Raw genomic sequence first — 56,039 nt, 5'->3', positions numbered from 1 at the left:
AGCCGGCGTCGAGCAGCAGGACCACCCGACCCGCCACCGCAGCCCCGTCGCCGCCCGGCAGGGTCGTGCGCAGATCGATGTGGAACAGCACCGCGGCACCGTCAGCGGTTGGCGGCGTCCCCGAACATCCCCGCAGGATCTCCGCCGCACCGCCACGGAATACCGCCGGCAGGCCGGTTTCGACCGGCTCGCCCAACAGGTTGGCGACCAGGGCCAGCGCGCTGTTCAGCACGACGTTGCCCAGCTCCGCCAGGACCTCGTCCTCCAGCTCGGGAACATCCTCCGCCGGCACGTCGGGCGGCAGGGCGGCGCGCACCAGGCACAGGCTGCCGGCCTGGGGGAAGACCAGCAGGGCGCAACCGGCGAACAGGCCGCCCAGCGTTTCCGATATGCCCACCAGCGGCGGCGTCAGCGCCCGGTCCAGCAGCCCGGCCACATCGGCCAGCGGCACCATTTCCACCGATGGAACCGACAGGGTGACCAGCCCGCCCAGCATGCGGCCGAGCGCCGTCGATGCCCGGCCGATGCCGATGTTGCCCAGTTCGGCCAGCGCGTCGCGCTCCAGCTCGCTCAGCATGGGGGCTGCGATCACTCCTGAGGGGCCTGGGCAGGCCGGCGCGGCGGCAGGGCGGCAGAGTTCAGGAAGCGCGCGACCTGCTCCTCCTCCAGCGGCTTGGGCATGAAGGCGGCGCCGACCGCGCGGATGCCCGACACCACCGCGTCCTGGGCGTTGGCGGTGATGATGGCGATGTGGACGTCGGGGTGGCTCTGGCGCAGCTTGGCCGCGGTGTCCACGCCGTTGTCTCCGGGCATGTTGTAGTCGATGATCGCGACGTCGACCGGCGTGCCCTGCAACGTCTTGAAGAGTTCGTCGCCGTTCGCCGCCTCGACCACCGACCAGTCGGGCTTGTTGCGCAAGACCATGGCCCGCACATGCATGCGCGAAAGCTTGCTGTCGTCGACGATGATTGCAGTCTTACTCAAGATATAAGCCTTTTGGATGGAGATCGGCCGGCGAAGCCGAATCACGCGCAAGTATACAGAATGAAGATAACCACGCCAGTCCCCTTAATTGCACTCGGGATTTTGCCTGCGCGCCACCCGGCCGATTCATGCTATCGAAATGGCCCCTCCCTTTCCCTTGGCGCCCCTCGCTCATGCCGCCACCCGCCGCACCCGCCAGAGCCGTCTCCACTAGACTGGCCGCCCTCCTGCGCGAGGCGCTGGCCCACCACCGCGCCGGCGATCTGGACGGGGCGGAGCGCGCCTATCGCGCCATGCTGGCGGTCGACGGCGGGAATGCCGACGCGCTGCATCTGCTGGGCGTGCTGCATCACCAGCGCGGACGGGATGCCGACGCCGTCCACCTGATCGGACAGGCCATCGCGCGGCGTCCGAAGATGGCGGAGCAGCATGCCAACCTCGGCCTCGCCCTCCATGCCCTGGGCCGGCTGGAGGAGGCGGAGGCGGAATACCGCCGGGCGCTCGCCCTGCGCGAGGCCTATGCGGAGGCGCACAACAGCCTGGGCAGCGCCCTGCAGGATCGGGGCCGGCTGGCGGAGGCCGCACTCCACTACCGCCGCGCGATCGATCTCGACGCCGGCTATGCCGAGGCCTGGGCCAATCTCGGCACGCTGCTGCGGGCGCAGGATGACTATGGCGAGGCGGAAACGGCGCTGCGCCACGCCCTGCGGCTCGACCCCGGCCATGCCACCGCCCTGACCAACCTCGGCGTCGTGCTGAAGGAGACCGGACGCACCGGCGAGGCCGAAGCCGCGCATCTGGAAGCGCTGCGCCTCGCCCCCGGCGATGCCGAGACGATGGTGAACCTCGCCCTGCTGCGCGAGGCGCAGGGGCGCGGCGAGGAGGCGGAGGCGCTCTATCGCAACGCTCTCGTCCATGCCCCCGGCTTCGCGCTGGCCCGCTGGAACCTCGCCCTGCGGCTGCTCGGCCGCGGCCGGCTGGCGGAGGGGTGGGACGAGTATGAGGCCCGCTTCGCCTCCCGCCGCGTGTCCGCCGGGCGCAGCATCGCCCTGCCGGTCTGGGATGGCGCGACCGGCCGGCGCCTGCTGGTCTGGCGCGAACAGGGGCTGGGCGACGAGCTGATGTTCGGCACCGTACTGCCCGACCTCGCCGCAAAGCTGGGTCCGGCGGCGCTGGTGGTGGAGGTCGATGCCCGCCTGACCGGCCTGGTCGGCCGTGCCCTGCCCGGCGTCACGGTGCGGGCGGAAACCGTCGATCCGACCGACGCCGCCACCGATGCCGCCACCATTGCCGAGGCCCATCTGCCGATGGGATCGCTTCCCCGGCTGCTGCGCCCGACCCTGGCCGATTTTCCCGTCCGGCCGTCCTGGCTGGCGCCGGATCCGGCGCGCGCCATGGAATGGGCGGAGCGGCTGGCCGCGCTGGGGCCGGGTTTGCGCGTCGGCATCTGTTGGGGCAGCCAGAACATGCTGGGGGAGCGCAAGGCCTCCTACACCGCGCTGGCCGATTGGGCGCCGCTGTTGGCCCTGCCCGGCCTGATCCCGGTCACCCTGCAATATGACGGGCGCGAGGCGGAGATCGCCGAAGTCGAAACGCGGCTGGGCATCCGCATCCGGCGCTGGCCGGACACCGACCTGAAGAACGATTTGGAGGGCGTCGCCGCGCTGATCGCCAACCTCGACCTCGTGGTGACGGTGGCGAGTTCGGTCGGCGAGATGGCCGGCGCGCTGGGGGTGCCGGTCTGGCGCTTCGGCCCGGCCGGCGACTGGACGGCGCTGAGCAGCGGCGCGCGGCCCTGGTTCCCATCGATGCGGCTGTGGAGCACGCGCCCCGGCGAAGGGTTGGCCGACATTCTGGCAAGAATGTCGGCGGAGCTGCACCGGCTGGTCCCTGCCTTGCCCATTGATGAATGGCTGGCCGAAGCGCGCGCGCTCCACGAGTCCGGCCGCTGGCCCGAGGCGGAGAAGGCCTATCAGCGCATCCTCGACCTGGGCAGCGAGGGCGGCGGCGAGGTGCCGGCGGCGCTGGAGGGCTACGCGCTGCTCGGCCATCAGGCCGGCCGTCCCGACATCGCCGCCACCCTACTGAGCCGCGCCATCGCGGTGGAGCCGACCGCCGGCCGCCACAAGCGCCGCGCGCTGGCCCACCAGGAAATGGGCGCCCTGTCCGACGCCGAGGCCGACTGGCTGGCCGCCGCCAGGCTCGCCCCCGACGACATCGAGGCGCTCGGCAATCTCGGCGCCCTGCGCCTGTCCCGTGGCGCGGCGTCCGAGGCGGCTGAGGCGACCGACGCGGCGCGGCGCCTCGCCCCCTTCCATGCCGGGCTGTGGGCCAATGCCGGGCTGGCGCGGCAGGCGATGGGCAAGGACGGGCTGCCCTTCTTCCGGCGAGCACTCGCTCTCGACCCGGCGCTGGCGGAGGCCTGGATCGCCCTGTCGGCCGATGCCTTGCGCGACACCGACCATGCCGCCGCGGCGGAGCGTGCCGCCAGCCGGGCCTTGCGCCTGCGCCCCGGCGATCCGGCGGCGACCAGCAACATGGGGCTGGCCGCCCTGGCGCTCGACCGGCCGGCCGACGCGGTGGCGCTTCTGCGGCTGGCGCTCCAGGGCCGGCCGGGCGACCTCGGCACGCTCGGCAACCTCGCATTGGCGTTGGAGCGGGCGGGTGACGGCAATGCCGCCGGGTTGGCTTGGTGGCGGGTGATCCTGTTCGCCCCCGGCACCGGCGCCGGCTGGGCCGGGCTGGCCGATCTCCGGCAGCGGCAGGGCCGGCTCGACGCCGCGCTGAAGGGCTGGGGCCGTGCCCTGGCGCTGGAGCAGGCGCGGGCCGACTGGCGCTACAATCTCGGCAATGCCCTGCACGCCGCCGGCCGCCCGGCCGAGGCGGACGCGGCCTATCGCCGGGCGGTGGAGGACGACCCGACCCTGACGCTCGCCACCTTCAACCGCGGTTACGCGGCACTGGCGCGGGGGGAGATTGCCGAGGGCTGGGCCGGGCTGGAGGCACGCTTCGCCGCCGGGCAGGCCTTGCCCGACCGCCGCTTCCGCATTCCCGCCTGGGACGGCGGCGATCCGGCCGGAAAGACCGTGCTGGTCTGGCGGGAGCAGGGGGTGGGCGACGAACTGATGTTCAGCGCCTGCTACGCCGACCTGATCGCGCGCGCCGGCCGGGTGGTTCTGGAATGCGAGCCGCGGCTGGTGGAGTTGTTCGCGCGGTCATTCCCACAGGCGCTGGTGCGGGCGGCGACGGCGGATCCGGTGGACGCCGACTGCCACGCCCCGGCAGGGTCGCTGCCCTTGCTGCTGGGCTGGGGATTGGGCGGCTTTCCGGCGCAGGGTGGATGGCTGCGGGCGGATGAGGCGGCGGTGGAGTGGTGGCGGGGGTGGTTGGGTGGTCTTTCGACAAACCATTGCCCCCTCCCTAACCCTCCCCCGCCTTCGGCGGGAGAGGGAACTGCCGCCGCTTCGCGATCAGGCGCCGCCGCCAAGCATCCTGCCCCCTCTCCCGCCAACGGCGGGGGAGGGATGGGGAGGGGGCAGCCGATGCAGACACCCAACCCCACCCTCACCATCGGCCTCTGCTGGCGCAGCAGCCTTCGCACCGCGCTCCGCGATGCCAACTACGCCCCGCTGGCCGACTGGGCGCCGATCCTCACCCTGCCCGGCCTGCGCCTGATCAATCTTCAATACGACGAGTGCGAAGCCGAACTCGCCGTCGCCGAACAGCGCTTCGGCATCGCCATCCACCGCCCGCCGCTGGACCTCAAGAACGACCTCGACGGCGCGGCGGCCCTGACGGCGGCGCTGGATCTGGTGATCTCCGCCGGAACGTCGGTGGCGGAGATGGCCGGCGCGCTTGGCGTGCCGGTCTGGCGGATCGGGCCGGCGGGGGACTGGACGGCGCTCGGCACCGGCTGCCGGCCCTGGTATCCGTCGATGCGGCTGTTCGGGCCGCGACCGGGAGAAACACTCGGCGATGCGCTCAGCGCCGCCGGGCGTGCTCTCATGGACCTCAGAAGGCCGGAACGACGGCGTTCTTGAACTTGGTGAGGATGAATTCCTTCACCTCCGGGCTGTTGTAGGCCTTCACCAGCTTGGCGACCCAGGGCTTGTCCTTGTCGGCCTTGCGCACGGCGATGACGTTGGCATAGGGGCTGTCCGCCGCCTCACGGGCGATGGCGTCCTTGACAGGGTCGATGCCGGCCTCCAGCGCGAAGTTGGTGTTGATGGCGGCGACGGTCACGTCATCCAGCGAGCGCGGCAGCTGGGCGGCGTCCAGCTCGACGATCTCCAGCTTCTTCGGGTTCTCGACGATGTCGATCGGCGAGGCCTTCAGATTGCCGCCGTCCTTCAGCTTGATCAGACCCTTGGCCTGCAGCAGCAGCAGGACGCGCCCGCCGTTGGTCGGGTCGTTGGGGATGGCGACCTTGGCGCCCGACGGCAGCTCGTCCAGGCTCTTGACCTTCTTGGAATAGATGCCGATCGGATAGACCACCGTCTTGCCGACGCTGACCAGATCGAAACCGCGGTCCTTCACCTGGTTGTCCAGATAGGGCTGGTGCTGGAAGCTGTTGGCGTCCAGGTCGCCGCCGGCCAGCGCCTGGTTCGGGATGACGTAGTCGGTGAACTCGATGATCTGGATGTCCAGCCCGTCCTTGGCGGCGATGGGCTTCACCGCCTCCAGGATCTGGGCGTGCGGACCGGCGGTGACGCCGACCTTGATGGTTTCGGCGGACGCACCGAAGGCGATGGCCATGGTGGCGGCGCCGGCCAGCAGCGAAGCCAGCGAACGGAAGCGCAGCATCTCGAACACTCCTCAGGATTTTCAGGTCAGGATTTCAGATTGCGTTTGTTGACGCGGCGGGCGATCCAGTCGCCCGTCGATTGGACGATCTGCACCAGCACGATCAGCACGATCACCACCGCCAGCATCACCTCCGGCAGGAAGCGCTGATAGCCATAGCGGATGCCGAGGTCGCCAAGCCCGCCGCCGCCGACCGCGCCCACCATGGCCGAATAGCCGACGAGGCTGACAGCCGACAGGGTCAGGCCGGCGACGATGCCCGGCAGGGCTTCCGGCAGAAGGACCTTCCTGATGATCTGGAAGGGCGTGGCGCCCATCGCCTGCGCCGCCTCGACCAGCCCGCGGTCGACCTCGCGCACCGCATTCTCCACCACGCGGGCGATGAAGGGGGCGGCGGCGACGGTCAGCGGCACGATGGCGGCATTGGTGCCGATGGAGGTGCCGGCGATCAGCCGGGTGAAGGGGATGATCGCCACCACCAGGATGATGAAGGGGGTGGAGCGGGTCATGTTGACCACCGCCCCCATCACCTTGTTGAAGGCGAAATTCTGCAGCAGCTCGCCCCGGCCGGTGACGGCCAGCAGCACGCCGATGGGCAGCCCGATCAGCGTCCCGATGGCGCCCGACACCGCCACCATGTGCAGCGTGTCGAGCAGCCCCTTGATCAGCAGGTCAATGATTTGCGGGGAGAGCATGGCCCAACACCTCGACACCCAGATTGTTCTCTTTGACCAGGGCCATGGCGGCCTCGACCTTGGCCTGATCGCCCAGCGCCTCCACCACCAGCGTGCCGAAGGGGGCGCCCTGGATCTCGTCGATCTGGCCGTGCCAGATGTTCAGGTCCAGGTCCAGATGGCGGCTGATGGCGCTGATGACCGGGGTGGTCGCCTTCTCGCCGGTGAAGGTGATGCGCAGCACCGGGTTGCTGCCGGGGCCGGGTTGGGCCGACAGCCGGTCGCGCAGGCTGTCGGGAATCCCGCGGTTGATGACGGGATCGACGAAGCTGCGGGTGGTGGGGTGCTTCGGATGGGCGAAGATGTCGAAGACCGGCCCCTGTTCGATCACCCGGCCGCCTTCCATCACCGCCACCTTGTGACAGATCTCCTTGATGACGGCGATCTCGTGGGTGATGAGGACGATGGTCAGCCCCAGCCGCCGGTTGATGTCGGCCAGCAGATGCAGGATCTGCGTCGTCGTCTCCGGATCGAGCGCGGAGGTCGCCTCGTCCGACAGCAGCACCTTCGGCTTGCTGGCGAGCGCGCGGGCGATGCCGACGCGCTGCTTCTGCCCGCCCGACAGCTCCGCCGGGTAGCGGTCGCGCTTGTCGGCCAGCCCGACGAGGTCGAGCAGCGGTTCCACCGTCCGGCGGATCTCCGCCTTCGGCGTACCGGCCAGTTCCAATGGCAGCGCCACATTGTCGAAGACGGTGCGCGAGGACAGCAGGTTGAAGTGCTGGAAGATCATGCCGATGGAATGGCGGGCCCGGCGCAATTCCGCCGCCGACAGGGCGGTCATCTCCACCCCGTCGACCGTGACGCTGCCCGAACTCGGGCTTTCCAGCAGGTTGACCGTGCGCAGCAGCGTCGATTTCCCGGCGCCCGACCGGCCGATGATCCCGAAGACCTCGCCGCGTCCGATGGAAAGGTCGATGTCCGCCAGCGCATGGACCGGAGCCCCGCCGCCACGTGCGGCATAAGTCTTGTGAATGTTTGTTAGCGTTATCATCATTTATTCGGCAAAAGGGGACGTCCTGCGTCCCCCCAGCCCCCTCACCAAGTCGGAATGATGGAACCGTTGAAGCGCGTTTCGATAAACTGCCGCACTTCGGGCGAACGATACAGCGCAATGAAGCGCTTGATCGTCGGGTCTTCCATGCGATCCTTGCGGACCGCCCACACCAGGTTCCACTTGGACTGGTCATCCTCCAGCAGCAGCGCCTTCTTCGGCTCCAGCCCGGCCAGCACGGCATAGTTGAGGGTGATGACCGACGCATCCACGTCGTCGAGCGAGCGCGGCAGCTGGGCGGCGTCCAGTTCCACCAGCTTGATGCCCTTGGGGTTCACGACGTCGGCGATGGTGGTGTTCAGTCCCGCCCCGTCCTTCAGCCCGATCACGCCGGCCTTGGCCAGCAGGAACAGGGCGCGGGCGCCGTTGGTGGGGTCGTTGGGGATCGACACCGACGCACCCGGCTTCAGGTCGGCCAGCACCTTCACCTTGCTGCTGTAGACGCCCATCGGCACCACAACGCTCTTGGCGACGGAGACGATGTCGTAGCCGCGCTGCTTCACCTGATTGTCCAGGAAGGGCTGGTGCTGGAAGTTGTTGGCGTCGATGTCGCCGGCCTGGAGCGCCGCATTGGGCATGTTCCAGTCGGTGAACTCGATCACCTGCGCCTCGATGCCCTCCTTGGCGGCCAGCTTGGCGGTGAATTCCAGGATCTCGCCATAGGGACCGGCCGACACGCCGAGCTTCAGCGGAGCGGCAAGTGCGGAGGTTGCGGCGGTCAACAGGCCGGCGGCGACGGCCACCGACATCAGGATGCGCTTCATCGGGTCTTTCCTCGGGATTTCTGGCAACGGATTTTTTATGGAGCGTCAGCGGCGGCGGGTGTCGGGCAGCCGGCTGTAATGCTGGTGGGCGGCGCGCTGGGCCTGTCCGACATTGCGGAAGACACGGCGGTCGAGATCGCGGAAAGCCCAATCGGACACGAAGAAGGTGAAGCCGCCGCGTTCGGCGACGACGATGCCGGCGGAGCGGCCCTGGACTTCGATGGCGTAGGCATTGGCGTGGGTCATGGCGAAGGACTCCCCCGGAATATGGGTCCGTTGCGCGGCTGGCCCTCGACGATCGCGGGGCGGGCGGCGCACGTGCTTTCAGGACTGGCGGATGTGCGGGATGGGCGCTGTGTCTTGGGGCCGCGAGATCAGCGGCAACACAGGCCCGGGCGCATCATGCAGGCCGGGAAAGCGGTCCGAAGCACGGATGGGGGAGCGGAAACTCGCGAGGTCATTCCGGTCTCTCCTTCTTGAAGAGGTCCACGACCGGTATCGTGGCGCTTTAGCGTTTGGTGACGCGGCGCAAGCTGCAGGGTTCAAATTGCCGCGGGAGGCCCCGGCGGGGCGTCCATGAACATTTCTCTACCCGTTCCATGGAGTATGGTCAACCCTATTTCTGCATTTTGTGTGAAATACAGAAATGCACTATTTTGTGATGTTGAATTGATGCGGCGCGACAGCGACAGGTGACGGGCGCGTGGAATGTGCTATCTATCGCGTCGATGGTTCATCCGGGGCATGCACATCGCCCCGGCGAGCGATGCGAGGAGAGTGTTTTGTCCGCCGATCCCAGCGCCCAAGGGGTGACTGCCGCCGCGATGACGGCCACACCGGTTGACGACCAGCTGGTGCTGGCCCTGCCCAAGGGCCGTATCCTGAAGGAGCTGCGCCCGCTGCTGTCCCATGCCGGCATCCATCCGGAGCCGGCCTTCGACGACGACAAGAGCCGGCTTCTGCGCTTCGCCACCAATGTGCCGAACCTCAGCATCATCCGCGTCCGTTCCTTCGACGTGGCGACCTTCGTCGCCTTCGGTGCCGCCCATCTGGGCGTGGCGGGCAACGACGTGCTGATGGAGTTCGACTACCCGGAGATCTACGCCCCGCTCGACCTCGGCATCGGCGCCTGCCGCCTGTCGGTCGCCGAACCGGTGGAGATGATGGAGGGCGACGATCCGTCGCGCTGGAGCCATGTGCGCGTCGCCACCAAATATCCGGAGGTGACCAAGCGTCACTTCGCCGCGCGCGGCGTCCAGGCCGAATGCGTCAAGCTGAACGGCGCGATGGAACTGGCGCCGACGCTGGGCCTGTGCCGCCGCATCGTCGATCTGGTCTCCACCGGTTCGACGCTGAAGGCCAACGGGCTGGTGGAGGTGGAGCATATCGCCGACGTCACCTCGCGGCTGATCGTCAACCGCGCGGCCTTCAAGACGCGGACGGCCGAGATTTCTCAGTGGATCGACAAGTTCCGGGAGGCGGTGAATGCCCGTCAGGCTTGATATTCGCGACGCGGACTTCGCCGCCGGGTTCGAGGCGCTGCTGCATGCCAAGCGCGAGGCCAGCGAGGATGTCCAGACGCTGGTCGCCGGGGTGATCGATCAGGTGCGCACGCGCGGCGACGCCGCCCTGATCGACTACACCGCCCGCTGGGACCGCCAGACCCTGACGGCGGAGACCCTGCGCATCGGCCGGGACGAGATCGACGCCGCCACCGCCAAATGCTCGGCCGAGACGCTGGAGGCGCTGGACCTCGCCGCCGCGCGGATCGAGGAGTTCCACCGCCGCCAGATCCCGGAGGTCACCGACTACCGCGACGCCGCCGGGGTGCGGCTGGGGGCGCGTTGGACGCCGGTCGGCGCCGTCGGCCTCTATGTGCCGGGCGGCACGGCCTCCTACCCGTCGTCGGTTCTGATGAACGCCCTGCCCGCCAAGGTCGCGGGTGTCGAGCGCGTGGTGATGGTGGTGCCGACGCCGGACGGGGCGATCAACCCGCTGGTGCTGGCCGCCGCCAAGCGTTGCGGCATCGACGAGATCTACCGCATCGGCGGCGCCCAGGCGGTCGCGGCGCTGGCCCACGGCACGGCGACGATCCGGCCGGTCGACAAGATCGTCGGCCCCGGCAACGCCTTCGTCGCCGCCGCCAAGCGGCAGGTCTACGGCCTCGTCGGCATCGACAGCATCGCCGGCCCGTCGGAAATCCTGGTGGTGGCCGATGGCAAGAACGATCCAGCCTGGATCGCCATGGACCTGCTGTCGCAGGCGGAGCATGACACCTCGGCCCAGTCGATCCTGATCACCGACGATGCCGCCTTCGCCGACGCGGTCGCGGCGGCGGTGGACCGGCATCTGGAAACGCTGCCGCGCACGGCGATCGCCGGCGAAAGCTGGCGGGAGCATGGCGCCATCGTCCTGGTCGGCGACCTGATGGCCGACGCCCCCGCCCTGGTCGACCGGCTGGCGCCGGAGCATCTGGAACTGGCGGTGGAGGATCCGGACGCGCTGGCGGCGAAGATCCGCAATGCCGGCGCCATCTTCCTCGGCCGCTATACGCCGGAGGCCATCGGCGATTACGTCGCAGGTCCCAACCACGTGCTGCCGACGGCGCGCAGCGCCCGCTTCTCGTCCGGCCTCAACGTGCTGGACTTCATGAAGCGGACGACCTTCGTCGCCTGCGACGCCGACAGCCTGCGGGCCATCGGTCCGGCGGCGGTGACGCTGGCGATGGCCGAAGGGCTGGAGGCGCACGCGCGCTCCGTCGCCCAGCGGCTGCCAGACTATAAAGAATAAGTTCTATAAAGATTGAAAAAGCGGGGAGGCGGGGCGTGACGACGGCGAAGAGCAAGCGGCGCATCACCCATGTGACGCTCGACGAGCGGAGTGTCGTCCGCCACAAGCCGGAGGTCGAGCATGAGCGCGCCGTCGCCATCTTCGACCTGCTGGAGGACAACGAGTTCTGCCCCTGCGACTTCGCGGAGGACGGGCCGTACCACCTGCACCTGTCGATCGAGGACAACCGGCTGGTCTTCGACATCCGGCGCGAGGACGACAGCGTGCTCGACCGGCTGATGCTGCCGATCACCGGATTCCGCTCGATCGTGCGGGACTATTTCCTGATCTGCGAGAGCTATTACGCCGCCATCAAGCGGTCGACGCCCTCGCAGATCGAGGCCATCGACATGGGCCGCCGCGGCCTGCACAACGAGGGGTCCGAGATGCTGCGCGAACGTCTGGCCGGCAAGGTGGAAATGGACCTGCAGACCGCGCGCCGGCTGTTCACGCTGATCTGCGTCCTGCACATTCGCGGCTGACGGGCACGGGCGGCGCATGGCCATGGCGGCGACCCCGGTCCTCACCCCTCTGCCGGTCACGAGCGTATTATTCGCCTGTACCTACAACATGATCCGTTCGCCGATGGCGGCGGCGATGATGCGCCATTACCACGGCACCCGCGTCTATGTGGATTCGGTCGGCGTCCGCGAGGGCGACGAGGTCGATCCCTTCGCCGTCGCGGTGATGGAGGAGATCGGCATCGACCTGTCCAAGCACCGCTGCCGCACCTTCGAGGATCTGGAAGACACCAACTTCGACCTGATCGTCTCGCTGTCGCCGGAGGCGCAGCACCGCGCCATCGAGATGACGCGCACCATGGCCTGCGACGTGGAGTTCTGGAACACCTTCGACCCCACCCTGGTCGACGGCACCCGCGACGCCATGCTGGAAGCCTACCGGCAGGTCCGCGACGGCCTGCTGGCCAAGGTGAAGCAGCGCTTCCCCCTGACCCGCGGCCCGACTGTCTGAGGGGCCGACGGCCCGGCGGCCTAACGTCCGGCCCGCGCCGGCCGCGTCGCCTTCTTCTGCCGCCAGCGCACCACCCCGGTCGCCAGAAGCAGGGCCGGCAGCAGCCCCGCGACCGCCACGAGGATGCGGCAGCACAGGCCGAAGCACTCGCCGTTGTGCAGCGGATGCTGCCAGCCGAAAAAGGCGTCGCCGGCGGTCCAGCGGGTGGGGTCGCGCAGGTCAAGGATGGTGCCGTCGCCGCCATTCACCCAGACGCTGGTCTTGGGAAAGCGCCAGCCGGGCTCGCCGGCCTGGAACAGGCGGATGTGATAGGCGCCGCCGCCCTGCCCCGGCACCTCGACCCAGCGCGGTTCGGCCTGGGGGAAGCGGGCCAGCGCCGCGGCCAGAGCGGCATCGGCACCGACCGCCGTCCCGCCCTGTGCCGGCGCGATGGCCGGCGCCGCGGTCACGGGCGACAGCCGCTCCACCACCGGCTTCACCCACTCCGGCTGTTCCATGACGACCCCCGTCACGATCAGGGGCAGCAGGACGACGAGGCCGTAGACCCCCGCCAGCACATGGATGTCGAACACCTGCCGGACGAAGCCGGAGCGCAGGCGCGGCCGCAAGGCCCGTCCCCATTTCCCGGCCGCCGGCCACCACAGATAGACCCCGCTGGCGAGGACCAGCAGGCTGCCGATTCCGCCCAGCGTCAGCACCGTCCGGCCGCTGTCGCCGGCCAGCAGCAGGTAATGCAGGTCGTAGACCCAGGTCATCGCCGTCCGGCCCCAGAAGCGGGAGGACAGCACCTCGCCGCTGTACGGATTCACCGCCACCATCAGCGGTGCGAAGGATTTGCCCGCCGTCTCCTGCGGCTTCATGTAGCGGGCCATGATCGGATGGTCCGGCCCATGCGGAAGCTCCAGCCGCCAGCCGCCGCTGCGCGTGGGATGTGCCTCGCGCAGCGCCTGAACCACACGGTCCAGCGGCAACGCTTCACCAGGTTCCGCCGGCACCACCAGTTCGGGCGTCAGCACCCGGTCGATGTCCACGTAGAAGACCAGCAGGCTGCCCGTCAGCGCGGTCAGCGCCAACAGCGCCCCCACGGCCAGCCCCAGCGTCAGGTGCAGCATCAGCACGGCGCGGCGCACCCGCTGCCTCGAAACGCCGAGAAAGATGCCGATTCCCCAGCCGCCCGGCCGCGTAGGCTTGATCCTGTGATCGCATTCGCTGTGCATCTGGCGGGGCTCCTGGCGGATGGTCGGCATGGTGGCGGAACCATCCCGGATCCCCGTTCCGCCGGCCTTGACGGCCGTCAAATCCTCCGCAACACCGCACACGGCATGGTCGGTAATAATTTTGGCATTCTGCAACTTTTTGCGCCGCGGGCAGTTCACATTGCATCCCCGCCAATGTTATTGAGCTGTGTCATCGCAACGCATCGCGCGCCGCCTTAGGCTCGGGAGCGTCGACGAATTTTCGCGCGGAGAGCCGTCCATCCATGCCCGCCGGTCTGATGCCCCGCCTTCTCCGCGCCTTCAGCCCGCGCAGCCTGCGCGCGCGCCTGATGGGCGTGGTGCTGGCCTCGCTGGCGCTGCCGCTGGTTGGCGCGCTCTATCTCGCCGACCAGCAGCTCGACGACCATATCGGCGCCGCGCGCGAATTGGCCCTGCATCTGGCGGACGACGGGGTGCAGCGCCAGCATGACCTGATCGGCGAGGCGCGCAACCTGCTGGGCGTGCTGTCGCTGGTGCCGGCGATCCGCAACGCCACGCCGACCGACACCGACGCCTGCGTCGCCACGCTGGCGCCGATGCCGCGCCAGCACCGCTGGACCACCGGCGTCTGGCTGACCGACGCCGACGGCAACATCATCTGCGACACCACCGGCCCTGGCGCCGGCATCTCGCTGCGCGAACGCGAATATTTCCAGCGCGTCCTCGACACCAAAAGCTGGGTGGTCAGCGATTTCATCATCGGCAAGCGCTCGCTGAAGCCGCTGATCATCGTGGCCAGCCCGATCATCGAGAATGGCCGGATCGTCCGCGTGATGGGCGTCGCCGTCGACCTGACCTGGCTGACCGATCTGGTGAAGGTGCTGAAGCAGCCCGACGCCCGCGTGATGGTGCTGGACCACAATGGCGTGATCGTCGCCCGCCAGCCCGATCCGGAAGGCTGGCTGAACCGCAATGTCGGCCAGTTGCCGCACGTCCAGCAGATGCTGAAGGAGCGGGACGGCTTCCTGGATTCCGAAAGCGCCGACGGGCGCGACCGGCTGTGGGCCTTCCGCCATTCCGACGAGACCGACACGATCTTCGCCGTCGGCATGCCGACCAGCCCGATCATCGCGGAGGCGCGGCGCGACCTGTGGCAGAGCCTGGGGCTGCTGGGCATCGCGGCGCTGGTCAGCGTCACCGCACTGTGGGTCCTGCTGCGCGCCTCCGTCCTGCGCTGGGTTTGGGAATTGGGCAGCGCTGCGACCCGGATCGGCGACGGCGGCGGCGGCACCGTGATCGAGGCGGACCGGGCGCCGCATGAATTCCGCGTCGTCTCACACGCCTTCAACAACATGTCGCGCCGCCTGAAACAGCGCGAGCAGGAGCTGCGCTCCGCCATGGAGGAGGCGCGGGCCGGCAGCCGCGCCAAGGAGGAATTCCTCGCCACCATGAGCCACGAGATCCGCACGCCGATGAACGGCGTGATCGGATTCGCGGAGATGCTGCTTGAAACCCCGCTGACGGCCGAACAGCGGCGCTACGCCTCGCAGGTGCGCGATGCCGGACGGTCGCTGCTGACCGTCATCAACGACGTGCTCGACCTGTCGAAGCTGGAGGCCGGGCGGCTCGATCTGGTCAGCGTGCCCTTCCGGCTGGACGATCTGGCCGACCGCTGCGTCGCCATCGTCCGTCTGGCCGCCGAACAGAAGGGGCTGGAGCTGCAGACCAGCATTTCCGCCACCGCCCGCGGCTTCGTCATGGGCGACCCCGACCGGCTGCGCCAGATCCTGCTGAACCTGCTGAGCAACGCGGTGAAGTTCACCGACCGCGGATCGGTCCGGCTGACGGTGAAGGCGATCGAGGATGACGGTGCCAAGGCGGGCGGCAAGCCCGGCGGCGGCCGCATCTGCACCTTCACCGTCACCGACACCGGGATCGGCATCGCGCCCGAACGGCAGCGCGACCTGTTCCAGCGCTTCACCCAGTTGGAACGCGGGCGCGGCGGCACCGGCCTGGGGCTGGCCATCTGCCGCCGGCTGGTGGAGCTGATGGGCGGCGAGATCGGCATGGAAAGCCAGCCCGGCAACGGCAGCACCTTCTGGTTCTCGCTGCCGCTGCTGCCCGCCGGCAGCGCCGCGGTCCAGCGCGACGGCGCACCCCTTGCCGGAAGCGAGCCCGGCAGCCCCGGCGCCCGCATCCTGCTGGCCGAGGATCTGGCGATGAACCGCGATCTGGCGGTGACCATGCTGACCAAGGCCGGCCACCATGTCGATGCCGTGGACGACGGCGCCGCCGCGGTCGCCGCGGTGCAGGAACAGACCTACGACCTCGTGCTGATGGACGTGCAGATGCCGGTGATGGACGGGCTGGAGGCCACCCGCCGCATCCGTGCCCTGCCCGCCCCGGTGGGCCGCATCCCGATCCTGGCCCTGTCGGCCGGCGTCCTGCAGGTGGAGGTCGAACGCTGCCTGCAGGCGGGCATGAACGCCCATCTGGCCAAGCCGCTGGAGAAGACCAAGCTGCTGGCCGCGATCGGCCGCTGGGTTCACGTCGGGCACATGGACAACGAATCGCCCGAGGATGGACAGGATGAGCCCCCGCGTCCGCAGTTGATCGCACACAGCTGACGAGTCGGTGCTATAGTGGCCGCACCCCTCCCGGCAGGCTCGGCCGGTCTGCAGCGAAGTGTGTGCCATGAAGGTTGCGCAGCCCCCTCTCGCCCCCGTTCCGGAGCGCAAGCCCGATAGTCCCCCGTCGCTGGCCGATGGCGCCGGCGGCGAGCCGTCCTTCCGTGATGCGCTGGTCCAGACCAACCGGCACGGCAGAGCCGCCTTGCCCGTCGGCCGCGCCGCCAACGGCCTGCTCCAGGACGGCCAGAAGGCGCCGCCCCTGCCGTCCGCCAAGCCACCGGCCCCGATCCTGCTGGCGGACGGCACCCAGGTCCCCTTTCCGGCGGCCAAGCCGGTCACCCCCATCCGTCTGGCGGACGGCACAGCGGTACCGCTCCCGACCGTCAAGCCGGAGGCGCCGGTCCTGCTGGCGGACTCCGCGCCGGCGGACGGCGAGGCCGCACCACCACGCGCGCCCCTGCCCGGGCTGAAGCCGGCGGCGCCGGCGCCGGCGCAGGGTCCGACCCCAAGTTCGAAGAAGGTGGCGGAGACGGTCAAGGCGGTGAACTCCGATGATCCGACCGCCACGCGGGTGCTGGTCGCCTCGCAGCAGGTCGCCGGCCTGTCGGGCCACAGCTTCACCGCGATCCTCGCCCAGGCCACCCAGGAAAGCGGGCTGGACCCCGGCGCCAGGAACAGCCGCAGCTCCGCCGCCGGCCCGTTCCAGTTCCTCGAATCGACATGGCTCGACCTGTTCCGCCGCCATGGCGCCGCCTATGGCCAGGGTGAGTTGGCCTCGCACATCCAGGTCCGCAACGGCGTGTCCAGCGTCAAGGATCCGGCGATCCGCCGCCAGATCCTGGAACTGCGCCACGACGTCGACCTGTCGGCCGGCATGGCCGCCCGCTATCTGGCCGAAGGGCGCGAGGCGCTGGAGAAGCGGCTGGGCCGCCCGGCCAGCGAATCGGAGAGCCGCATGGCCTATGTTCTGGGCTCCGGCGGGGCGGCGAAGCTGATTCGCGCCGCCGAATCGAGCCCCGGCGCCGTCGCCGCCGACCTGTTGCCCAGCGCGGCGAAGGCGAATCACAACCTGTTCCACGACCGCTCCACCGGCCGTGCCCTTACCGCGGCGGAAACGGTGAGCCGGCTGACCCGCCGCATGGAGATCGACCAACGCGAGATGTTCGCGGCGATCGGCAAGGCGCTGGAACAGCCGCGCCGCCTGGAAGAAGGCGGTGCATCGCCGCTCAACCCCTATCAGTCGGTCTGACGCGGCAGGGGTTACAGGGTATTTTCGCCACACAACGCGGGGCTGCCCCGCGCGGAAGGCTGCGGCCGAACGCATCGGCGGTGGGAATCCCCCTTGACCCGGCGGCCTTGGAAGGTCAGTTATTGCCGCGAAACTTTTAGGACGGACATAAGGGCCTATGGCAAAGGAAGATCTGATCGAGTTTTCCGGGACCGTCGTCGAATTGCTTCCGAACGCGATGTTCCGGGTGAAGCTCGACAACGATCACGAGGTTCTGGCGCACACCTCCGGCAAGATGCGTAAGAACCGGATTCGCGTCCTGGCGGGCGACCGCGTCAATGTGGAAATGACGCCGTACGACCTGACCAAGGGCCGCATCACCTTCCGGTTCAAGTAGCATCCTTGCTGCATCGCGGTTCCCCGTGACGATCCCGTCCAAGGCGCCCCGGCTGGTGCTGGCTTCGGCCTCGCCCCGCCGGCTCGACCTTTTGCGCCAGATCGGCATCGTGCCCGACGCGGTCGATCCCGCCGATCTCGACGAAACGCCGCTGCGCGACGAACTCCCGCCCCAGCACGCCCTGCGTCTGGCGGCGGAGAAGGCGTCGTGCGTCGCCGCGCGCCATCCCGATTCGTGGATTCTCGCCGCCGACACCGTGGTCGCCTGCGGCCGCCGCATCCTGCCCAAGGCCGAACGGGAGGAGGAGGCGCGACGCTGCCTGTCCCTGCTGTCCGGCCGGCGGCACCGGGTGATCGGCGGCATCGTCCTGCTGATTCCAGGGACGGAAGGCCATCGCCGAATCGACCGGCTGGTCCGCACCGACGTCACCTTCAAGGTGCTCGACCGGGCGGAAACCGACGCCTACATCGCGTCGGGCGAATGGCAGGGCAAGGCCGGCGGCTATGCCATCCAGGGCCGGGCGGGGGCGCTGGTGCGCTGGATCGGCGGCTCCTACAGCAACGTCGTCGGGCTGTCCCTGCACGAGGTCGCCGGCATGCTGCACGGCGCCGGCTTCCCGCTTCCTCCCCCGATACCTCCCGAGCCATGAGCAGGCTTGAGCTGCTGGTCGACCGCGACGGCCCGCTGACGCGGGCGGCGGTGCTGGCCGACGGCCGCCTGACCGACCTGCACATCGACCAAGCCGACCGCCCGTCGCTGCTGGGCGCCATCATCCTGGGCCGGGTGGAGCGCATCGCCACCGGCCTGAACGGCGCCTTCGTCGATCTCGGGAATGGCCTGTCCGGCCTGCTGCCGGCCGCCGACGTGCGCCGTCCCGTCCTCGACGACGATTCCCCGCAACCGCGCGCCAATCGTCCGGGTGCCAAGCCGGCCCCCATCGGCGCCCTGCTGCGCACCGGCCAGCCGGTGATGGTGCAGGTGAAGGCCGACGCCGTCGGGTCGAAGGGTCCGTCGCTGACGATGGACATCACCCTGCCCGGCCGTTTCCTGGTTCACGCGCCACTCGGCCGCGACATCGCGGTGTCGAAGCGCCTCGGCACCGGTCCGGAGCGTGCCGCGCTGGCCCGCCGCATCGAACAACTCGCCACCGGCGCCGGCTGGATCGTGCGAGCCGGCGCCGCCCAGGTCGCCGATGACCTTCTGGCCGCCGAATCGGAAGCGCTGCACCTGCAATGGCGCGCCATCCGCGACGATGCCCGCGCCGGCTCCGCCCCGCGCCTGCTGCATCCCGGCCCCGACGCCCCCACCCGCGCCCTGATCGAACAGGGGGCCGCCGCCCCCGCCGCCATCCTTGTCGACGACCCGGCGCCGGCCGGTCAAATCAAGATGGGCGACGGGCCGCTGCTGTCGGCCTTGCGCGACTGGTGCGACCGCCACGCCCCCGACCTGCTGCCGCGCCTGAGCGCTCATACAGACGCCCATGGGGACGCCCAGCGCCTGTTCGACCTGCGCGACCTCGACTCCGCGATTGCGGAACTTCTCGACGTCCGGGTGCCACTGCCGCTCGGCGGTTCGCTGGTGATCGAGCGGACGGAGGCGCTGACGGTGGTCGACGTGAATGCCGGGGAGCGCGGCAACCCGCTGGACGTCAACCTCGACGCCGCGGCGGAGATCGCCCGCCAGCTTCGCCTGCGCAATGTCGGCGGCATCGTGGTGGTGGATTTCGTCAATATGCGCAGCCGCGGCGATGCCGAGCGTGTGTTGGCCGCACTGTCGCAGGCGGTGGAAAGCGACCCGGTGCAGACCCAAGTTTACGGCATGTCCAAACTGGGCCTGGTCGAACTGACCCGCGCCCGCCGCGGCACGCCGCTGGCAGCCCTGCTGCGGCCCTGACCGCTGTTATCCGTTACGGAGGCCATCCTTGTCCGATCCCCAAGCCCCCGGCGCCCCGCAGCGCCGCCAAACCCATGCCAGCGCCAAGGCGGGCACCAACTGCCCGATCTGCGGCCGCCCGACCGAGCCGGCCACCCGCCCCTTCTGTTCCAAGCGCTGTGCCGACGTGGATCTGTCGCGCTGGCTGGGCGGCGTCTACCGCATCGAGAGCCCGGAAACCCCCGCCGCGCCCGGCGGATCCGACCACGATGAGGAGCTGTGAGACGGGTCTAAATTTTTTTGAATTTTCCTCTGGACAGCCCGTCCGAACCCCTCTAAAAAGCGCCCCACACGACGCGCCGCACCGACCGAAACGGTCACCCACCAAGCGGCGCCGAGATGCCCAGGTAGCTCAGTTGGTAGAGCAGGGGACTGAAAATCCCCGTGTCGGCGGTTCGACTCCGTCCCTGGGCACCATCCTCCCTTAGAAGTTCAGGGTTTGGATGGTGTGTTCCGGTCACGCCAACTGACCATACTCTTCCCAAGTCGCCGCAAGGTCTTCCGCTCCTCTCAAAGCGGCTCTGAATCCGACCACCCCACTCTTCCGATCCCCGGCAGTTTCACTGCAAGGTCCAGCGGGTCGATTCCCACCGTCAGCCCCAGCAGGTTGACCTCCAACCCCTCCTCCAGCGCCAGCAGCAGGCCGGCGACGCCGAACAGGCTGATCTGCCAGCCGGTGCCGCTCGGCGCCCGTGCGATCATGCCGCGACCCAGGTAATCCTTGCCCAGCGCGGTCGCGGGCAGGTCGAGCCGCAGTTCCGGGACTGCACGGGCGACCCAGGCGGCGAAGGTGTTGCTGTTGGGGCCGGGCCAGACGCGGTATTCGCCGGCATAAGGATAGCTGGCGGCGGCCTTGGCGATCTTGGGGATGGCGGCTTCGGCGGCGGGGCCGCGCAACTCGCCGAGCAAGGTGGGTTGGGCGCCGAACCAGCGGCCGTCGGGGTCGCGGTTGCTGACGGAGACCACCGACAGGCCGCGATAGGCGCGCCAGCCGATCACCTCGTAGACCGTATAGCTGCGGGCGCCGGCTGGCTTCACCGCGAACCAGGGATGGACGCCGAAGGCGCCGCGCCAGGACAGGACGCGGGCGGCATAGACCTGGACCACCGCCTCCGGCGTCGTCGCCGCGTCGGGGGCAAGGCCCACCGGGCTGCGGTCGATGCGACTCCAGTCGACAGCCGTCGGCACCACGCCGGAGGCAAGCAGGAACACCGGCCCGGCCAGCAGCAGAACCACCAGCGTCAACAGAAATGCCAGCAACACCCTCACGGCCCTCGCGCCCTATTACCGCCCGCCTTCCATGTAGTCACTGCGACGGCGGATTTCCGGTGACAGCGGAGGGACACAGCGCGGAAGACGCCGCTCAGATGCTGTAGTCGCCCTGTTGCAGGCTCTGGTCCATGGTCAGTGCCGGCGCCGGCTCGTCGCGGCACCAGCCGACGACCTTGGCGGGCACACCGGCCACGGTGGCGCAGCCGGGAACGTCCTTCAGCACGACGCTGCCGGCGCCGACCTTGGCATGGGCGCCGATGGTTATGTTGCCCAGCACCTTGGCCCCGGCCGACAGCAGCACGCCGTCGCGCACCTTGGGATGGCGGTCGCCATGCTCCTTGCCGGTGCCGCCCAGCGTGACGTTCTGCAGGATCGACACGTCGTTTCCGATCACCGCCGTCTCGCCGATCACCACACCGGTGCCATGGTCGATGAACACGCCGCGCCCGACCGGCACCGCCGGGTGGATGTCGACGGCGAAGGCCTCCGACACCCGGCTTTGCAGGAAATGGGCGAGGTCGTGGCGGCCACCCCGCCACAGCCAATGGGCGACACGGTGCCATTGCAGGGCATGGTAGCCCTTGAAATAGAGGAAGGGCGTCAGGCAGCCGTCGGCGGCCGGGTCGCGCGCCAGGATGGCGGCGAGATCGGCGGCGGCGGCCTCGACGATGGCCGGGTCAGCCTCCATCGCATCGCGCACCACGGCGGCCAGCCGGTCCTCCGGCATGGCGCGGTCGGCCAGCTTGCGCACCAGCAGGGCGGCCAGCGCCGGGCCGAAGCCGTCGCGCGCCAAAACCGCGTCGTACAGGAAGGGGGAGAGGCCGCTTTCCTCCTCCGCCACGCGGGCGGCGTCGGCGCGCAGGCGGCGCCACAGCGACTGTTCGACCGTCTCGGCCGCCTCCCGCATCATGACGTCCAGGCTGTCCATCGCCATCACCCTCTTCCCAAATCCGGACCGCCCCGCCTCCAGGCCGAGGGGCGCAGGTCCGTTACTGTGGTGAGCCGCCCCCACTCCGGTCAAGGCCATTGCCGTCAAGGCTGCTTCCCATTCCGCCATCACCATGCGCCCGGCGGAAAGCCTGCGGCGACCGCCCCTCGCGCTTGGTGAAGAAGCGCGAGAAATAGGCCGGGTCCTCGAAGCCCAGGGCATAGCCGATCTCCGCCATACCGTGGCTGGTGTAGATCAGCGAACGGCGGGCCTCGAGCATCAGCCGGGCATGGACCAGTTGCAGGGTCGACAGGCCGGTGACCCGGCGGCAGGCGGCGTTCAGCCGGCCTGCCGTGACGCCCAATGCCGCGGCATAGCGCTCCACCGGCCAATGCTGGCTGAACCGCTCGTCGATCATCGGCCGCAGCCGGGCGAGCAGCCGCAAATCGGGCGATACCCCCTGCCCGTCGCGCCCGGCCTCGTCGCGCCGCCGGTCGGCCGCCAGCCGCGCGGTGGCGACCAGCAGAAGCATCACCTGCGCCGAAATCGCGCTGGCCCGGCCAATGTGGTGGGCGCGGAACTCCCGCCTGATCTCGGCGAAACAGCGGTCGAGCGCCGCCGCTTCGTCCGATCCGACACCCAGATCCCAGGCCAGCGGCAGGGCCGGCGCCTCGCGCAGTTCCGCTTCCGGTGCGGCGGCCAGCACACCGGCCAGGAATCCCTCCGACATGGTCAGCACATGGCCATCGGTGCCGGGATCGAAGCGGAAGCCATGCACCACCTGCGCCGGCACGGTGATCAGCGCCGGGGCGCGGAAGGCCACCTCGACCCCGTCCGCGGTCAGCCGCCCGCCGCCGTCCGTGACCAGCAGCGCATGGCTCAACCCGTCATGGCGGTGGGGGCGGACCTCCCAATTGTACAAGCGCATCCGCTCCGGAATCGTCTCGATATGGACGAAGCGCAGCTCCGGCAGCGCCGGCGGTTCGCCATACAGCCAATAGCGGGGAATGGGTTCGGCGCTGTGGCCGGAATGGGCAGTGTGGGCGGACATCGCACGGGCTCCGGCAGGCTTGCGATGAAAAGTACAAGTCTTTCGCCGGTTCGTCTATGTCCGGCCCTCCGCTTCCGGGAATAGCATGAGCACCAATGATTGGTGCGCACAACAATCAGCAAAAACGCGCGCCTGCCGCCGGTCCCGAAGGAGGGCGAGAGACATGCATCCGACAAAATCCACACGCACCCAGGTCGCCATCGTCGGCGCCGGCCCGGCCGGCCTGTTCCTGTCCCATCTGCTGCACCGCCAGGGCATCGAGTCGGTGATCCTTGAACACCGCAGCCGCGCGGAGATCGAGGGCACCATCCGCGCCGGGGTGCTGGAGCAGTGGGTGGTCGACCTGATGAACGACATGGGGTTGGGCGACCGCATGATGCGCGAGGCCCATTTCCACTCCGGCATCACGCTACGCTTCGACCGCCGCAGCCACCACATCGACATGGCGGAGCTGACCGGCGGCAAGCGCGTCACCGTCTATGCCCAGCACGAGGTGATCCGCGACCTCGTCTCCGCCCGGCTGGAGGAGGGCGGGTCCATCCTGTTCGGCGTCTCCGACGTGCAGTTCCTCGATCTGGAGGGCAAGACGCCGCGCGTACAGTTCCGCCGAGGCCCGGACGAACCGATCGAGGAATTGCGCTGCGATTTCGTCGCCGGCTGCGACGGCTTCCACGGACCGAGCCGGCAGGCGATCCCGGCCGCCGCGCGAACCGAATACCAGATGGTCTATCCCTTCGGCTGGCTCGGCATCCTGACCGAGGCGCCGCCGTCGCATCCCGAACTGATCTACGCCAACCACGAGCGCGGCTTCGCCCTGCTCAGCACCCGCTCGCCGGAGGTGCAGCGGCTCTACATCCAGGTCGATCCCAAGGACGACATCGCCAACTGGTCCGACGACCGCATCTGGTCCGAACTGCACCGCCGGCTGGAGGATGACAGCGGCTGGACGTTGACGGAGGGATCGATCTTCCAGAAGGGCATCATCGCCATGCGCAGCTTCGTCTGCGACCCGATGCAGCACGGCCGGCTGTTCATCGCCGGCGACGCCGCCCACATCGTGCCGCCGACCGGCGCCAAGGGCCTGAACCTCGCGGTCGCCGACGTGGCAGTGCTGTCCCGCGCCCTGGCCGCCTACTACAAATCCGGCACGACCGAGGGGTTGGACGGCTACAGCGCCACCTGCCTGCGGCGGATCTGGAAGGCGGAGCGCTTCTCCTGGTCGATGACCACCATGCTGCACCGGAACGAGGCGGAGTCGCCCTTCGAGCAGCGCGTGCATCTGGCCGAGCTGGACTATCTGGTCCACTCCCGCGCCGCCATGACGGCGCTGGCGGAGAATTACGTGGGGTTGCCGATGGACTGAAAAACCGCCGGCACGCCCGCCCCTTCACGCCTGCTTGGCGTCGATGATCCCCCGGCGCACGGCCCGCGTCTTGGTGAAGTGGTCCTGCAGCTGCTGCCCCTCGCCCCAGCGGATGGCGCGCTGCAGCGCCGTCAGGTCCTCGGTGAAGCGCTGCAGGATTTCCAGCACCGCCTCGCGGTTGTTCAGGAACACGTCGCGCCACATCACCGGATCGCTGGCGGCGATGCGGGTGAAGTCGCGGAAGCCGCCGGCGGAGAACTTGATGACCTCGGACTTGGTGTCCTCCTCCAGGTCCGACGCGGTGCCGACGATGGTGTAGGCGATCAGGTGCGGCAGGTGCGAGGTGATGGCCAGCACGCGGTCGTGGTGGCTGGCCTCCATGATCTCCACGGTGGAGCCGACGCGGCGCCACAGCTCCGTCACCCGCTCCAGCGCATGGCGGTCGCTGCCGGTCGGCGGGGTCAGGATGCACCAGCGGCCCTGGAACAGGGTGGCGAAGCCGGCCTCCGGTCCCGAATGCTCGGTGCCCGCCACCGGGTGTCCGGGGATCAGGTGAACGCCGTCCGGCAGATGCGGCCCGATGTCGCGCAGGGCCGCCTGCTTGACCGAACCGACGTCGGTGACGATGGTCCCGCGTTTCAGCAGCGGCCCGATGACCTCGGCGACCGCGGCATAGCTGCCGACCGGAGTCGAGAGAATCACCAGATCGGCACCGGCGAGTGCGGTTGCCGGATCGGTGGAGGCCTCCGCCACGATGCCCAGTTCCAGCGCCTTGGCGCAGGCCTCGGCGCTGCGGTCGGCGCAGACGACCTGCCGCGCGATCCCATACTCCGCCAGCGCCCGTGCCAGGGAGGAGCCGATCAGACCGATGCCGATGATGGCGACGCGGTCGAACAGGAGAGCGGTATCGGTGCTGGCGGTGGACATGACGCAGGGTGTCCCGAAAGCGGAGTGAACGGGCGAAAAACCGTCCCGTTTAAACCACCTCGCGCCCGCCGGACCAAGCGATACTTTGAGCGCGGCCCTCCCCCAAGCCGTCGTCCTCAGCCGTCCTTCCGCGTCATCTCCGCCCGCAACGCTTCGGCCAGCCGCTGGAATGTCTCCTTCCGGCCGGACGTGCGGCGCCAGGCAAGCGCGATCCGCCGCCCCGGCCGGCCGCCGGCCAGCGGGCGCACCGCCAGATCCAGCCCGCGCAGTATGCCCGAATCGACCGCCATCTGCGGCAGCAGCGTCACCCCCAGCCCGTTCGCCACCATCTGCACCAGCGTGTGCAGGCTGGTGCCCTCGAATGCGGTGTTGTGCGGCGTGGCGTCCAGCGCGCAGGCGGCCATGGCATGGTCGCGCAGGCAATGCCCGTCCTCCAGCAGCAGCAGATCCTCCGACGGAACGGTCACCGGCTCGGCCGGATCGCCGGCGCTCAGCCGATGGCCGGTGGGGCAGACGAAGGAGAAGCGGTCCTCCGCGATGTCCTCCGTCTCCAGATCGCCCATCGGATAAGGCAAGGCCAGCAGCGCCGCATCCAGCTTGCCGGCATTCAACTGATCCAGCAGCCGCGCCGTCTGATCCTCGCGCAGATAGAGCCGCAGGCGCGGAAAGGCCTCGCGCAGGGCCGGCATCACGCGGGGGATCAGGAAGGGGCCGATGGTCGGGATCACCCCCAGATGGAGCGCGCCCGACATCGGGTCGGCGGCCGAGCGGGTGATGTCCACCAGTTCCTCCGCCCCCTTCAGCAATTGCCGGGCCCGCTCCGCGATCTCGCGGCCGAGCGGGGTCGGCAGCACGGATCGCCGCGTGCGCTCCACCAGCGTGGCGCCCAGCAGATCCTCAAGCTCCTGCAGGCCGGCGCTCAGCGTCGACTGGCTGACGAGGCAGGCCTCCGCCGCCTGCCCGAAATGGCAGCGGTCGACGACGGCGACGAGATAGCGGAGCTGGCGCAGGGTGGGGAGCGGTTTCATGCCCAGATATGTAATCGGTTTTATCGATCAATCCAATTGGTATTTTCTACTTCTCTTGATAACAGATTTCCCGTATTCCTCCACGGGTCAACGGGACACGGAACGACGCCTCCCCCTCCCCGGCCACAGGACAGGCCCCTTGTTCGACCCGGTGCGCCGCACTAAGTCGGGCATGTCACGGCCAGCAGCCGGGGACCGAGGCGACAACCAACCATCGCACTCCATCGGAGAACACAAATGTCTTTGATCAACAGCGAGATTAAGCCCTTCGCCGCCAAGGCCTTCAAGAATGGCAAGTTCATCGACGTGACCGACGCCGACCTGAAGGGCAAGTGGTCGGTCGTGTTCTTCTATCCGGCCGACTTCACCTTCGTCTGCCCGACGGAGCTGGAAGACCTGGCCGACAATTATGCCGAATTCCAGAAGCTGGGCGTCGAGATCTACAGCGTCTCGACCGACACCCACTTCTGCCACAAGGCCTGGCACGACACCTCGCCGGCCATCAGCAAGATCCAGTACACCATGCTGGCCGACCCGACGCTGGCCATCAGCCGCAACTTCGAAGTCCTGATCGAGGAAGCCGGTCTGGCCGACCGCGGCACCTTCGTCGTCGATCCGGACGGCAAGATCCAGATCGTCGAGATCACCGCCGGCGGAGTCGGCCGCGACGCCAAGGAGCTGCTGCGCAAGGTCAAGGCCGTCCAGTACGTCGCCGCCCATCCGGGCGAGGTCTGCCCGGCCAAGTGGCAGGAAGGCGAGAAGACCCTCGCCCCGTCGCTCGACCTCGTCGGCAAGATCTAAGGTTCTCCCGCAAGGGAAACCCTAAGGATCGGGGGCCGGCTCCGGCCGGCTCCCACCCCCGCTCCGGCGGGCATGTGCTGCAGTACCCTTGATCGGCCGGAATGGCCGCAAGGCAGGTTTTAAACGGGCCGGCTTTCAAAGCCTCCCCGCCATCAGGGTCCGTCGTCGGTTTCCCCATCCCCGCGAAGGCGGGGACCCAGGCGCGCTCTTTGTCGCAGTCCTTTCAAAGTCTGGATCCCCGCCTGCGCGGAGAAGACGATGACGTTTCAAACTCTTCGCTGTTTCAAAACCAGACCGCCTGCCCGACCGGCTCTTCTGCCTAGGGCCACCATTTTCTCCGCCCGGACCGCCGCGATTCCGCGCAGGCGATCCGCCCCGGACACGAGACGTTGGGAACGAAAGCCATGCTGGACGCCAATCTGAAGACGCAGTTGAAGGCCTATCTGGAGCGCATCACCAACCCGATCACGCTGGTGGCGTCGCTGGACGGCGGGGCGAAGTCGCAGGAGATGCTGGGCCTGCTGGAAGACATCGCCTCGCTGTCGGACAAGATCACGCTGGACCGCAACGGCGCCGACGAGCGCCGGCCCTCCTTCGCCATCAAGCGCGACGGCACCGACATCGGCGTCACCTTCGCCGGCCTGCCGATGGGTCACGAGTTCAACTCGCTGGTTCTGGCCCTGCTGCAGGTCGGCGGCCACCCGTCGAAGGAGTCGGAGGAGCTGCTGGAGCAGATCCGCAACCTCGACGGCGATTTCCGCTTCGAGACCTATTTCTCGCTGTCCTGCCAGAACTGCCCGGACGTGGTCCAGGCCCTGAACCTGATGAGCGCGCTGAACCCGCGGATCAAGCATGTCGCCATCGACGGCGCGCTGTTCCAGCAGGAGGTCGAGCAGCGTCAGGTGATGGCCGTCCCCACCGTCTTCCTCAACGGCGAGCCCTTCGCCCAGGGCCGGATGGACGTGGCGCAGATCGTCGCCAAGCTGGACACCGGCGCCGTCGCCCGCGCCGCCGAGAAGATCAAGGCCAAGGCCCCGTTCGAGGTGCTGGTGATCGGCGGCGGCCCCGCCGGCGCCGCCGCCGCCATCTACGCCGCCCGCAAGGGCATCCGCACCGGCGTGGCGGCCGAGCGGTTCGGCGGTCAGGTGCTCGACACCATGGCGATCGAGAACTTCATTTCGGTCTCCCACACCGAGGGGCCGAAGCTGGCCGCGGCGCTGGAACAGCACGTCAAGGACTACGAGGTCGACGTGATGAACCTGCAGACCGCCACCGCCCTGGTGCCGGCCACCCAGGAAGGCGGCCTGATCGAGGTGAAGCTGGCCAGCGGCGCCTCGCTGAAGTCGCGCACGGTGGTGCTGTCGACCGGCGCCCGCTGGCGCTCGATGAACGTTCCGGGCGAGGCGGAATACCGCAACAAGGGCGTCGCCTACTGCCCGCACTGTGACGGCCCGCTGTTCAAGGGCAAGCGCGTGGCGGTGATCGGCGGCGGCAATTCCGGCGTCGAGGCGGCGATCGACCTCGCCGGCATCGTCTCGCACGTCACGCTGATCGAGTTCGACAGCCAGCTGCGCGCCGACGCGGTGTTGCAGCGCAAGCTGCACAGCTTGGCCAACGTCACCGTCGTCGTCTCGGCCCAGACCACCGAGGTGCATGGCGACGGCAACAAGGTCGTCGGCCTGTCCTACAAGGACCGCAACAGCGGCGAGCTGAAGCGGGTGGAGCTGGAAGGCATCTTCGTGCAGATCGGCCTAGTGCCGAACACCGAATGGCTGAAGGGCACGCTGGCGCTGACCCCGCGCGGCGAGATCGAGGTGGACAACCGCGGCCAGACCTCGCTGCCCGGCGTCTTCGCCGCCGGCGACGCGACGACGGTGCCGTTCAAGCAGATCGTCATCGCCATGGGCGAAGGCGCGAAGGCCGCACTCGCCGCCTTCGACCACCTGATCCGCACGGTCCCGGCCGAGGAAGCCGTACGCGAGACCGTCGCGGCGGAGTAAGGACGGTAGAAGTCCCCTCTCCCCCCCGGGGAGAGGGTTAGGGTGAGGGGGGAGCGCGGCGAGGATTCTCGGAATAGCCACGCAGTGCATCCCCCTCACCCCGACCCTCTCCCCGCGGGGGAGAGGGGGATTCTCCCGTAGGGATCGGGATGGGTGACTGTGTCACCCCAGCGTATGCTCCAGCAGGATCTTCGCGCCCAGGCCGATCAGCACCACGCCGCCGGCCATTTCCGCCCAGCGGCCCAGATGGTTGCCGGCGGCCTTGCCGATCAGCACGCCGCCGAAGGCCACCGCGAAGGTCACCACGCCGATCAGCGCCGAGGTCGTCACCATATCCACGTCGACCAGCGCCAGCCCCGCACCCACGGCGGCGGCGTCGATGCTGGTGGCGACGGCGGTGGTCAGCAGGGCCAGCCATTCGGCGCGCACGCTGCGCACCGGGCCGCAATCCTCCTCGCCCTCATCCTCGCCGTCCATGATGGCGTTGCGCAGCATCGCGCCGCCGACCGCCAGCAACAGACCGAAGGCGATCCAGTGATCGACCGATTCCACGAGGCTGGCGAAGGCGATGCCGATGCCCCAGCCGACCAGCGGCATGGCGAACTGGCAGACGCCGAAGGCCGCGCCCACGCGCACCGCCTCGGGCAGGCCGGACCGGCGCGAGCAGGCCCCGCGGCCGAGAGCGGCGGCGAAGCTATCCATCGAAAGGCTGAAAGCGAGCGCAAGGGACGTGGCGATCATGGCTATTCCCGGGCCAGACAACACAGTGGAATCGGACGGACTCCGGCTGGCCGCGGAGATGCCCGATCCACTGGTCTCGCCGGGTCGGCCTTCTGGCCGCCGTGCGCGCCATGGCGGTAGCGGCCGGAGGCCGGAACCGTCCAAGTCTGTTGACGCGAACCCCACCGGATCGGTGCCGGCGGGTGGCTACTCCCCAATGACGGGGGAACTCCTACAAGGACTAGGGGCTTGGGTCAAGCGCCCGATTGCCGCAGGTGCGAATTGCGCCCGCGCAGATAGGTGGCGGCCACCGAACGGTCGTCGCCCAGCGTCACCTGGATGAACAGCTCCTCCTCCAGATCGCCGTCCACCGCCTTCATGCGATGTCGCATAGCCGGGGTGGCGGCGGGGTCGAGCACGACGAGGTCGGCCCAACGTCCGGGCTCAAGACTGCCGATCTCTTCGGCCATGCCCAGCGCCTCGGCATTGCCGCGGGTCATCCAGTGAAGGGCGGCGAGCGCCGGCAGGTTCCGGCGCCGCAGTTGCAGCACCTTGTAGGCCTCCGCCGCCGTGCGCAGCATGGAATAGCTGGTGCCGCCGCCGACATCGGTGGCGATGGCGGTGCGCACCGGCCGCTCCGGCTTCGACAATGCGTCGAGGTCGAACAGGCCGCTGCCGATGAACAGGTTGCTGGTCGGGCAGAAAACCGCAACCGACCCGCTCTCCGACAGCCGTTCCATCTCCGCCTCCGACAGGTGGATGCAGTGGCCGAACAGCGAGGTCGGCCCCAGCAGCCCGAAGCGGTCATAGACGCCGGTGTAGTCGCGGGCGCCGGGGAACAGGCGACGCACCTCGGCGATCTCGTCGGTGTTCTCCGACAGATGGGTCTGCATGTGGACGCCGGGATGCTCGCGCAGCAGCGCGCCCGCCGCCTCCAGCTGCGCCTCGGTCGAGGTGATGGCGAAGCGCGGCGTTACCGCGTAACGCTGCCGCCCCTTGCCGTGCCAGCGGCCGATCAGGTCCTTGCTGTCGCGATAGCCGATGTCGGCGGTGTCGGTCAGGGCGGGCGGAGCATGGCGGTCCATCATCACCTTGCCGGCGATCATCCCGGCGCCGCGCGCCTCGGCCTCCGCGAACAGGGCGTCGACCGACTGGGGATGGACCGAGCCGTAGACCACCGCCGTCGTCGTGCCGTTGCGCAGCAGCTCGTCCATGAAGAAGGCGGCGTTGGCGGCGGCATGGGCCGAATCGGCGAAGCGCTGCTCCTCGATGAAGGTGTATTTCTCCAGCCAGTCGAGCAGCTGGGCGCCGTAGGAGCCGATCACCTGGGTCTGCGGGAAATGGATGTGGGTGTCGATGAAGCCCGGCAGCACCAGCTTGCCGCTGTGGTCGTCGACCGTCACCCCCTCCGGCACCCGGCCGCGCAGATCGGCCCACTCGCCAACCTCCAGAATCCGCCCGTCGGCCCCGACCAGCAGCAGCCCGTCCTCGTGATAGGTCAGACAGTCGAAGTCCCCCGGCCCGGCGGGCGCGCGACGGAAGCTGAGCAGGCGCCCACGGATGGCGGCAGAAATGGGGTGATCGGGCATGGGTATCCGGTTCGATGGAAAAACTGTGAGGGCGGTTACTTAATGTCCCCCGACCACGCCGCCAACACCGCGCGTTCCTGGGGCGTTATTCCGGTGATGTTGGCGGGGGGCATGGCGCTGCTGAAGCCGGCCTGCAGGCGGATCTGCTCGGCATGGCGGCGGATGCCGTCGCCCTCCAGCACGACGCCGCGCGGCGGGGTGGCGATGCCCTCCCACACCGGCTGGGCGGCATGGCACATGCTGCAGCGGGTGGCGACGATCTCCTCGACCTGATTGAAGCCGACCTTGACCGGCGCAGCCGCAGCCGTGTCGCCGTTGGCCGGCCCCATGGTGCTGAGCCACGCGCAGGCCAGCATGCCGGCGGCGGCGACCCCCCAGGTCCACCAGGGCGTCGGCTTGCCGGCATGGCGGCTGTTGAAGAAGTGGCGGATCGCCGTGCCGACCACCAGAACCAGCGCCACCATCACCCAATTGTAGCGGGTGGAGCTGACCAGCGGATAATGGTTGGACAGCATCAGGAAGACGACCGGCAGGGTCAGGTAATTGTTGTGCAACGACCGCTGCTTGGCTTGTCTGCCCAACGACGGGTCGGGCGTCTCGCCGCGCAGCATGGCGGCCACCGTCTTGCGCTGGTTGGGGATGATCAGCATGAAGACATTGCAGGCCATCATCGTCGCCATCAGGGCGCCGATCTGCAGCATGGCGCCGCGCCCGCTGAACACCTTGGTCATCGCCCAGGCCGTCGCCACCAGCATCACGAAGCCGGCGACCGCCAAGGCCCCGTCGTTGCGGCCCAGCGGCGACTTGCACATCAGGTCATAGGCGACCCAGCCCGCCACCAGCGCGCCGACGCTGATCGCCACCGCCTGCCAGTGGGTGAGCGCCATCACGTCCTGGTCGATCAGGAACAGGTCGGCGCCGCGGTAATACAGAACGCACATCAGGAAGAAGCCGCTGAGCCACGTCGCATAGGACTCCCACTTGAACCAGGTGAGATCCTCCGGCAACTGCGGCGGGGCGACCATGTATTTGGTCATGTGGTAGAAGCCGCCGCCGTGGATTTGCCAGGCATCCCCCGCCGTCCCGGCCGGCGCCCCTGCCCTCTTACGCAGCGAGGCGTCGAGATGGATGAAGTAGAAGGACGATCCGATCCAGGCGATGGCGGTGATGACGTGCAGCCACCGCGCCAGGGCGTTGATCCATTCCCACAGGATGGGCTCCATCGCGCGCACGCTCCTTCCGGTCGAGATCGATGGCTTGACTGTACGGGGAGTGTGCGGGTGCGGAAAACCATTCGTCCGTCCCAACAGCTTCAAAAAATGTCGAAAGATGGCGGTGCCCGTCATGAGGGCTGTCAGGGGCCGGACAGGAGACCCGCCCTGGTCCTACCAAAGCCAATGGACAGAATGACGCACCCAAGCTATACCTCCGCCAGCGAAGGTGAGTAAGCACTCACTTATCACAAGCGACTGATTCAAAGCCCCCGATGGCCCCACGCCTCGACAGCGGCGCCCGCAAGCGGGCGATCCTCGACGCCGCCTTGCCGCTGTTCGCGCGCAAGGGCTTCGCCGCGACCACCACACGGGAGATCGCGCAGGCCGCCGGCGTGTCGGAGGCGCTGATCTTCAAGCATTTCCCGTCCAAGGCTTCGCTGTACGAGGCGATCTTCCTCAGCTGCATCGACGGCGACCCCGAATATGAGCGGCTGGTCGCCCTGCCGCCGGGCACCGGCACGCTGGTCCAGATGATCCAGGGGCTGGTGAACTATTTCGTGATCGAGGTGCCGGCCGATCCCGACGAGCGGGCACGCCACCGTCTGTCGATCATCAGCCTGCTGGAGGACGGCGAGTTCATGCGGCAGGTCTATGAGGGCATCCGCAGCCGCTTCCTGCCCTGTTTCGCCGCCTCCATCGCCGCCGCCGTCGCCTGTGGCGACCTTGCGCCGGGGCCGATCGATGCGGAGAACGGGCTTTGGCTCGCCGAACATCTGTGCGGAATGATGGCGACCGTCTGCCTGTCCGGCGGGACGGTGGTGCCCTATCCGTGCGGCCGTCCCGAGCTTGCCCGCCAGACCGTCTGGTTCATCCTGCGCGGCCTCGGCCTGCGTGACGACATCATCGCCGCCCGCGAGTGCGGCTCCAAGAACGACAACCCCACACCCGAGAGACCGGAGTAGCCGATCGTGACCCTGGACCATTCGCCAAAGACCGAGACGTCATTCGGCCACCCGGCGTCCGAGCCGGGCCGCGGAACGCCTCCGCCGCCGCCCACCACGCCGCCGCGCAAGCCGGTGACGCGCGGGCGGCTGACCCTGCGCATCGTCATCACCCTGGTGATCCTCGGGCTGCTGGGGGCTGCGCTGTACGGCTTCAACAGCTTCCGCGCCAAGGCCATCGCCGACTTCTTCGCCAACAACAAGCCGCCGCCCACCCCGGTGGCTCTGGCGGACGCGACGGTGCAGACCATCCCGAAATATCTGCCGGCCATCGGCACGCTGCAGGCGGCCCGTCAGGTCACGGTGGCCCCCGAGGTCGCCGGCCGGGTGGAGCGCATCCCCTTCGAATCGGGTTCCCGCGTCAAGGCCGGCGACCCGCTGGTGCAGCTGAACGACGCCACCGAGCAGGCCGACCTGCTGGCCCAGCGCGCCCAGGCGCGTCTGGCCGAGCTGAACCTGGAGCGCTATCGCGACCTGCGCCGCAGCCAGGCCACGCCCCAGAGCAACGTCGACCAGTATCAGGCGCAGCTCGACGAGATCAACGCGAACATGAAGCGCACCAGCGCACTGATCGGCCAGAAGCTGATCAAGGCGCCGTTCGACGGCGACCTCGGCATCCGGCAGGTCAATGTCGGCGACTACGTCAATCCCGGCGCCACCATCGTCACCCTGACCGACCTGTCGCAGCTCTACATCAACTTCACCCTGCCGGAGCAGGCGCTGCCGAAGCTTTCGGTCGGCCAGGGCGTGCTGATCAACGTCGATGCCCTGCCCGGCCGCGATTTCGAGGCGAAGATCACCACCATCGAACCGCAGGTCAGCGCCGACACCCGCGCGGTGAAGGTGCAGGCGACCATGGACAACCGCGAACGCCAGCTGCGGCCGGGCATGTTCGCCAGCGTCCGCGTCGTCCTGCCGCCGCAGCCCAACACGCTGACGGTGCCGGAAACCGCGGTCGACTACACGGTCTACGGCGATTCCGTCTTCGTCGCCGCGAAGAAGCAGGGCCAGGACGGCAAGGAGCAGATGGTGGTGGAGCGCAAGGCGGTGAAGACCGGCGACCGCCTCGCCAACCGGGTCGAGATCCGCAGCGGCCTGAACCCCGGCGATCGCGTCGTGGTGTCCGGCCAGCTGAAGCTGGACAACGGCGCCGCGGTCGTCGAGGCGCAGAGCAATCCGCTCACGCCCCCGCAGACCCTGCCGCAGAACTGAGGCCGATGCCATGGGCAGTTTCACCGACATCTTCATCCGCCGGCCCGTTCTGTCCGTCGTGGTCAGCCTGCTGATCCTGCTGGTCGGCATCCGCTCGATGCTGGAGCTGCCGATCCGGCAGTATCCGCAGTTGCAGAACACGGTCATCACCGTCACCACCAGCTATCCCGGCGCCTCGCCGGAGCTGATGCAGGGCTTCATCGCGACGCCGATCGAACAGGCGGTGGCGACGGCCGAGGGTCTCGACTATCTGACCTCCTCCTCCACCCAGGGGCAGAGCGTCGTCACCGCCTATGTCCGGCTGAACTTCGACCCCAACGTCGCGATGACCGACGTGATGGCGAAGGTGCAGCAGGTCAAATACCAGCTTCCGCGCGAGGCCAACGACCCGGTCATCCTGAAATCGACCGGCGAGACGACCTCCATCCTCTATATGGGCTTCTCCAGCCCCGACCTGTCGGGGGCGGCGATCTCCGACTATCTGACGCGCGTGGTGCAGCCGGTGCTGTCCACCGTCAACGGGGTGGCGCAGGCCAAGATCCTGGGCGGCCAGACCTTCGCCATGCGGCTTTGGCTGGATCCGGCCAAGATGGCGGCGCGCAACATCTCGCCGGCCGACGTCTCGGCGGCGGTCGCCGCCAACAACTACCAGTCGGCTCCCGGCCAGACCAAGGGCGTCTTCGTCATCTCCAACGTCACCGCCAACACCGGCCTGACCGACGTGGAGCAGTTCCGCGACATGGTGGTGAAGGCCAAGGACGGGGCGCTGGTGCGGATGCGCGACATCGCCACCGTCGAACTCAGCTCCAAGAGCTTCGACGCCAGCGTGGCGATGAACGGGCAGCAGGCGATCTTCATCGGCGTCGATTCCACCCCCACCGGCAACCCGCTGAACATCGTCGAAGACATCCGCAAGATGGAGCCGGAGCTGCGGCGCAACCTGCCGCCCGGCATGAAGATGGAAATCGTCTATGACAGCACCCGCTTCATCCAGGCCTCCATCGACGAGGTGGTGAAGACGCTGCTCGAAGCGGTGGCCATCGTCATCGTCGTCATCTTCCTGTTCCTCGGATCCCTCCGGTCGGTGCTGATCCCGGTGGTCACCATCCCGCTGTCCATCGTGGGGGCGGCCACCTTCATGCTGGCGCTGGGATTCTCGCTGAACCTGCTGACGCTGCTGGCGATGGTGCTCGCCATCGGCCTCGTGGTCGATGACGCCATCGTGGTGGTGGAGAACATCCACCGGCATATCGAGCACGGCAAATCGGCGGTCGCCGCGTCGCTGATCGGCGCGCGCGAGATCATCGGGCCGGTCATCTCCATGACCATCACGCTGGCGGCGGTCTATGCCCCCATCGGCCTGCTGGGCGGACTGACCGGCGCGCTGTTCCGCGAATTCGCCTTCACGCTCGCCGCGTCGGTGATCGTGTCGGGCATCGTGGCGCTGACGCTGTCGCCGATGATGTGTTCGGTCATCCTGAAGGAGGGGGGGAGCCAGGGCCGCTTCGCCGCCTTTCTCGACCGCCAGTTCGAAAAGCTGGCCGGCTGGTACGAGCGGCGGCTGGACGGCATGCTGGACTATCGCGCCGCGACCCTGCTGTTCGCGCTGGGCATCCTGCTGTCGGTCGGCTACCTGTTCGCCAACACCATGTCGGAGCTGGCGCCGGAAGAGGACCAGGGCATCCTGTTCGGCATCTCCAAGGCGCCGCAATACGCCAACCTCGACTATATCGACAGCTTCGGAAAGCAGATCGACGATACCTTCGCCAGCTTCCCGGAAACCGACACCCGCTTCGTCCTGACCGGCATCCCGACCCTGAACCAGGGCTTCGCCGGCATGATCCTGAAGCCGTGGGGCGAGCGCGGGCGGTCGGCCAAGGAACTGCAGCCGCTGGCCCAGGCCGAGCTGGGCAAGGTGACGGGCATCAACGTGTTCCTGGTGTCGCCGCCGGCCCTGCCCGGCTCCACCGGCGGCCTGCCGGTGCAGATGGTGATCTCCAGCCCCGGCGATTACCGCACCATCTTCGACGCCATCGAGCGGATCAACGACGCCGCCATGAAAAGCGGCATGTTCATCGTCACCGACACCGACCTGAAATATGACAGCCCGGTCGTCCGGCTGAAGATCGACCGCGCCAAGGCGGCCGACCTCGGCCTGTCGATGAAGGCGGTGGGCGACACGCTGGCGGTGCTGGTCGGCGGCAACTACGTCAACCGCTTCAACCTGAACGGCCGTTCCTACGAGGTCATCCCCCAGGTGCCGCGGGCCGACCGCCTGACGCCGGAATCGCTGACCAACTATTACGTCACCTCCGGGTCGGGCGCCCAGATCCCGCTGTCCACCGTGGTGTCGGTGGATACGGCGGTGGAGCCGAACGCGCTGAACAAGTACAACCAGCTTCCCTCGGCCACCTTCTCCGCCGTGCCGATGCCGGGCGTCTCGATGGGACAGGTCGTCGATTTCCTGGAGGAGCAGGCGCGCACCCAGCTGCCGGCCGGCTTCAACCACGCCTACCTGTCGGAATCGCGCCAGTTCGTGACGGAGGGCAGCCAGCTGATGGTCACCTTCGCCTTCGCGCTGATCGTGATCTATCTGGTTCTGGCGGCGCAGTTCGAATCGCTGCGCGACCCGCTGGTGATCCTGGTGTCGGTGCCGATGTCGATCTGCGGCGCGCTGCTGCCGCTGTTCTTCGGCGCCGCCACCATGAACATCTACACCCAGGTCGGTCTGGTGACCCTGATCGGCCTGATTTCCAAGCACGGCATCCTGCTGGTGGAGTTCGCCCGCGAGATGCAGATCAACGAAGGCGTGGACCGCCGCACCGCGATCGAGCACGCGGCCCGCGTCCGCCTGCGCCCGATCCTGATGACCACCGCGGCGATGGTGGTCGGCCTGCTGCCGCTGCTGACCGCGGCGGGCGCCGGTGCGGCCAGCCGCTTCTCCATCGGCCTGGTCATCGTGTCCGGCATGCTGATCGGCACGCTGTTCACGCTGTTCGTCCTGCCGGCGGTCTACACCCTGCTGGCGACCGACCACTATGCCAGTTCGCGCTCCAACCGGGCGGAGCAGCTGCGCAGCACGACCTGACGCCCCGTCGGGCACCGCAGGACGAAACAGGCCCCTCCCGACCGGGAGGGGCCTGTTTTCGTTTGTGCCTTGTCACCCCACCAGTTCCGCCGGCGCCGGAAGGTCCTCGCCCTCTTCGCGGCGGAGCATCCAGACCAGCCAGCGTTCGGTGTGGATCAGCAGGCGCCGGGTTTCGATGCTGTCGCAGCCGCGGCTGTGGTCGCGCAGCAGGCGGATGGCGCGGCAGATGGCGGACTGCGGGTCGAGGGCTCGTTCCGGCACGGCGGAGGTCCTTTGCGGCTGGGGGCACACCCGACACATAGCGGACCGTCCCGCAACCAAAGCGTGATCTTTCTTGGCCCACGCCGAATCCTGCCCCGACGCCGTTTCAAAGTTGCGCAGGGCCGGCAGAATGATGCGGGCAGGAATGGCCAAAGTTCCGCACCTCTTTCAGACCGCGTGAAACCAGCCGCGGCATGCGCGAAACCGGCCGCCCTGCGCTCTCTTGTCCCTACCTGCGGCATTTATCGAATGTTATATCTTTCGTCCTACACCCTGGCTGGACCGTCGCCGTCACGAATGCTGTCCGTTCATGCGCCGGCATTTCACGCCTGCACAACGTAGGGATCCGAGATCCATGACAAAGCGTCTGTTGGCCGGCCTTGCCGCGCTCTGTTCCGCCCTGTTGTGCGGACTGGCGACTCCCGCTCCGGCCGTGGCGGCGGAGCAGGTGTTCCGCATCGGCATCGCCCCGCACACCAGCGCCCGCGTCATCATCGAACAGTACCAGCCCGTCCGCCGCGCGGTGGAGGCGGCGCTGGGCCGGCCGGTGGAGATCGTGACGGCACCCGACTTCACCGCCTTCGCCCGCCGGGCGATGGACCAGGAATACGACATCGCCGTCACCACCGGCCATCAGGCGGAAATGCTGCGCAAGGACGCCGGCTATCTGCCGCTGCTGACCTACAAGGCCGACTTCCGCGCCGTGGTGGTGACCGCCGCCAAGGGACCGTACCGGACGGCGGCGTCGCTCGCCGGCACCACCGTCCTGGGCCTCAGCCCGTCCTCGCTGGTGACGCTGTGGGGCCAGCATTGGCTCGCCGGCCAGAAGCTGCCCGGCATCCAGCTCCGCTATGTCAGCGCCGCCGACAGCGTGGCCCAGTTGATCCTGGCCGGCGACGCGTCGGCCGGCTTCATGTCGCTGGCCAACCGCGCAAAGCTGGCGCCGGAGGTTCAGGCCCAGCTCTCCACCATCGCCGAGAGCCGCCCGATGGCCGGCCGCGTCTATATGCTGAACGGCAGGCAGGCGGCCGTGGCGGAGCCGCTGCGCAAGGCCCTGTTCGCCTTCGGCGAGACGGCGGAGGGCAAGGCCTATTTCGACGCCAACCAGCTGGGCGGCTACCGTACGGTCAGCGATGAGGAGCTGGAGGCGATGGAGCCGCTGTCTGACGAGGTCCGGAGCGTTCTGAAGGCCGGGAAATGATCCTGACCCGTCTGGCGCCCTGGAAGACCCTGCGCGGGCGCATGCTGGTCGCCGCCATGGCGGTCGAGGCGATCATGCTGACCCTGCTGGTCGCCAACAGTGTGCGCCTGCTCTATGGCAGCCTCGCCGAACAGGCGCGGCTGCATGCGGGGCAGGTGGCGCCGGTGCTGAACGCCGCGCTGGTGGCGCCGCTGGCCCAGCGCGACTATGCGACGCTGCAGGCGGTGCTGGACGAAAGCCGCTCCACCGGCGGCGTCCTCTATCTCGCGGTCAGCGACAGCAACGGCCGGCTGGTGGCGATCAGCGGCTGGCCGGAAAACCGCGCGCTGCCCGATCCGGACCCGGCCCTGACGCTGGACGCCAAGGACGGCATCGCCCGCTACGACGTGGCGGTGCCGGTGTCGCTGGCCGGGCAGAAGCTGGGCGCGGTGCAGTTCGGTCTCGACCTGCTGCACATCGTCGAGGCGCGGCGCGACCTGCTGACCCAGGGCATCGCCATCGCCCTGTCGGAGATCCTGCTGTCGGCCGGACTGCTGACCCTGCTGGGCCTGTGGCTGACCCGCCATCTGGCGGCGCTGGCGCGGGCCAGCGAACGGGTGGCGGCGGGCGACTACAGCCCGCCCGAACTGGCTGAGGGGAGCGACGACATCGGCCGGCTGGGTGCGGCCTTCAACACCATGTCCCACGCCATCAAGGAGCGTGTCGACCAGCTGACCGTCGCACTGGACGAGCAGGAGGCGCTGGCCCGCGACGTGGAGCAGGAACGCGCCCGTCTGTCGGCGCTTCTGTCGGCGATGGATTTCGGCGTGCTGTTCGTCGGCGGCGACGGGCGCATCGCCTACGCCAACCCGGCCTTTTCCTGCCTGTTCGCGATCGCCGGAGCGCCGGTCGGCCACCGGCTGGACGAGACGCTGGCCAATGCCGGCAACGCCCCGCGCGACACCGACTATACCCTGCTGTCGGCGGTGGACGGCGACGAGCGGCGCGAGATGACGCTGACCGACGGGCGCATCGTCAGCTGGCACAATGTGCCGGTGCGCAACGCCGCCGGCACGGCCATCGGCAAGCTGTGGCTGTGCATCGACGTGACCGAGCCGCGTCAGGCGGCCGAGCAGCTGCTCCTGGCCAAGGAGAAGGCGGAGGCCGCCAGCCGGTCGAAGACCGAGTTCCTGGCGACCGTCAGCCACGAGCTGCGCACCCCGATGAACGGCGTGCTCGGCAACCTGACCCTGCTGGCCGACGCCTCCCTGCCGACGGAGGAGAAGCGGCTGGCCGACGTCGCCCGCCGCTCGGCCGAGACCCTGCTGCGGCTGCTGGACGACATTCTCGACCTGTCGAAGCTGGAGGCCCGCCGCATCGACCTGGAGGAGGCGGACTGCGCCCTGCCCCAGCTGATCGACGGCGTGCTGGAGGTTCTGCGCCCGAACGCCACCGACAAGGGGCTGGAGCTGTCGGCCCGGCTGATGCCGTCGGTGCCGGAGGTGATCGTCACCGACCCGGCCCGCCTGCGCCAGATCCTGTTCAATCTGGTCGGCAACGCGGTGAAATTCACCGAAGAGGGCCATGTCGCCGTGCGGGTACGCCGGCTGGACCGCGCCCACGCCGACATCATCGCTTATGGCCATCCCGACTCCTTCCTTCTGGAATTCGAGGTCGAGGACACCGGCATCGGCATCGCGCCGGGTTCGGTGCCGACCCTGTTCGACCGTTTCACCCAGGCCGACAGCTCGATCACCCGGCGCTATGGCGGCACCGGGCTGGGGCTGGCGATCTGCCGCGACCTCTGCCTGCTGATGGGCGGCAGCATCGCGGTGGACACCGCCCCCGGCCGCGGCAGCGTCTTCCGCTTCACCGTCGTCGCCCGTCCCGGCGACCCGTCGGCCCTGCGCCGCGTCGAGCCCGGCCACGGCGCCAGTGTCGGCGAGGCGGCGCGCGCCGCCGCATTGCCGCCGCTGCGCGTGCTGGCGGTCGACGACATCGAGGTCAACCGCGACATCGTCCGCGGCATCCTGGAACGCGCCGGCCACAGCGTGGCGCTGGCCGCCAGCGGCGGGGAGGCGGTGCGCATGGTGCGCGACCAGCCGTTCGACCTCGTGCTGATGGACATCCAGATGCCGGGCATGGACGGGCTGACCGCCACCCGCCGCGTGCGCGAACTGGCCGGCCCGCAGGGCAGCGTTCCCATCCTGGCGCTGACCGCCCATGCGTCGGGCAGCTCGCGGCCGGAATGCCTGTCGGCGGGGATGAACGGTTTCGTCACGAAGCCCTTGCGCCCCGCCCTGCTCTTTGCCGAAATGGCATCGGTGCTGGGCGATGGCGCTGCTGCCGGCGCGGCTGTGTCCGCCACCCCCGTACCCGCCGCTCCGGAGCCCGCCATGATCGACCAGCCCGCGGATTTGCCTGCCGACCAGCCTGCAATTCCCGACACCGACCTTCTGGATGAGGAGCAGGTGTCCCTGCTGCTGGAGGTGCTGACGGCCGACGACTGGACCGCTTCCGTCGCCGGCTTCACCGACAACGGGCAGAAAACCATCGACAGCATGGTCGCCCAGGCCCGCGCCGGGGAGCCGCACAACCGCACCGCCCACACGCTGAAGGGCACCTCGCTCAATCTCGGCGCCGCCGCCCTCGGCCGTCTGGCGAAGGAGCTGGAACATGCCCCCGCCTCCGCGGTTCTGGACCAGGAGGACCGGCTGCGCGACCTGCTGGACCGCTCCCTTGCCGCGCTCCGCACCCGCAAGCCGCTAAACGTCTGAACGGATAGGCGGCGCCCGGACAGTCACAAACAGGCAGCCGCTCCCTCCACATTCGGACAGGTCCGCATGGCACAAAAGTCTCCCTGATGCGTTGTCCCTTCAGGACCATGACCAGAGAGGCGAAATGACCGAGCTTGCGGACGATCTCGACCAATGGACCGGTGCGCAGACCGATCGGTTGAGGGCCGACCGGGTGAACCCGGCGGTGCGGAAGGCCATGACCGAGGCCGGCTTCACGCCGATGGATCTCGGCGACGGCTGCCGGGCCTGGTACCGCCGGTCGGACGACGGCACCCATGCGTTGATCTCGCACAACAACGCGCTGGACGGCGACCCGACGGTCAAGGACTGGATCGTCGGCCAGTATGGCGAGCGCGGCGGCTTCGTCGAGGTCGGCGGCCTGCCGCTGTTCCGGGCGCTGGAAGGAGCCGACACCCTGCCGTCGCCGGTGCGGCCGGACGGGTCGCTGGTGGAGGCGCTCTATCCGTCCCTCCAACAGGCGCTCGATGATCTGGGGTGATAGTCCAGCTATAGCTCGCGGATGGACCAATGGGCGATGACCAAGGTCGGGCTGGACAAGCGGAGGGCTGAACGGAAAAGCTCACGCCGGTTGCCGAATGGGATCAAGAGCCCCATCTGACGGCCGACAACAGCCCCGACCAGCAGCGAGCCGCCTGTCCATGGAAGCCGACCGATCGAAGCCCTTGCGCATCCTGCTCGTCGAGGACGAGCCGCTGGTGGCCATGGCCATCGAGGATTCGCTGGAAGTCCAGAATGTCGGCGTCATCGGCCCCGCCGGCACGGTGGCGGAGGCGCTGGAGCTGATCGCCAAGGGCGGCATCGACGCCGCCCTGCTGGACGTCACCCTGCGCGGGGAGCGCGTCGACAGCGTCGCCGACGCACTGAGCGCCCGGGGCATCCCCTTCGTCTTCACCACCGGCCATGGCGCCGCCGGCCTGCCGCGGAGCCATCAGGACCGGCCGGTGCTGACCAAGCCCTTCCGCGAGGTCGAGATGACCGACGCCATCGACCGCTACTTCCGCGGCGCCGCCTGACCTCAATCAACCCGGCCGCCCGTCGGCCCGCGGCGACAGCAGGACCGGGGCATAGGCGACGAGATACAGGGTGAAGGCCGCGACCCAGGCATAGCCCGACCATTGCAGCGCCGCCCAGACCCACTCGACCGGCAAAAGCGGCGAGGCGGTGCGGGCGACCGCCGCGACCGTCAGCAGCACATAGGCGGCGACCGTCAGCCGCGACACCGCCAGCGGCCGCCCGGTGTGGCCGAGCGAGGCGCGGCTCATCACCGCCAGGATCAGGGTGGCGAAGGCGCCGACCGTCAACGCATGGGTTCCCGCCGCCGCCGGCAGCCCGGCCAGGGCATGCAGCCCGCGCAAGCTCAACGCCACAGGCACCCACAGATAGCCGACATGCAGGATCCACAGGATCGGCGAGCGCCAGGCCTTCCAGCCCTGCCAGCCGGCCAGCCGCACCGCGTGGGCCACCGCGGCGGCAAGCGCGATCAGCCCGGTGACCACGGAGTCCGGCGCCACCATCGCCGCCGGGATCAGCGCCAGCGTCAGCGCCAGAACCGGCCGCTCCACCATCGGCCAGGACCGCACGCCAATCCCCGCCTTGCCCAGCCCGTTGCGGGTGAAGGCCGGCAGGATGCGCCCGCCGATCACCGTCACCATCATCAGCACGACGCCCAGCCCCAGCGCGAAGCCGGCATCCGCCCCGCCGTCCATCACCTCCAGCCAGTCCAGGTGGATCAGCAGGTTTGCGGTCGTCAGCAGCCCGATCAGGATCAGGAAGGCGCTGTTCCGCCACTTGCCCGCCGCCACCAGCGGCCGGCCGAGCGCCAGCCCCAGCCCCGGCAGGAAGGCGATGTCGATCACCGCCGCCACCGGCTCCGGCATGCCGGTCCAGGGGAAGACGGCGATGCGGCCGGCGATCCACAAGGCCGCGAGCGCCATCAGCGGCGCGCCCGCCACCGCCTTGGTTCCGGTCCAGCTCGGCACCGCGGTCAGCAGGAAGCCGGCGACGGCGGCCACCACCGTGCCGAACAGCATCTCATGCGCATGCCAGGCGCTGGCGCCGACCGCATGCTCCGGCCATTCCCCGGTCACCAGCACGCCCAGCCAGGCGCCGAGCAGCCCGACGGCGGCCACGCCGCTGAACAGGAAGAAGAATCGGAAACCATACTGGAACAGGATCGGGATGGCGGGGCCGTCGTCGCGGCCGGCAAGACTGGGGGAGGACATGAAGGGGGACTCCGCAAAAACGGGTGCTGCAGTGCAGGATTGACCATCAGCCTGCGCGCCCCGTCCCCGTGCCGCCTTGACGAAAATCAAACGCATTCGCAAGCTGCTCCCCCGCATCCTTTCCTTTCAGGTCCATGCCCCGTCCCGACAGCCTGTCCCTGCGCGAGGCCCGTCGCGTCGCCATCGCGGCCCAGGGCTTCCCCAACACGCCCCCCGAAGCCGATCCCGTCGAGGCCCGCCATGCCCGGCGCCTGATCGGCCGGCTGGGGCTGGTGCAGATCGATTCCGTCAATGTGCTGGTGCGCTCGCATTACCTGCCGCTGTTCTCGCGGCTGGGGCCGTACGAGGCGGCGCTGCTCGACCGTCTGGCCTATGGCGGCAAGCGGCGGGCGCTGTTCGAATATTGGGGCCACGAGGCGTCGCTGATTCCGGTGGAACAGCAGCCGCTGTTCCGCTGGCGCATGGCACGGGCCGAACGCGGCGAGGGCATCTATGGCGAGCTGGCGCGCTTCGCCGCCGAACGCCGTCCCTACATCGACTCGGTCCTGGCCGAGGTGGCGGCGCTCGGCCCGCTGGGTGCGTCGGAACTGTCCGAGGCCGGGCGAGGGGCCGGCGGCTGGTGGGGCTGGAGCGACGGCAAGCGCGCCGTAGAGTTCCTGTTCTGGGCCGGTCTGGTCACCACCGCCGGCCGCCGCGGCTTCGAGCGGCTCTATGACCTGCCGGAGCGGGTGCTGCCATCCGCCGTCCTCGATATCCCCACTCCGGAGGAGGCCGAGGCCCAGCGTGCCCTTCTGCGCATCGCCGCCCGCGCCCATGGCGTGGCGACCGAGCGCGACCTGCGCGACTATCACCGGCTGGACGTCGCCGACGCCCGCCTGCGCATCGCCGAACTGGTGGAAGCCGGCGACCTGCTGCCGGTGACGGTGGAGGGCTGGGAACGCACCGCCTACGTCACCCCCGACCTGCGCATTCCCCGCAAGGCCCCGGCCCGCGCCCTGCTCTCCCCCTTCGATTCGCTGATCTGGGAGCGGCAGCGCACCGAACGGCTGTTCGGCGCCCGCATCCGGCTGGAGATCTACACACCCGCCCACAAGCGGGAACATGGCTATTACGTCCTGCCCTTCCTGATGGACGAGCGCATCGCCGCCCGCGTCGACCTGAAATCCGACCGCAAGTCCTCCGCCCTGCTGGTCCAGGCCGCCCACACCGAATCCCACGCCAGCCACGGGACCGTCGCCCCGCCCCTGGCGGCGGAACTGCGCCGTCTGGCCGGCTGGCTGGGGCTGGAGCGTGTGACGATGGCCGGCGGCGGCGATCTGGCGCCGGCCTTGGCGGCGGAGTTGGGGCAAATTGGGTAAGCACACCGAGTCGTGGCCATTACGAGCAACCTACTCGGCATATATGGTGCGTGCCGGGAAAGGGGGCAGACGACTGTTTTCCTGTTTGCTGCACGCTACATTGCCTGCAGATGCTCAATGATCCCTATTGGAGCATTTACTCCTTGGTTAGCATGGGCGGTGTAGCCAAGGGGACGCAGTCTGGAAGAGGGAACGGATGAATGGCACGTGGGGCTTGCAAATCACTCTTGACATGATATCTGTTGCTCTGTGAATCACTTACAGCCAAGCCTGCGCTATTGAGCGTAAGAGCGTGAGGATAGGGCATCCTTACGTTGCTTATGTTTCGTTTCTTAATCATAAAGGGGTTCGACAATGACCGAAGAACAGCAGTTCATAACCCGCTTTGAGAAGGCATGTGCCAGCGGACTAGTGGACATGAAGTTCATGGTCTGTGAAGGCGATACGCTTTCTCGCGAGGATTTTTTTGGCGCGCTCAACCGAATTGACGCTGCCATCGATGCTGGTCGCTGTGTACGTCATGACGCCTGGGAGGATGTCGCCTGCCAACCGTCCGAACTCCTTTATGCTTGACCTGCGTTAGTAGGTCCGTAGTAGAAAGTTAAGGCGGGAGTTTCTCCCGCCTTAATTGATTCTTACGGGAGCAATGTTAAGTGTTTAGTAAGATTCGCAGCATCCGCCAATTGGTCAGAAAAAGCCACGTAGCGAACACCCTACCCTATCATATCCAACCAATTCGGGACTCTATTACTCAGATCTGTAACATCGACAAAATTAGCTTTATAAAATTTGAAGAGCCTGACAATCCCATAATCGGGCGCTATCTTCGGTACGAAGGGGCTATGGGGGTGTATAGTGCAGGCACTTGCGTAGACGTGCAATACTCCAGCCAGCTTAACTATTGCTGGTCGCGTTTTGTGGTCTGCAAAGAAATGTGCCATGCCTTATTGGATGACATGAATAACCGCGTGTCCTCTCCAAATGAGCTACTTAAACTTGTTGACCATTTGCTGCTTCCGGAAACGTCTCGTGAGGTTTTTGCGGCTTTCCCCGCCTTCGCATCGGAGCGCTTGGCAGCGCTTGCAGCGCTTGAATTGCTATGCCCGATTGAAGACCGCATGATTGTATCTAAGAAGCGCCAAGCAGGAACGGTTAGCGATGCTAAAATCGCAGAAGATTTTCGCATCCCGAGAGTCATTATTAAAACAGCTTTCGATCCTAAGTATATTGATTTCGTGGCAAAGCTCATTAATAGCGATCTGTAGTTTTTGCGATCACCCAAACCAGAGAGCAAATTAAAATCACGTCACTTTTGGCGCGGCGTAACTAACAAGAAAACGCCGCGCTTCCTATTTTTAGAAAATAGGTAACAAGGATTAACCCTCGAACTAATTTGGTCGAATAGAAATATATCCTGACATTTTCTGAATTTTCTTTATCCGCTCATTCCAGATGGTCGAGCGGTAGCCGGGTCTCGAACTTGACCTCCTTCAGGGTGACGCTCGATTTGACGTGCGACACCGCGGGGATGGAGAAGATGCGTTCGCTGAGGAAGCGGCCGTAATCCTCCGTCGTCGGCACGACGATGCGCAGCAGGTAATCGGCGTCGCCGGTGACGGCGAAGCATTCCAGCACCTCCGGCATGTCGGCGATGGCGGTCTCGAACTGTTCGACCGCATTCTCCTTGTGGCGTTCCAGCGTGACATGGGCGAAGACGCACTCGCCCAGCCCCAGCTTGCGCGGGTCGAGCTGCACCGTGTAGCGGCGGATGACGCCGATGTCCTCCATCGACCGCACCCGGCGCCAGCAGGGCGAGGCCGACAGGCCGACGGTGTCGCCCAGCTCCTGCATGGTCAGGCGGGCGTTCTCCTGCAGGGCCGCCAGGATGCCCTTCTCATGCCGGTCGAGCTTGATCGCCGCCATCTGCGCCTTCCCCCTCCTCCGCCCATTCAATCGTTACACCTGCAAACATAAGCAGAGCCGGCGGCCGGTGCGAGCCCCTCCATGCAACCAATCCACCCTTCCCGGTGTTGGTCCGACGGTGGGAACGGGCGCCAAGCGTGGGAGAACGGATTTGTTCGATTGGATCGTCGGTATGGTGGAGCACACCGGCTATGTCGGCGTCGCTCTGCTGATGTTCGCGGAGAACCTGTTTCCGCCCATCCCATCGGAGCTGATCCTGCCGCTGGCCGGCTTCACCGCCGCGCGCGGCGACCTGGGGCTGGTGATGGTCATCGTCTCGGGCACGGGCGGCGCCGTGCTGGGGGCGCTGTTCTGGTACCTGATCGGCCGCTGGGTCGGCTGCCGCCGGCTGAAGCGCTGGGCCGGGCGCCATGGCCGCTGGCTGACCATCGCGCCGGAGGAGGTCGATCAGGCCGCCGTCCGCTTCCGCGAGCATGGCGGCCGCTCGGTGCTGATCGGCCGGATGATCCCGGCGGTGCGCACGCTGATCTCCATCCCCGCCGGGGTGTCGGAGATGGCGCTGGCCCCCTTCCTGCTCTACACCACGGTCGGCACGGCGATCTGGACGACCTTTCTCGCCAGTGCCGGCTATCTGCTGGAGGACCGCTATCAGCAGGTCGCCGGCTGGCTGAACCCGATCTCCAACATCGTCGCCGCCGGGATCGCCCTCTGGTACGTCTACCGCATCGCGACTTTCGGCAGGCGGACGAGCCAGCAGCCGGCGGAATAACCGGCAAACCTTTTTCCACCCTGAGAAAAACCTCCCCGCCCCGGCTGGACCGCCGCGGTGCCGCCATGCTCTGACTGGCCGATCCGACCGCCAGCGGGAGCCACGTCCATGAGTTCCACCGAGAGTTCCAACCCCACCATCATCCTCGTCCATGGCGCCTTCGCCGACGGCTCCTCCTGGGGCCGGGTGATTCCCCGACTGCAGGCGGAAGGGTTCGCGGTGGTGGCGGTGCAGAACCCGCTGGTCTCGCTCGACGACGATGTCGCCCATGTCCAGCGCGCCATCGACCGGACCAAGGGGCCGGTGGTGCTGGTCGGCCATTCCTGGGGCGGCGCCGTCATCACCCAGATCGGCGACCAGGAGCGGGTGAAGTCGCTGGTCTACATCGCCGCCTTCGCTCCCGACGCCGGGCAGTCGCCGAACGACACGCTGAAGCCCTTCCCGCCCTCGGCCGGCCTGTCGGGCGTCTCGGTGGACAAGGACCGTTTCCTGACCCTGAAACCGGAGGGCATGGCCCGCAACTTCGCCCAGGATTTGCCGGCGGAGGAGGCCGCCCTGCTGACCGCCACCCAGGGGCCGGTGGCGGCGGCCTGCTTCGCGACGAAGGTGAGCGCCGCCGCCTGGAAGACCAAGCCCGCCTGGTATGTCGTCGCCACCAACGACCGCATGCTGCCGCCCGACTTCCTGCGCGCCACCGCGTCGCGCATCGGCGCCCGGACGGTGGAGGTCGACAGCGGCCATGCTCCCCACCTGTCGCGCCCGGATGCGGTGGCGGCGGTGATCGTCGAGGCGGCCCGCTCTATCTAGACTTCCGCACCGCCCCCGGCGTGGTGCCGCGGCGGCGGCGCAGGCTGCGGGTCAAGGCGCTCTGGTCGGAAAAGCCCACCGCCAACGCCACTTCGGCCAGCGGCAGCCTGCCCTCCCGCAGCAATGCCTCCGCCCGGTCCAGCCGCAGCTCCGCCAGCATGGCGGCGGGGGTGCTGCCGGTCCGCGCGCGGAAGCGTTCATGGAACCGGCTGGGCGCCAGACCGGCCGCCTCGGCCAACTCCGCCACCGTCAGCGGCTCGGTGCAGCGCTCCGCCATCAGGGCCAGGGCGCGGTCGATGGGGTCGTCCGACAGCGGCGGCGACGGTTGCCGGGCTTCCAGGGCGCGCAGCAGCAGCCCCGCCGAATGATGGGCCAGCACCGGGTCGAGCGGCTGGTCGGCCGCCTCCGCAGCCAAGTAACGCACCAGCCCCTCCAGCGCGCCGTCGATGGTGAAGAAGGCGTCGCAGGCGCGCACCGCCGCCTCCGGCACCAACCCGGCGGCCGGCACGTCCAGCACGACGAAGCGGTTGATTCCGCCGCTGCGGAAGCTGTGCGGCACGCCGTCGGCCACCAGCACCCCGCGCCCGTCCCCCACCCGGCCGCAAGCCCCGCCGACCTGCATGTCGAGGGTCCCGGCGACCGGCAGCACGATCTGGTGATGGTCATGGGCGTGCCGCCGTTCATGCCCGTCGTAACTGCGGGTGCTGACGGTCGGCCGATGCGGGGACGCCACGCCGGCGGACTCCTGCGGTTGGATCGACCGGCCGATGCTACGCCCTCATCCCCGGCGCGTACAGACACAGCTGCGCACAAGCGCGGGACCGGCCGACACCCACAAATACCAGAAGGCGAAACTGAGTTTCAGCAAATCACCCCGGCGCATTTCCAAGTCAACGTCCGCAATGCGCACCGATCATCCGATATTCGCCCACCCATTCACTTGAGCGTTTCCTGATATTCCGGACGAACAATTGCGGCGCCGGACAGCGCCTCCTTATGAGTATTTTCAAACAAGAAATACGGCCGCCAAGGCACGGATCGTTCGCCATTCGCCAAAAAGCATTCATAAAAGGAACGCCCGATGTACCGAGATCGCATCCGCCTGAAATCCCTGTGGGGCAAGGTGGTTCCGGCGGAAGAGGCCGCCTTCCTCATCAAGGACGGCATGACCGTGGGCATGAGCGGCTTCACCCGCGCCGGCGACGCCAAGGCGGTTCCGCTGGCGCTGGCCGAGCGCGCCGCCTCGGAAAAGCTGAAGATCACGCTGATGACCGGCGCCTCGCTGGGCAACGACGTGGACCGCATCCTGACGGAGGCGGGAGTGCTGTCGCGCCGCCTGCCCTTCCAGGCCGACCCCGTCCTGCGCAAGGCGATCAACCGCGGCGAGGTGATGTTCGTCGACCAGCACCTGTCTGAAACGGTGGAGCTGCTGCGCTCGCGCCAGATGGGGCCGGTCGATGTCGCGGTGATCGAGGCCTGCGCCATCACCGAGAATGGCGGGATCGTGCCGACAACCTCCATCGGCAACTCGGCGACCTTCGCCATCCTGGCCGAGAAGATCATCATCGAGCTGAACCTGACCCAGCCGCTGGATCTGGAGGGGATGCACGACGTCTACATCCCGACCCGCCGCCCCTTCCGCGAGCCGATCCCGGTGGTGACGGCGGAAAGCCGCGCCGGCCTGCCCTATATCCCGATCGACCCGTCACGGATCGCGGCCATCGTGGTGACGCGCAAGCAGGACAGCTCCGCCAGCATCCTGCCGCCCGACGACGAGACCAACGCCATCGCCGGCCACTTGATCGAGTTCCTGGGCCGCGAAGTTCGCCAGGGCCGGATGGGCCGCTCGCTGGCGCCGCTGCAGGCCGGCATCGGCACCATCGCCAACGCGGTGCTGCACGGGCTGATCGACGGGCCGTTCCACGACCTCACCATGTACAGCGAGGTCCTGCAGGACAGCACCTTCGAGCTGTTCGACGCCGGCAAGCTGAACTTCGCGTCCGGCTCCTCGATCACGCTCAGCGCCGGGAAGTACGCCGAAGTGCTGCCGAAGATCGGCTCCTACAAGGGCCGGCTGCTGCTGCGTCCGCAGGAGATCTCCAACCATCCGGAGGTGATCCGCCGCCTTGGCGTCATCGGCATCAACACGGCGCTGGAGTGCGACATCTACGGCAACGTCAATTCCACCCATGTCAACGGCACGCAGATGATGAACGGCATCGGCGGCTCCGGCGACTTCGCCCGCAACAGCCACCTCGCCATCTTCGTCACCAAGTCGCTGGCCAAGGGCGGTGCCATCTCCAGCGTCGTGCCGATGGTCAGCCACGTCGACCACAATGAACATGACGTCGACGTTCTGGTGACGGAGGTCGGGCTGGCCGACCTGCGCGGTCTGGCCCCGCGCGAGCGGGCGGAGACCATCATCCGCAACTGCGTCCATCCCAGCTATCGCGAGTTGGCGACGGACTATCAGCGCCGGGCGCTCCAGCGTGGCGGCCACACCCCGCACCTGCTGGAGGAGGCCTTCGCCTGGCACACCCGCTTCCAGCAGACCGGCAGCATGATGCCGAAGCCGCTGGCCGCCGAATAGGCCCCTCAAAAACGGGCGGGCCGCGGAGTGCCGCGGCCCGTTCCCGTTACTTGTACCGGTCAGACATGCTGTCCGCCATTGCGCTCCAAGTAGAGAAGCAATGCTGGATAATAGTGCTTGCGCTCGGACGCAATCTTCTCGCAGAAACGCTTAGCGGCACCGCTCTTGAGCCAATCCTCAAGCTGACCGTTCTGACGTTTTTCCGCGACGATGGCATCGATCGCGTCCAGAATCTTGTGTATCACCTCAGGCCTCGTCTTATAAAGATCGGAGCGGCGTCTTCGTCGCTCTTACGATCTTATATGCGCTCGGCAGTCGGTGATTGGCCCTGCATTCTGGGAATGGCTGCGTGTTGCAATGCACAAAACGAATGGAATGAAGCGCCATCAGTCTGGAGATTTCGGCGCATCGGTCAACCATGCGGCCAGTCGCTGGCGTAGGCGAACCAATCGCTCAGTGCCAATCTCCCCAATCCGACCGCTCAACAGCGCTCCATCGATAACTGCGAGCCGACCCAACCGCATTACGCTGGTAACCTTCAGGCCTGTGTCATTGAAATCGGGATCTTCGGGAGTGAGAATTTCATCAAGATCGGGTTCAGCTTGCCGGACCTGTGATGAAACCATACAGACAAGCCAATCATCGAACTGGGACGATGCCTGTCGGATCAGCAATACCGGCCGCAGCTTGCTCCCGTTCAGATCCGTGAACGGGAACGGCACCAACGCAATCTGACCAGCCTGTTTCATCGCCAGACTTCCCGCAGATCGCCACGGCTGTAGGTAACGGGGTCATCCTCCATCCCCCGCATCGCCTGTTCCATGCTGAACTCTGCGAATTGATTACCGGACCACTCGTCCCTTCCTGCATCCTTGGAAGCAGCGAAGCGGGCAGCCAGGAATTCGACGAAATCAAAAACTTCGGCCTGCTTGTCTTCGGGCAAAGCCTGCAGCTTCTTGATCAGCTCAGCATAGCCCATGGCGACCTCTCTTTCGGCAACATGTACCTGACGACGGTACATTATAGCAGGATCAGGTCAATCCGGCATCCTCACCGCCCGGCCGTCCCACCCTCACGCCCTCTCCCGCTCATCCTCCGACGGCCGCAGAGCCTGTCCGGTCGGGCACAGGCGCAGCAGCACGCAGCGGTCGCAGGCCGGCGCCTGATGGTAACAGCAGCGCTGGCCGTGCAGCATCATGACCTCGTGGTTGTCGTAGACCTGCTGGGCGTCCCACCCCTCGGGCAACTGCGCCGACAGCACGGCGTGCGAGGGTCCGACGGCGAGGCTGGCGGGAATCAGGCCGGTGCGCACGGCGACCCGGTGGTGATGGCTGTCCACCGGCAAGGCCGCCTGCCGCAGGGTGGAGAAGCTCAGCACCGCCGCGCTGGTCTTCGGCCCGACACCCGGCAGTTCCTCCAACCACGCGCGGGCTTCCGGCACGGTCATGCCGGACAGCAGGTCGAGCGACAGGCTGCCCACCCGCTCGGTGATGCGGCGCAGGATGGCCTGGAGGCGCGGCGCCTTCTGCTCCGGCCAGGTGACGCCGGCGATGGTCGCCTCCACCTCCGCGACCGGGGCGTCGCGCACCGACTCCCAATCCGGCCAGCGTCGCCGCAACGCCTTGAAGGCGGCGCCGGAGGCCGCATTCCGGGTGCGGTGCGACAGCAGCGACGATACCAGCTCGCTCAGCGGGTCGAGGCTGTGGAAATAGGCGACCGGGCAGCTGTAAACGGTGCACAGCAGCCGGTGGATCTCTAGCGCCTTGTCGCGCAACGCAGCGGGGTCGGTCATAAGAACCGACAACAGCCGAACCGGTAAGGCGTTACTGGTAAATCACACCCCCACCAGCCCCGACATCACCGCGCGCAGCTGCGCCGGCTTCACCGGCTTGTTCAGCACCAGACAGCCGGCCGCCTTGGCCTCGTCCGCCAGTTCCGGCGTGCGGTTGGCGGTAACGATCACGGCGGGCAGGATGCGGCCGCAGGCGGCGCGCAGCCGCGCCACCTCGTTGACGCCCAGCGCCCCGTCGTCGAGGTGATAGTCGGCGATCAGCAGGTCCGGCGGCTGCGGCATGCCGGACAGCAGGGCCAGCGCCTCGTCGCCGTTGGTGGCCGACACCACGTCGCAGGCCCAGCCGCGCAGCAGCGCCTCCATCCCCGCCACCACCGCCGGCTCGTTGTCCAGCACCAGCACCGAGGTTCCGGCCAGCCGGTTGGTCATCGGCCGGGCGGCGACGTTGGCCGGACGCACGGCGCGCCTCTCCGTCCCGCGCGGCACGGTGACGGCGAAGACCGAACCCCGGCCCGGCTCCGACCGCACGGTGATCGGGTGGCCCAGCATGCGGGCGACGCGGTCGACGATGGCGAGGCCAAGCCCCATGCCGCGGTCGCGTCCCTTGGTGACGGGGGTATCGAGTCGGCGGAACTCCTGGAAGATCTCGGTGATCTTGTCGCGCGGGATGCCGGGGCCGTTGTCCCACACCTCGATGCGGATGCCGTCGCCGGTCCGGCGGCAGCCGACCACCACCCGGCCGCCCTGGACATAGCGCAGCGCGTTGGACAGGAAGTTCTGCACGATCCGGCGCAGCAGCCGCATGTCGCTGCGCACCACCGCGCCCGATCCCACCACCTTCAGGTCGATGCCGCGCTCCGCCGCCACCGCGGCATATTCGGTGGCGAGCGGCGCCAGGATGCCGCGCAGCGGGAAATCGCTGACCTCCGGCGTCACCGCCCCGGCGTCGAGCTTGGAGATGTCCAGCAGCGCCGACAGCAGATCCTCCACCGACGCCAGAGCCAAGTCGATGTTGTCCACCAGCTCCGCATTGGCGGGCGGCTGTTCCAGGTCGGCCAGCGCCGAGACGAACAGGCGGGCGGCGTTCAGCGGCTGCAACAGGTCGTGGCTGGCGGCGGCGATGAAGCGGGTCTTCGACAGGTTGGCCTGATCGGCTTGTGACTTCGCCTGCTGAAGCTGGTCGTTCAGCATCATCAGCGCGGATTTCTCCGCCTGTTCGGATTCACGCCGACGCTCCTCCTCATGCTTGATGACGGTGATGTCGGTGTAGACGCCGACGATGCCGCCGTCGCGGGTGCGCCGCTCGTTCACCTGGATCCAGCGGCCGTCGGACAGCCGGTTCAGGAAGACGCCCTTCAGGTCGTGGCGGTGCTCCATCCGTTCGCGCAGCCAGACGTCCGGCGGCGGCTCGCTGACCGCGCCGGCGGCGGCGACCATCGCCACCAGATCGTTGAAGCGGATGCCGGCCTGGATGCGGCCCGCCACCGACGGCCAGTAGGACAAATATTTGCGGTTGCACAGCACCAGCCGGTCGGCGGAGTCGAACAGGGCGAACCCCTCGTTCACCGACTCGATCGCCTCGAACAGGCGGGTGCGCATGGTGTCCGCCAGCTCCTTGGCGCGGGCGAGGTCGCGGTTGCTGTCCTCCAGCTTGTGCAGGGCGCGTTCCAGCTCCAGCGTGCGCTCGCGGATCTTCTGCTCCAGCACGATGGCGGTCTGGAACAGCGAGAAGGCGCCGCCCTGGAAATCCATCGACCGCTCGACGCGGTCCATCAGCACCTTGTTGATGCGCTGGAGCTTGGCGTTCTCGCGCTCCAGCTCGGCGATGCGGTCGGCGGGGTCGAGGGTCCAGTTGCGGGTTTGGATGCCGGCCATGGCTCAACGTCCTCCGATGGCGACGCCCGTGAAGGTCTGGTTGACGTGCATGCCGTTCACCTGTTCGCCATAGGCGCAGAATCCGACAACCCGGTTGCGCGCCAGCCGTTCCGACATGACGGCGTTCAATTGCCGCTGTTCCATCTCCAGCCGGCGCAGGATGCAGTCGCAGCCGAGGATCAGGTCAGGAGCACCGACCTCCTCCTCGATGCCCGCGATCAGACCGTCGAAGTTGGAGACCGGATCGACCCCCTCCGCCACCGTCAGGACGATGCCCTCGTCGATGGCGCAGAAGAAGGTCAGGCTCTCGTCGTCGTTCACCTTCTGGATCGAGCGGACATGGTACTGGCCGCCGACCCGCACGACGACGGGATGGGCGGCGAAGATCATCGGGGTCAGCGGCTCGCCCTCCAGACCGACCAGCCGGGCGTATTCGCGGCCCGCCGGCTCGGCATTGATCTCATGGACGATGCGGTGCTGCGGATCGGCGCCGGTGACCACCATCTTGCGGTCGGAACTGACGAAATGCTGGGTGCGGAAGACGGTGAAGGGCCGGTTGGTGGTGAACAGCGCCACCACCGCGGCATTGGGGTGGAAGGCGCCCTCGTGCAGGACGAAGGTGCGTTCGAAATGCAGGTCGTCGCCGGCCGAGGCGCCGAACAGCGGAATGTCGATCAGCGCGTTGTGCAGCGCGCTGACCACCGTCTCCTCGCTCATCGACAGGCCGTC

General features: G+C 68.1%; 53 protein-coding genes, 1 tRNA gene and 1 riboswitch (2 of these 55 only partly in view). Of the genes, 28 read left to right on the top strand and 26 right to left on the bottom strand.

Annotation, left to right across the window (positions count from 1 at the left end; all coding sequences use genetic code 11):
- Nucleotides 1-577, bottom strand: partial view of a chemotaxis protein CheC gene (locus tag FZ029_RS11215; RefSeq protein ID WP_149269335.1) — the 5' portion only. Its footprint begins 56 nt before the window's first position; the window shows 577 of its 633 coding nt (coding positions 1-577); it begins with the start codon at nucleotides 575-577; its stop codon lies off the left edge, out of view.
- Nucleotides 578-588: 11 nt separating this feature from the next.
- The gene (locus tag FZ029_RS11210; protein ID WP_149269303.1) at nucleotides 589-984 is read right to left on the bottom strand and encodes a response regulator transcription factor; all 396 of its coding nucleotides are present in this window, start codon (nucleotides 982-984) and stop codon (nucleotides 589-591) included.
- A 173-nt stretch (nucleotides 985-1,157) separates the two neighbouring features.
- On the opposite strand from FZ029_RS11210, the gene FZ029_RS11205 reads away from it, so the two are divergent.
- Nucleotides 1,158-5,024 (top strand): tetratricopeptide repeat protein, encoded by a 3,867-nt coding sequence (locus FZ029_RS11205; RefSeq protein ID WP_149269302.1) that lies wholly within the window; start codon nucleotides 1,158-1,160, stop codon nucleotides 5,022-5,024.
- On the opposite strand, the gene FZ029_RS11200 is transcribed toward FZ029_RS11205, so the two are convergent.
- From FZ029_RS11200 to FZ029_RS11180, 5 genes are read right to left on the bottom strand one after another with little or no spacing between them, the layout of a single operon-like run.
- The gene (locus FZ029_RS11200) at nucleotides 4,996-5,787 is read right to left on the bottom strand and encodes a MetQ/NlpA family ABC transporter substrate-binding protein (protein WP_149269301.1); all 792 of its coding nucleotides are present in this window, start codon (nucleotides 5,785-5,787) and stop codon (nucleotides 4,996-4,998) included. The genes FZ029_RS11205 and FZ029_RS11200 overlap by 29 nt on opposite strands.
- Before the next feature lie 26 nt (nucleotides 5,788-5,813).
- Nucleotides 5,814-6,482: a methionine ABC transporter permease gene (locus FZ029_RS11195; RefSeq protein WP_149269300.1), complete on the bottom strand. Its 669-nt coding sequence runs from the start codon at nucleotides 6,480-6,482 to the stop codon at nucleotides 5,814-5,816.
- Entirely contained in the window at nucleotides 6,460-7,512 is a 1,053-nt protein-coding gene (locus FZ029_RS11190) for a methionine ABC transporter ATP-binding protein (RefSeq protein WP_149269334.1), read from the bottom strand. Before FZ029_RS11190 ends, FZ029_RS11195 begins: the two co-directional genes overlap by 23 nt.
- Nucleotides 7,513-7,556: 44 nt before the next feature.
- Nucleotides 7,557-8,336, bottom strand: coding sequence for a MetQ/NlpA family ABC transporter substrate-binding protein (locus FZ029_RS11185; protein ID WP_149269299.1), 780 nt, complete (start codon nucleotides 8,334-8,336; stop codon nucleotides 7,557-7,559).
- A gap of 45 nt (nucleotides 8,337-8,381) precedes the next feature.
- Nucleotides 8,382-8,582 (bottom strand): hypothetical protein, encoded by a 201-nt coding sequence (locus tag FZ029_RS11180; RefSeq protein WP_149198674.1) that lies wholly within the window; start codon nucleotides 8,580-8,582, stop codon nucleotides 8,382-8,384.
- A gap of 578 nt (nucleotides 8,583-9,160) precedes the next feature.
- Here FZ029_RS11180 and hisG point away from each other — a divergent pair.
- From hisG to FZ029_RS11160, 4 genes are read left to right on the top strand one after another with little or no spacing between them, the layout of a single operon-like run.
- Nucleotides 9,161-9,838 carry an ATP phosphoribosyltransferase gene (gene hisG / locus FZ029_RS11175; RefSeq protein ID WP_109073237.1) on the top strand — a complete coding sequence of 226 codons (678 nt, stop codon included), beginning with the start codon at nucleotides 9,161-9,163 and terminating at the stop codon, nucleotides 9,836-9,838.
- Entirely contained in the window at nucleotides 9,822-11,126 is a 1,305-nt protein-coding gene (hisD, locus tag FZ029_RS11170; RefSeq protein WP_149269298.1) for a histidinol dehydrogenase, read from the top strand. Before hisG ends, hisD begins: the two co-directional genes overlap by 17 nt.
- Nucleotides 11,127-11,161: 35 nt before the next feature.
- Nucleotides 11,162-11,647: a UPF0262 family protein gene (locus FZ029_RS11165; RefSeq protein WP_109073224.1), complete on the top strand. Its 486-nt coding sequence runs from the start codon at nucleotides 11,162-11,164 to the stop codon at nucleotides 11,645-11,647.
- 16 nt (nucleotides 11,648-11,663) lie between these two features.
- Entirely contained in the window at nucleotides 11,664-12,137 is a 474-nt protein-coding gene (locus FZ029_RS11160; protein WP_149198676.1) for a low molecular weight phosphatase family protein, read from the top strand.
- Nucleotides 12,138-12,157: 20 nt separating this feature from the next.
- Here the strand turns inward: FZ029_RS11160 and FZ029_RS11155 are convergent, their stop codons facing one another.
- Nucleotides 12,158-13,384: a PepSY-associated TM helix domain-containing protein gene (locus FZ029_RS11155; RefSeq protein WP_247892261.1), complete on the bottom strand. Its 1,227-nt coding sequence runs from the start codon at nucleotides 13,382-13,384 to the stop codon at nucleotides 12,158-12,160.
- Nucleotides 13,385-13,617: 233 nt separating this feature from the next.
- Between FZ029_RS11155 and FZ029_RS11150 the strand changes: the two genes are divergently transcribed.
- The 7 genes from FZ029_RS11150 to FZ029_RS11120 all read left to right on the top strand — a co-directional run bounded on the left by FZ029_RS11150 (nucleotide 13,618) and on the right by FZ029_RS11120 (nucleotide 19,937).
- Nucleotides 13,618-15,960, top strand: a complete 2,343-nt coding sequence (locus FZ029_RS11150; protein ID WP_247892260.1) for an ATP-binding protein — start codon at nucleotides 13,618-13,620, stop codon at nucleotides 15,958-15,960.
- Nucleotides 15,961-16,027: 67 nt separating this feature from the next.
- Entirely contained in the window at nucleotides 16,028-17,212 is a 1,185-nt protein-coding gene (locus FZ029_RS11145; protein WP_149269297.1) for a lytic transglycosylase domain-containing protein, read from the top strand.
- 157 nt (nucleotides 17,213-17,369) lie between these two features.
- Complete coding sequence (gene infA / locus FZ029_RS11140) at nucleotides 17,370-17,588, top strand: translation initiation factor IF-1 (RefSeq protein ID WP_012977999.1); 219 nt, start codon at nucleotides 17,370-17,372, stop codon at nucleotides 17,586-17,588.
- 25 nt (nucleotides 17,589-17,613) lie between these two features.
- Entirely contained in the window at nucleotides 17,614-18,237 is a 624-nt protein-coding gene (locus FZ029_RS11135; RefSeq protein WP_149269296.1) for a Maf family protein, read from the top strand.
- Entirely contained in the window at nucleotides 18,234-19,481 is a 1,248-nt protein-coding gene (locus tag FZ029_RS11130) for a ribonuclease E/G (protein ID WP_149269295.1), read from the top strand. The genes FZ029_RS11135 and FZ029_RS11130 overlap by 4 nt, the downstream gene beginning before the upstream one ends.
- A gap of 28 nt (nucleotides 19,482-19,509) precedes the next feature.
- The gene (yacG, locus tag FZ029_RS11125; RefSeq protein WP_149269294.1) at nucleotides 19,510-19,743 is read left to right on the top strand and encodes a DNA gyrase inhibitor YacG; all 234 of its coding nucleotides are present in this window, start codon (nucleotides 19,510-19,512) and stop codon (nucleotides 19,741-19,743) included.
- A 118-nt stretch (nucleotides 19,744-19,861) separates the two neighbouring features.
- Nucleotides 19,862-19,937, top strand: a tRNA-Phe gene (locus FZ029_RS11120).
- A gap of 93 nt (nucleotides 19,938-20,030) precedes the next feature.
- Here FZ029_RS11120 and FZ029_RS11115 read toward each other — a convergent pair.
- The 3 genes from FZ029_RS11115 to FZ029_RS11105 form a co-directional block, all read right to left on the bottom strand.
- Nucleotides 20,031-20,783, bottom strand: a complete 753-nt coding sequence (locus FZ029_RS11115) for a DUF3750 domain-containing protein (RefSeq protein WP_247892259.1) — start codon at nucleotides 20,781-20,783, stop codon at nucleotides 20,031-20,033.
- A gap of 100 nt (nucleotides 20,784-20,883) precedes the next feature.
- Entirely contained in the window at nucleotides 20,884-21,726 is an 843-nt protein-coding gene (cysE, locus tag FZ029_RS11110) for a serine O-acetyltransferase (protein WP_149269292.1), read from the bottom strand.
- A 55-nt stretch (nucleotides 21,727-21,781) separates the two neighbouring features.
- Nucleotides 21,782-22,771, bottom strand: coding sequence for a helix-turn-helix domain-containing protein (locus FZ029_RS11105; protein ID WP_149269291.1), 990 nt, complete (start codon nucleotides 22,769-22,771; stop codon nucleotides 21,782-21,784).
- A 163-nt stretch (nucleotides 22,772-22,934) separates the two neighbouring features.
- Here FZ029_RS11105 and pobA point away from each other — a divergent pair, with 163 nt between their 5' ends.
- On the top strand, nucleotides 22,935-24,134 hold the full coding sequence (gene pobA, locus FZ029_RS11100) for a 4-hydroxybenzoate 3-monooxygenase (protein ID WP_149269290.1): 1,200 nt from the start codon (nucleotides 22,935-22,937) through the stop codon (nucleotides 24,132-24,134).
- Between the two features lie 24 nt (nucleotides 24,135-24,158).
- Here the strand turns inward: pobA and FZ029_RS11095 are convergent, their stop codons facing one another.
- Together FZ029_RS11095 and FZ029_RS11090 are read right to left on the bottom strand one after the other, a co-directional pair.
- Nucleotides 24,159-25,061, bottom strand: a complete 903-nt coding sequence (locus FZ029_RS11095) for a prephenate/arogenate dehydrogenase family protein (protein WP_149269289.1) — start codon at nucleotides 25,059-25,061, stop codon at nucleotides 24,159-24,161.
- Nucleotides 25,062-25,177: 116 nt separating this feature from the next.
- Nucleotides 25,178-26,089: a hydrogen peroxide-inducible genes activator gene (locus FZ029_RS11090; RefSeq protein ID WP_149198687.1), complete on the bottom strand. Its 912-nt coding sequence runs from the start codon at nucleotides 26,087-26,089 to the stop codon at nucleotides 25,178-25,180.
- Between the two features lie 237 nt (nucleotides 26,090-26,326).
- Between FZ029_RS11090 and ahpC the strand changes: the two genes are divergently transcribed.
- Both ahpC and ahpF read left to right on the top strand, forming a co-directional pair.
- Nucleotides 26,327-26,890: an alkyl hydroperoxide reductase subunit C gene (gene ahpC / locus FZ029_RS11085; RefSeq protein ID WP_149269288.1), complete on the top strand. Its 564-nt coding sequence runs from the start codon at nucleotides 26,327-26,329 to the stop codon at nucleotides 26,888-26,890.
- A gap of 404 nt (nucleotides 26,891-27,294) precedes the next feature.
- The gene (ahpF, locus tag FZ029_RS11080; RefSeq protein WP_149269287.1) at nucleotides 27,295-28,890 is read left to right on the top strand and encodes an alkyl hydroperoxide reductase subunit F; all 1,596 of its coding nucleotides are present in this window, start codon (nucleotides 27,295-27,297) and stop codon (nucleotides 28,888-28,890) included.
- 162 nt (nucleotides 28,891-29,052) lie between these two features.
- Here the strand turns inward: ahpF and FZ029_RS11075 are convergent, their stop codons facing one another.
- The 3 genes from FZ029_RS11075 to FZ029_RS11065 all read right to left on the bottom strand — a co-directional run bounded on the left by FZ029_RS11075 (nucleotide 29,053) and on the right by FZ029_RS11065 (nucleotide 32,422).
- The gene (locus tag FZ029_RS11075) at nucleotides 29,053-29,631 is read right to left on the bottom strand and encodes a manganese efflux pump MntP family protein (protein WP_149198689.1); all 579 of its coding nucleotides are present in this window, start codon (nucleotides 29,629-29,631) and stop codon (nucleotides 29,053-29,055) included.
- 83 nt (nucleotides 29,632-29,714) lie between these two features.
- Nucleotides 29,715-29,838: riboswitch (yybP-ykoY riboswitch) on the bottom strand.
- A gap of 26 nt (nucleotides 29,839-29,864) precedes the next feature.
- Nucleotides 29,865-31,199 (bottom strand): guanine deaminase, encoded by a 1,335-nt coding sequence (gene guaD / locus FZ029_RS11070; protein ID WP_149269286.1) that lies wholly within the window; start codon nucleotides 31,197-31,199, stop codon nucleotides 29,865-29,867.
- 35 nt (nucleotides 31,200-31,234) lie between these two features.
- The gene (locus FZ029_RS11065) at nucleotides 31,235-32,422 is read right to left on the bottom strand and encodes a urate hydroxylase PuuD (RefSeq protein WP_149269285.1); all 1,188 of its coding nucleotides are present in this window, start codon (nucleotides 32,420-32,422) and stop codon (nucleotides 31,235-31,237) included.
- A gap of 263 nt (nucleotides 32,423-32,685) precedes the next feature.
- On the opposite strand from FZ029_RS11065, the gene FZ029_RS11060 reads away from it, so the two are divergent.
- Genes FZ029_RS11060 through FZ029_RS11050 form a run of 3 tightly spaced genes read left to right on the top strand, consistent with a single transcriptional unit; the run spans nucleotide 32,686 to nucleotide 37,714 of the window.
- Complete coding sequence (locus tag FZ029_RS11060) at nucleotides 32,686-33,375, top strand: TetR/AcrR family transcriptional regulator (RefSeq protein WP_149269284.1); 690 nt, start codon at nucleotides 32,686-32,688, stop codon at nucleotides 33,373-33,375.
- 6 nt (nucleotides 33,376-33,381) lie between these two features.
- Complete coding sequence (locus tag FZ029_RS11055; protein WP_247892258.1) at nucleotides 33,382-34,626, top strand: efflux RND transporter periplasmic adaptor subunit; 1,245 nt, start codon at nucleotides 33,382-33,384, stop codon at nucleotides 34,624-34,626.
- 10 nt (nucleotides 34,627-34,636) lie between these two features.
- Complete coding sequence (locus FZ029_RS11050; protein ID WP_149269283.1) at nucleotides 34,637-37,714, top strand: multidrug efflux RND transporter permease subunit; 3,078 nt, start codon at nucleotides 34,637-34,639, stop codon at nucleotides 37,712-37,714.
- A 72-nt stretch (nucleotides 37,715-37,786) separates the two neighbouring features.
- Here FZ029_RS11050 and FZ029_RS11045 read toward each other — a convergent pair whose 3' ends face one another.
- Entirely contained in the window at nucleotides 37,787-37,975 is a 189-nt protein-coding gene (locus FZ029_RS11045; RefSeq protein WP_149269282.1) for a hypothetical protein, read from the bottom strand.
- Nucleotides 37,976-38,330: 355 nt separating this feature from the next.
- Between FZ029_RS11045 and FZ029_RS11040 the strand changes: the two genes are divergently transcribed.
- The 4 genes from FZ029_RS11040 to FZ029_RS11025 all read left to right on the top strand — a co-directional run bounded on the left by FZ029_RS11040 (nucleotide 38,331) and on the right by FZ029_RS11025 (nucleotide 42,987).
- Nucleotides 38,331-39,176, top strand: coding sequence for a phosphate/phosphite/phosphonate ABC transporter substrate-binding protein (locus FZ029_RS11040; protein ID WP_149269281.1), 846 nt, complete (start codon nucleotides 38,331-38,333; stop codon nucleotides 39,174-39,176).
- A complete protein-coding gene (locus tag FZ029_RS11035; protein ID WP_149269280.1) occupies nucleotides 39,173-41,932 on the top strand; it encodes a response regulator in 2,760 nt (919 codons plus the stop codon). The genes FZ029_RS11040 and FZ029_RS11035 overlap by 4 nt, the downstream gene beginning before the upstream one ends.
- A 124-nt stretch (nucleotides 41,933-42,056) precedes the next feature.
- Nucleotides 42,057-42,452: a hypothetical protein gene (locus FZ029_RS11030; protein ID WP_149198697.1), complete on the top strand. Its 396-nt coding sequence runs from the start codon at nucleotides 42,057-42,059 to the stop codon at nucleotides 42,450-42,452.
- 160 nt (nucleotides 42,453-42,612) lie between these two features.
- On the top strand, nucleotides 42,613-42,987 hold the full coding sequence (locus FZ029_RS11025; protein ID WP_149198698.1) for a response regulator: 375 nt from the start codon (nucleotides 42,613-42,615) through the stop codon (nucleotides 42,985-42,987).
- Between the two features lie 6 nt (nucleotides 42,988-42,993).
- Here the strand turns inward: FZ029_RS11025 and FZ029_RS11020 are convergent, their stop codons facing one another.
- Complete coding sequence (locus FZ029_RS11020; RefSeq protein ID WP_149269279.1) at nucleotides 42,994-44,196, bottom strand: NnrS family protein; 1,203 nt, start codon at nucleotides 44,194-44,196, stop codon at nucleotides 42,994-42,996.
- A 134-nt stretch (nucleotides 44,197-44,330) separates the two neighbouring features.
- On the opposite strand from FZ029_RS11020, the gene FZ029_RS11015 reads away from it, so the two are divergent.
- From FZ029_RS11015 to FZ029_RS11005, 3 genes are all read left to right on the top strand, one after another.
- Nucleotides 44,331-45,554 (top strand): crosslink repair DNA glycosylase YcaQ family protein, encoded by a 1,224-nt coding sequence (locus tag FZ029_RS11015; protein ID WP_149269278.1) that lies wholly within the window; start codon nucleotides 44,331-44,333, stop codon nucleotides 45,552-45,554.
- 354 nt (nucleotides 45,555-45,908) lie between these two features.
- Nucleotides 45,909-46,127 carry a hypothetical protein gene (locus FZ029_RS11010; RefSeq protein WP_149269277.1) on the top strand — a complete coding sequence of 73 codons (219 nt, stop codon included), beginning with the start codon at nucleotides 45,909-45,911 and terminating at the stop codon, nucleotides 46,125-46,127.
- Between the two features lie 80 nt (nucleotides 46,128-46,207).
- Entirely contained in the window at nucleotides 46,208-46,819 is a 612-nt protein-coding gene (locus FZ029_RS11005) for a hypothetical protein (protein WP_149269276.1), read from the top strand.
- 178 nt (nucleotides 46,820-46,997) lie between these two features.
- Here FZ029_RS11005 and FZ029_RS11000 read toward each other — a convergent pair whose 3' ends face one another.
- On the bottom strand, nucleotides 46,998-47,477 hold the full coding sequence (locus tag FZ029_RS11000) for an Lrp/AsnC family transcriptional regulator (RefSeq protein ID WP_109156215.1): 480 nt from the start codon (nucleotides 47,475-47,477) through the stop codon (nucleotides 46,998-47,000).
- Nucleotides 47,478-47,628: 151 nt separating this feature from the next.
- On the opposite strand from FZ029_RS11000, the gene FZ029_RS10995 reads away from it, so the two are divergent.
- Together FZ029_RS10995 and FZ029_RS10990 are read left to right on the top strand one after the other, a co-directional pair.
- Complete coding sequence (locus FZ029_RS10995; RefSeq protein WP_188051898.1) at nucleotides 47,629-48,246, top strand: DedA family protein; 618 nt, start codon at nucleotides 47,629-47,631, stop codon at nucleotides 48,244-48,246.
- A gap of 108 nt (nucleotides 48,247-48,354) precedes the next feature.
- Nucleotides 48,355-49,053 (top strand): alpha/beta hydrolase, encoded by a 699-nt coding sequence (locus tag FZ029_RS10990; protein WP_149269275.1) that lies wholly within the window; start codon nucleotides 48,355-48,357, stop codon nucleotides 49,051-49,053.
- Here the strand turns inward: FZ029_RS10990 and FZ029_RS10985 are convergent.
- Complete coding sequence (locus tag FZ029_RS10985) at nucleotides 49,046-49,786, bottom strand: AraC family transcriptional regulator (RefSeq protein WP_149269274.1); 741 nt, start codon at nucleotides 49,784-49,786, stop codon at nucleotides 49,046-49,048. The two genes, FZ029_RS10990 and FZ029_RS10985, sit on opposite strands and share 8 nt — an antisense overlap.
- 348 nt (nucleotides 49,787-50,134) lie before the next feature.
- Between FZ029_RS10985 and FZ029_RS10980 the strand changes: the two genes are divergently transcribed.
- Nucleotides 50,135-51,643 (top strand): acetyl-CoA hydrolase/transferase family protein, encoded by a 1,509-nt coding sequence (locus tag FZ029_RS10980; RefSeq protein WP_149269273.1) that lies wholly within the window; start codon nucleotides 50,135-50,137, stop codon nucleotides 51,641-51,643.
- Between the two features lie 59 nt (nucleotides 51,644-51,702).
- Here FZ029_RS10980 and FZ029_RS10975 read toward each other — a convergent pair whose 3' ends face one another.
- The 6 genes from FZ029_RS10975 to nosP all read right to left on the bottom strand — a co-directional run.
- Nucleotides 51,703-51,888 carry a hypothetical protein gene (locus FZ029_RS10975; RefSeq protein ID WP_149269272.1) on the bottom strand — a complete coding sequence of 62 codons (186 nt, stop codon included), beginning with the start codon at nucleotides 51,886-51,888 and terminating at the stop codon, nucleotides 51,703-51,705.
- 141 nt (nucleotides 51,889-52,029) lie between these two features.
- Complete coding sequence (locus tag FZ029_RS10970) at nucleotides 52,030-52,392, bottom strand: type II toxin-antitoxin system PemK/MazF family toxin (RefSeq protein WP_149269271.1); 363 nt, start codon at nucleotides 52,390-52,392, stop codon at nucleotides 52,030-52,032.
- Nucleotides 52,389-52,622, bottom strand: coding sequence for a DUF2281 domain-containing protein (locus FZ029_RS10965; protein WP_149269270.1), 234 nt, complete (start codon nucleotides 52,620-52,622; stop codon nucleotides 52,389-52,391). The genes FZ029_RS10970 and FZ029_RS10965 overlap by 4 nt, the downstream gene beginning before the upstream one ends.
- Before the next feature lie 93 nt (nucleotides 52,623-52,715).
- Nucleotides 52,716-53,435: a Fe-S cluster assembly protein HesB gene (locus tag FZ029_RS10960; RefSeq protein ID WP_149269269.1), complete on the bottom strand. Its 720-nt coding sequence runs from the start codon at nucleotides 53,433-53,435 to the stop codon at nucleotides 52,716-52,718.
- Between the two features lie 42 nt (nucleotides 53,436-53,477).
- The gene (locus FZ029_RS10955; RefSeq protein WP_149269268.1) at nucleotides 53,478-55,310 is read right to left on the bottom strand and encodes a NahK/ErcS family hybrid sensor histidine kinase/response regulator; all 1,833 of its coding nucleotides are present in this window, start codon (nucleotides 55,308-55,310) and stop codon (nucleotides 53,478-53,480) included.
- 3 nt (nucleotides 55,311-55,313) lie between these two features.
- Nucleotides 55,314-56,039 carry the 3' portion of a nitric oxide-sensing protein NosP gene (gene nosP / locus FZ029_RS10950; protein WP_247892257.1) on the bottom strand. It continues 435 nt past the right edge of the window, so 726 of the gene's 1,161 nt are visible here — the last part of the coding sequence; the start codon falls outside the window, past its right edge; the stop codon is at nucleotides 55,314-55,316.

The sequence above is a fragment of the Azospirillum sp. Sh1 genome (assembly GCF_008365135.1).
Classification (GTDB): Bacteria; Pseudomonadota; Alphaproteobacteria; order Azospirillales; family Azospirillaceae; genus Azospirillum; species Azospirillum oryzae.
This window is presented reverse-complemented; position numbering and strand designations above follow the sequence as displayed.

Bases quoted from the DNA above. Each gene is read 5' to 3' on its own strand.
- FZ029_RS11155 (WP_247892261.1), bottom strand. From the start codon at position 13,384: ATGCCGACCATCCGCCAGGAGCCCCGCCAGATGCACAGCGAATGCGAT.
- hisD (WP_149269298.1), top strand. From the start codon at position 9,822: ATGCCCGTCAGGCTTGATATTCGCGACGCGGACTTCGCCGCCGGGTTC.
- FZ029_RS11025 (WP_149198698.1), top strand. From the start codon at position 42,613: ATGGAAGCCGACCGATCGAAGCCCTTGCGCATCCTGCTCGTCGAGGAC.
- FZ029_RS10980 (WP_149269273.1), top strand. From the start codon at position 50,135: ATGTACCGAGATCGCATCCGCCTGAAATCCCTGTGGGGCAAGGTGGTT.
- FZ029_RS10955 (WP_149269268.1), bottom strand. From the start codon at position 55,310: ATGGCCGGCATCCAAACCCGCAACTGGACCCTCGACCCCGCCGACCGC.
- FZ029_RS11030 (WP_149198697.1), top strand. From the start codon at position 42,057: ATGACCGAGCTTGCGGACGATCTCGACCAATGGACCGGTGCGCAGACC.
- FZ029_RS11065 (WP_149269285.1), bottom strand. From the start codon at position 32,422: ATGGAGCCCATCCTGTGGGAATGGATCAACGCCCTGGCGCGGTGGCTG.
- FZ029_RS11090 (WP_149198687.1), bottom strand. From the start codon at position 26,089: ATGAAACCGCTCCCCACCCTGCGCCAGCTCCGCTATCTCGTCGCCGTC.
- FZ029_RS10970 (WP_149269271.1), bottom strand. From the start codon at position 52,392: ATGAAACAGGCTGGTCAGATTGCGTTGGTGCCGTTCCCGTTCACGGAT.
- cysE (WP_149269292.1), bottom strand. From the start codon at position 21,726: ATGGCGATGGACAGCCTGGACGTCATGATGCGGGAGGCGGCCGAGACG.
- ahpC (WP_149269288.1), top strand. From the start codon at position 26,327: ATGTCTTTGATCAACAGCGAGATTAAGCCCTTCGCCGCCAAGGCCTTC.
- FZ029_RS10990 (WP_149269275.1), top strand. From the start codon at position 48,355: ATGAGTTCCACCGAGAGTTCCAACCCCACCATCATCCTCGTCCATGGC.
- FZ029_RS11185 (WP_149269299.1), bottom strand. From the start codon at position 8,336: ATGAAGCGCATCCTGATGTCGGTGGCCGTCGCCGCCGGCCTGTTGACC.
- FZ029_RS11200 (WP_149269301.1), bottom strand. From the start codon at position 5,787: ATGCTGCGCTTCCGTTCGCTGGCTTCGCTGCTGGCCGGCGCCGCCACC.
- FZ029_RS11015 (WP_149269278.1), top strand. From the start codon at position 44,331: ATGCCCCGTCCCGACAGCCTGTCCCTGCGCGAGGCCCGTCGCGTCGCC.
- FZ029_RS11010 (WP_149269277.1), top strand. From the start codon at position 45,909: ATGACCGAAGAACAGCAGTTCATAACCCGCTTTGAGAAGGCATGTGCC.
- hisG (WP_109073237.1), top strand. From the start codon at position 9,161: ATGACGGCCACACCGGTTGACGACCAGCTGGTGCTGGCCCTGCCCAAG.
- FZ029_RS11195 (WP_149269300.1), bottom strand. From the start codon at position 6,482: ATGCTCTCCCCGCAAATCATTGACCTGCTGATCAAGGGGCTGCTCGAC.
- infA (WP_012977999.1), top strand. From the start codon at position 17,370: ATGGCAAAGGAAGATCTGATCGAGTTTTCCGGGACCGTCGTCGAATTG.
- pobA (WP_149269290.1), top strand. From the start codon at position 22,935: ATGCATCCGACAAAATCCACACGCACCCAGGTCGCCATCGTCGGCGCC.
- FZ029_RS10960 (WP_149269269.1), bottom strand. From the start codon at position 53,435: ATGACCGACCCCGCTGCGTTGCGCGACAAGGCGCTAGAGATCCACCGG.
- FZ029_RS11145 (WP_149269297.1), top strand. From the start codon at position 16,028: ATGAAGGTTGCGCAGCCCCCTCTCGCCCCCGTTCCGGAGCGCAAGCCC.
- guaD (WP_149269286.1), bottom strand. From the start codon at position 31,199: ATGCCCGATCACCCCATTTCTGCCGCCATCCGTGGGCGCCTGCTCAGC.
- FZ029_RS11205 (WP_149269302.1), top strand. From the start codon at position 1,158: ATGCCGCCACCCGCCGCACCCGCCAGAGCCGTCTCCACTAGACTGGCC.
- FZ029_RS11050 (WP_149269283.1), top strand. From the start codon at position 34,637: ATGGGCAGTTTCACCGACATCTTCATCCGCCGGCCCGTTCTGTCCGTC.
- FZ029_RS11000 (WP_109156215.1), bottom strand. From the start codon at position 47,477: ATGGCGGCGATCAAGCTCGACCGGCATGAGAAGGGCATCCTGGCGGCC.
- FZ029_RS11150 (WP_247892260.1), top strand. From the start codon at position 13,618: ATGCCCGCCGGTCTGATGCCCCGCCTTCTCCGCGCCTTCAGCCCGCGC.
- FZ029_RS11075 (WP_149198689.1), bottom strand. From the start codon at position 29,631: ATGATCGCCACGTCCCTTGCGCTCGCTTTCAGCCTTTCGATGGATAGC.
- FZ029_RS11180 (WP_149198674.1), bottom strand. From the start codon at position 8,582: ATGACCCACGCCAATGCCTACGCCATCGAAGTCCAGGGCCGCTCCGCC.
- FZ029_RS11060 (WP_149269284.1), top strand. From the start codon at position 32,686: ATGGCCCCACGCCTCGACAGCGGCGCCCGCAAGCGGGCGATCCTCGAC.
- FZ029_RS11190 (WP_149269334.1), bottom strand. From the start codon at position 7,512: ATGATAACGCTAACAAACATTCACAAGACTTATGCCGCACGTGGCGGC.
- FZ029_RS11095 (WP_149269289.1), bottom strand. From the start codon at position 25,061: ATGTCCACCGCCAGCACCGATACCGCTCTCCTGTTCGACCGCGTCGCC.
- FZ029_RS11035 (WP_149269280.1), top strand. From the start codon at position 39,173: ATGATCCTGACCCGTCTGGCGCCCTGGAAGACCCTGCGCGGGCGCATG.
- FZ029_RS11020 (WP_149269279.1), bottom strand. From the start codon at position 44,196: ATGTCCTCCCCCAGTCTTGCCGGCCGCGACGACGGCCCCGCCATCCCG.
- FZ029_RS10965 (WP_149269270.1), bottom strand. From the start codon at position 52,622: ATGGGCTATGCTGAGCTGATCAAGAAGCTGCAGGCTTTGCCCGAAGAC.
- ahpF (WP_149269287.1), top strand. From the start codon at position 27,295: ATGCTGGACGCCAATCTGAAGACGCAGTTGAAGGCCTATCTGGAGCGC.
- FZ029_RS11105 (WP_149269291.1), bottom strand. From the start codon at position 22,771: ATGTCCGCCCACACTGCCCATTCCGGCCACAGCGCCGAACCCATTCCC.
- FZ029_RS11130 (WP_149269295.1), top strand. From the start codon at position 18,234: ATGAGCAGGCTTGAGCTGCTGGTCGACCGCGACGGCCCGCTGACGCGG.
- FZ029_RS11160 (WP_149198676.1), top strand. From the start codon at position 11,664: ATGGCCATGGCGGCGACCCCGGTCCTCACCCCTCTGCCGGTCACGAGC.
- FZ029_RS11040 (WP_149269281.1), top strand. From the start codon at position 38,331: ATGACAAAGCGTCTGTTGGCCGGCCTTGCCGCGCTCTGTTCCGCCCTG.